Consider the following 43,333-nt stretch of genomic DNA (forward strand, 5'->3'; position numbering starts at 1 on the left):
CGAGTGGACTGGTTGGGGTGGGCGGGCCATGCGTGGGAATAACCCATTTCATCTGGCCTGCTTAGTTCCTGACCTGCCGTCTTTCCTTAAAGTTCGACTTTTTTTCCGTTGCTCTTCCATTGAGCAAATGGCGGGCCGGAACCTGAGTGTAGGAGAGAAATATTACAAATGTGACCGAACGGTCATTCCAGGCGGCCCGCGTGCTAGACGCAGACGTTGGCATTCGCCCGCCGCATATGCCGAGCGCGTTGAACACACACGATCGCTAGGCGACGAGTGGCGCTTTGCCCAGTGCCTTGCACCTTAATGGTGCGGTCGGTGCTGCATGACAGCGCTCTGATTGATTCAGCGCTGCTGAATGCCTCTGGCGCCCCGAACGGGCGAAGAGAAAGGTACTTCGGCCCCAGCGAACGAACATGAACACACCGCCCGTCGCTGAACCCTCATGCAGTCCACTGGACTAACCTGAAAGGCGAAACGTCGTCACTCATTCCAGAAGGGGAGCACCTGCTCATGCAATTGGGAATTGTCGGGCTGGGCCGCATGGGCGGCAACATTGCAAGGCGGCTTATGCTCGCCGGCCATCACACGGTGGTGCACGATCGCAACGCACAAGCGATCACCGCCCTTGAGGGCGAAGGTAGCGTGGGGGCGGCTGACCTGGCCGCACTGGTCGAGAAACTCCAGGCGCCTCGTGCCGTCTGGGTCATGCTTCCCGCTGGGGCGCCTACCGAGCAGACCATTGCCCAGCTGGCTGACTTGCTGGAACCTGGCGACTCGATCATCGACGGTGGCAATACCTTCTATAAAGACGATATGCGCCGCGCTGCAGAACTGGCGCAGCGTGGGCTGCATTACCTGGATGTGGGTACTTCCGGCGGGGTATGGGGGCTGGAGCGTGGTTACTGCATGATGATCGGCGGGGAAAAGGACGTGTTCGAACGTCTGGAGCCACTGTTTGCAGCGCTCGCACCCGGTGTCGGTGATATCCCACGCACCCACGGGCGCACCGGTGAACACCAGCGCGCCGAGCATGGCTATATCCACGCCGGCCCGCCGGGCGCAGGGCATTACGTGAAGATGGTGCACAACGGTATCGAATACGGCTTGATGCAGGCTTACGCCGAAGGCTTCGACCTGCTGCGCAGCAAAGGCGGTGCCGAGCTGCCTGAGGACCAGCGCTTTGACCTGAACGTGGCCGAGATCGCCGAGGTGTGGCGCCGTGGCAGCGTGGTCACGTCCTGGCTGCTGGACCTGACCGCCGACGCACTGGTGGCCGACCCGCAGTTGGCTCAGTTCAGCGGCTCGGTGTCCGATAGCGGGGAAGGGCGCTGGACCATCGATGCGGCCGTCGAGCAGGCGGTGCCGGTTCCGGTGCTGTCCAGTGCACTGTTCGCGCGTTTTCGTTCGCGACAGCAACAAGGCACTTATGGCGACAAAATTCTCTCGGCCATGCGCCTTGGGTTCGGTGGACACGTCGAGAAGAAACCTGAATGAGCAAAAAACCGGCAACGCCTGCTGCTCCACCCTGCACGTTGTTCCTGTTCGGTGCCAATGGCGACCTGGTCAAGCGCCTGCTGATGCCCGCACTCTACAACCTCAGCCGCGACGGCCTGCTCGATAAAGACCTGCGCATCGTGGGTGTCGACCACAACGCGGTCAGTGCCGAGGCATTTGCTGAACGCTTGCACGCGTTCATGGCCGAGCGCGACAAAGGCGCAGAGGGTGCCCCGGCGAACCTGGACGAAAAGCTCTGGGCCAGCCTTGCCAAGCGCCTGGACTACCAGACCGGGGACTTTCTCGACGCTGCGACTTATGAGGCTATTGCCAAGCGCATCGACAAGACCAGCCATGGCAACGCGATTTTCTACCTGGCGACGTCTCCACGGTTTTTCCCAGAAGTGGCCAAACGCCTTGGGGAGGCCGGGTTGCTGGACGAGTCGGGCGGCGGGTTTCGCCGGGTGGTCATCGAGAAGCCGTTCGGCCACGACCTTGCCAGCGCCGAGGCGCTCAACGCTTGTCTGCTGAACGTGATGGGCGAGCTTCAGATCTACCGGATCGACCATTTCCTGGGCAAGGAGACCGTCCAGAACATCCTGGTCAGCCGTTTCTCCAATGGGCTGTTCGAGTCGTTCTGGAACAATCACTACATCGACCATGTGCAGATCACCGCCGCTGAAACCGTAGGGGTCGAAACCCGCGGTGCGTTCTATGACAGCACCGGTGCGATGCGCGACATGGTGCCCAATCATCTGTTCCAGCTGCTGGCGATGGTAGCCATGGAGCCGCCTGCGGCGTTTGCCGCTGACGCGGTTCGCGGGGAGAAGGCCAAGGTGATCGGCGCGATCCGCCCGTGGTCGACCAAGATGGCGTTGAAGAACTCGGTTCGGGGCCAGTACGTAGCCGGCACCCTGGATGGGAAGAACGTGCCGGGATACCGTCAGGAAACCAAGGTGGAGCCTGACAGCCAGACCGAAACGTTCGTGGCCATGAAGATCATGATCGATAACTGGCGCTGGGCCGGTGTGCCCTTTTACCTGCGCACCGGCAAGCGCATGAGCGTGCGCGATACGGAAATCGCCATCTGCTTCAAGCCGGCGCCGTATGCCCAGTTCCGTGAGTCCGCGCTGCAAAGGCCCAAGCCCAATTACCTGAAGATTCAGATCCAGCCCAATGAAGGCATGTGGTTCGACCTGCAGGCCAAACGGCCAGGGCCGGAGCTTGTAATGGAGAATGTAGAGCTTGGGTTTGCCTACAAGGATTTTTTCAAGATGACCCCGGCCACCGGCTACGAGACCTTGATCTATGACTGCCTGACGGGCGACCAGACCTTGTTCCAGCGTGCCGACAACATCGAGAACGGCTGGCGCGCCGTCCAGCCGTTTCTCGATGCCTGGGCCCAGGGCGGGGAAGTGCATGACTACGAGGCCGGCCAGGATGGCCCGGAGGCGGGCGACGAACTGCTGGCCCGGGACAAGCGCGAGTGGCACCGGCTGGGTTGATAGCGCACCGTTTTGATCCGATCGCGTGGTGCTGGGCCTGTCAGTGAAGGCAGGCTCGGCACAATGGACGCACTGAATTTCTGGAGTCTCGATGCCTGCCCATATTGAAGATTATGCCCTGCTGGGCAATTGCCGCAGCGCCGCCCTGGTCAGCAGCGACGGCTCGCTCGATTGGCTGTGCCTGCCGCGTTTCGATGCGCCAGCGGTGTTCGCGGCCTTGCTGGGCAACGAGGAAAATGGCCGTTGGCGCCTGGCGCCTTCGGACCCTGTGATAGAACGCACCCGGCGCTACCTGGACGACACGCTGGTGCTTGAAACCGTCTGGGTCACGGCCTCGGGAAAGGCGCGGGTGCTGGACTTCATGCCCTTGGGTGACGAGAACGCAGTGGTGCGCATCGTCGAAGGCCTTTCGGGGCAGACCACGTTCGAAATGGACCTGGTGATGCGCTTTGACTACGGGCGCAGCGTCCCTTGGGTGGAGCGGCTCGACCCGCTGACCCTCAGCGCGGTGGCAGGCCCGGACCGCTTGATCCTGTCCTCGACCGTGGCGCCCCATGCCCGCGATCACCACACGGTGGCGCGTGTGCGGGTAGGCGAGGGCGAGCGGCACGTGTTCAGCTTGCGTCATCACCCGTCCCACCTGCCGGTGCCCGCCGAACAGGACATCGATGCCTGCCTCAAGGCCACCGTGGATCAGTGGCAGGTCTTCGCAGCCAAGTGCCCCGACGTGGGGCCGTACACGGCCCTGGTGCGGCGCTCGTTGCTGGTGCTCAAGGCCATGACCTATGCCCCAACGGGCGGGATTGTGGCGGCAGTGACGACTTCGTTGCCCGAGCGCGTGGGCGGTGAGCGTAATTGGGACTACCGCTTCTGCTGGCTGCGCGATGCCACCATGACCTTGCTGGCCTTCATGAACCTGGGCTACTTCGAAGAAGCCCAGGCCTGGCGCGAATGGCTGTTGCGTTCGGTGGCGGGCAACCCGGAGCAGATGCAGATCATGTACGGCCTGGCCGGTGAGCGTGATCTTCAGGAATACACCCTGCCCTGGCTGGCCGGCTACGAGCACTCCCAGCCGGTGCGGGTGGGCAACGCAGCCGCCGCGCAGACCCAGCTGGACATTTACGGTGAGCTGGCCGACGCCATGAGCCAGGCCATCCGCGGCGGTCTGCCCAGGCACCCGCGCAGCGCGGCCATTAGCCGGGTGATCATGCCTTACCTGGAAAGCATCTGGCGTGAACCTGATGAAGGCATCTGGGAAGTGCGCGGTGGTCGGCAGCATTTCGTGCACTCCAAGGTCATGGCCTGGGTGGCGTTCGACCGCGCCGCAGAGCTTGCCGACACCACCGAGGAGGACCGTGAACGGGGCCTTCACTACCGGCAGGTCGCTGATCAGATCCGCCGCGAAGTGTGCGAGCAGGGCCTCGATGCCCAGGGCCAGCACTTTGTGCAGGCCTACGGTTCTTCAGAGATGGATGCCAGCCTGCTGCACATCGCGCTGACCGGCTTTCTGCCGGCCCATGACCCGCGCTTTCTGCGCACCCTGGCCCAGATCGAAAAACGCCTGCTGCACAACGGCCTGTTGCTGCGCTACGACACCGACAGCTGTACCGATGGCCTGACGGCGGGCGAGGGTACGTTTCTGGTGTGCTCCTTCTGGCTGGCCGACGTGTACGTGCTGCTGGGACGCCAGGACGAAGCGCATGCGCTGTATCAGCGGCTGACAGACCTGTGCAACGATGTGGGCCTGTTGGCTGAGCAGTACGACCCGGTAGGCAAGCGCATGCTGGGCAACTTCCCGCAGGCGTTCAGTCACATCGGCATCATCAATACCGCGCTCAACCTGCACCGGGCGCAGTGCCCTGCGCGTGTGCGCGCCAGTGCCTGAAGCTTGGCAGCCGGCGCTTGCGCCGGCTGATGGTTTCGCTGCGCAAGCGGAGTAGACTACGGGACATTTGCGAGAGTACGGAGCAACCATGGGCATTGGCGGTATGGATTGGCAGATCGACATCATCCCGTTCACGGTCAGCGCTTGATGGCCAACCACAAGATTGAAATCCGTCGTCGCAACATCGAGAAGATTCTGCAGGCCGCCGAGCGTGTGTTCGCCGAAAAGGGCTTCGCTGCCACGTCCATGGGCGACATCGCCGAGCAGGCGCAGCTGCCGCGCTCGAACCTTCATTACTATTTCAAGACCAAGGACGACCTGTTTCGTGCGGTATTGCAGGACTTGCTTGAAGTCTGGAAACAAGATGCCCTGAGTTTCGAGCACTTCGATGACCCCCGCGTCGTGTTGACCAGCTACATACGCGCGAAGATGGCACACTCCCGTTCACGGCCGCTGGGCTCGAAAATCTGGGCCGAGGAGATGCTGCACGGTGCGCCGGTGCTCAGGGCCAACCTGGATGAAAGCCTGGTGCCCTGGGCCAGACTCAAGGAAGCCAAGATCCGCCGCTGGGTGGAGCAGGGGCGCATTCTGCCAGTGCAGCCGTCGGCGCTGCTGTACATGATCTGGGCATCGACCCAGCATTATGCCGACTTCGGATACCAGGTGGCCTTGCTCAACGACGGCGAGCCGCTGTCCGACCGGGATTTCGAAAGCGCCGTGCAGACGGTGACCAGCGTAATCCTGAGGGGCATTGGGTTGGAGCCTTGAGCGAACTACCATGCAGGGCTGAAATCGTGGCGCCGCTGCGCGGCCCATCGCGGCACTAGGCCGCTCCTGCACTGAATTCGATAGCCTCCAGATCCGATAGAAAGCGGATGCCTTCTCGAATTTTGGAAATCGAACGTTGCGCTGCAGCTACCCCTTGTAGGAGCGGCCCTTGTGCCGCGATGGGCCGCGCAGCGGCCCCACGATTTCAGCCCTGAATCCCAATCATCAAGGCCCATGTGCGCCGCACCGCGACGGATCCGGCGCCTGGCAAAACGGCGGGCGCCTGCATTCACACGCCCACCCTCAGCCAGCCTCCCGATAGGGGTTGCGCGGGTCCTGCGTCCAGTTCAGGTACGGCTTGCCAGTGTCCTGCGCAACCATCTCGATGCAGTCTTCCACGGGGCAGGTGATCTGGCACAGGTTGCAGCCCACGCATTCTTCCTCGATCACGCTATAGGCATGGGTTCCGTCGGCCTTCACCGTACTGGCGATGGCCTGGTGCGAGGTGTCCTCGCAGGCGATGTGGCACCGGCCGCAACCAATGCAAGCATGCTGATCGATGTGCGCGATGGACTTGTAGTTGATGTCCAGGTACTTCCAGTCGGTGGTGTGGCCGACTGCCTGGCCTCGGAAGTCCTCAAGACGGGCATGCCCATGCTGATCCATCCAACGTGCCAGGCCGTCCTTCATATCCTCGACGATGCGAAAGCCATGCAGCATGGCGGCCGTACAGACTTGCACCGCGCCGCTGCCCAGAGCCACGAACTCGGCAGCGTCACGCCAATTGCCAATACCGCCGATCCCGCAGATCGGCAAGCCCTGGGTGGCGGGGTCGCGGGCGATTTCCGCGACCATGTTCAGCGCGATGGGTTTGACGGCCGAGCCGCAGTAACCCCCGTGCGTGCTCTGGTCGCCGACGATCGGGTGGGCCACCATGCGGTCCAGGTCCACGCTGGTGATGGAGTTGATGGTGTTGATCAGCGACACCGCATCGGCGCCACCCCGGTGCGCGGCTCGGGCCGACTGACGAATGTCGGTGATGTTGGGGGTAAGCTTGACGATCACCGGCAGCGAGCAGTAGGTCTTGCACCAGCGCGTGACCATCTCCACATACTCAGGCACCTGGCCCACCGCCGCCCCCATGCCACGCTCGGGCATCCCATGGGGGCAGCCGAAGTTCAGCTCGATGCCATCGGCCCCGGTGGCCTCGACCAGCGGCAGGATGAATTTCCACGATGCCTCCTCGCACGGCACCATCAGCGACACGATCAGTGCCCGGTCCGGCCAATCCTTCTTGACCTGGGTGATCTCCCGCAAGTTGATCTCCAATGACCGATCGGTGATCAACTCGATGTTGTTGATGCCCTGAACCAGGCGGTTGGCGCCAAAGTGCGCCGAATAACGCGACGAGACGTTCACCGCTGCAGGGTCTTGCCCCAGGGTTTTCCAGACCACGCCACCCCAGCCCGCTTCGAAGGCGCGTACCACGTTGTAGGCCTTGTCGGTGGGCGGGGCGGAGGCCAGCCAGAAGGGATTGGGGGCGCGAATGCCGGCGAAGACGATAGACAAGTCAGCCATTTACGCGGCCTCCACATTGAGCATGAGTTGGGCATGGATGGCCTGGGCCGCCACCTTGCCATGTTGTACGGCCTGCACGGTGAGGTCCTGGCCCAGGGCAGTGCAGTCACCGCCGGCATACACGCCCGGTAAGCTGGTCTGCATGCACTCATCGACGCGGATGCGCTCCCCATCGCGGGCCAGTTGCGCGGCGACCGGGTCAGCCAGGCTTTGGTCTTCCAAGCACTGCCCGATGGCCTTGAAGATCGCGTCGGCAGCCAGTTCGAAAGTTTCCCCGGTATCACCCAGGCGACCGTCCACCATCGCCGTGCGCGCGAAGCGCATGCCGCGCACGTTGCCATCGTCGCTCAGCAGTACGGTGTCGGGGCGCGCCCAGGTGTGCAGGCGCACCTGGTTGGCCTTGGCGATGGCTTGCTCGTGGCCCGTGGCGCCCATGTCGGGCGCCCCACGGCGATACACCAGGTTGACGTCGCGTGCCCCCAGGCGGCTCATCTGCACGGCCATGTCGATCGCCGTGTTGCCGGCGCCGATCACCAGGCAGCGGTCGGCCAAAGGCAAGCGGCTGAGGTCATCCGCCTGGCGCAGCTCGCGGATGTAGTCGGTGGCAGCCAGCAGGCCCGGCGCCTGCTCATCGGGCAGGCCCAGTTGCCGCACGGCACTGAGCCCAAGGCCAAGAAATACGGCATCGTACTGATCCCGCAAGTCACCGAGCCCCAGGTTGCTGCCCAGGCGCTGGCCGTAGCGGATCTCGATGCCACCGATGCCCAGCAAAAACGCCACTTCACGCTGGGCGAAGTCATCCACCAGCTTGTAGCGGGCAATGCCGTACTCGTTCAGGCCGCCCGGTTTTTTACTGGCTTCGAAGATGACTACATCGTGCCCGTGCATGGCCAGGCGATGCGCGCAAGACAAGCCCGCCGGGCCGGCGCCGACCACGGCGATACGTTTGCCGGTGGTCGGGGAGCGCTGGAAGGGATGCCCGCTGAACTGGGCGTTGTCCAGGGCATAGCGCTGCAACTGACCAATCAGCACCGGCGCGCATTCCTGCGCGTTGTTGCGCACGCAGGCCTGTTCGCAAAGGATTTCGGTCGGGCAGACACGAGCGCAACTGCCGCCGAGGATGTTGGCCGACAGAATTCGTTCGGCAGCACCTTCCAGGTTTTCATCACTGATGCGGTGGATGAAGGACGGAATGTCGATGTCGCTGGGGCAGGCGTTGATGCACGGGGCATCGTAGCAGTACAGACAGCGCGCGCTCTCCACGGCGGCCTGGCGCGCGGTCAGTGGTGGGACTAGGTCGCTGAAATGCTCGGCCAGCTGGTCGCTACCGGCCCTAGGGCGCGGCAAATGGTTCAGTGCGTCGATCACGGTGGTAGCCTCTCTTTCTTGTCGTGGGCTTGAAAGGGTGGAGCGCAGGCGGCCCCGCTCACCGGCACGCCGTGCCCCAGGCACGGGTTGGCCTGACGAGTCGGTCTTGCAATGAAGGCCGGTCGATCAGTTTCAGCGGCTAGCGGGGCACGGGGATGGGCCGATGGTGGTCGGCCCGACGCTCGAGCAGTTCGTACACCGACGGGTAGGCCGGGCGTTCGACATACCGTCCGGCACCGACTTCGGCGCGCAAGTCACCGTCGGCCCACACCACCTTGCCCTGGCTGATGGTGTGGCTGGGCACGCCGCGCACGGTGCGGCCTTCGAAGATGTTGAAGTCCACCTGCTGGTGATGGGTCTTGGCCGACAACGTGCGCGTGCCCTGTGGATCCCACAGCACCAGGTCGGCGTCGGCGCCGACACGAATGGCGCCTTTGCGTGGGAACAGGTTGAAGATCTTCGCCGTGTTGGTGGACGTGACGGCGACGAATTCGTGCATCGACAGGCGACCTGTGTTCACACCGGCATCCCACAACACCGCCATGCGGTCCTCGATACCGGCCGTGCCATTGGGAATGCGGCTGAAGTTGTCGCGTCCCATGGCCTTCTGCTCGGCGCAGAAACAGCAATGGTCGGTGGCGGTGGTGTGCAGGTTGCCTGACTGCAGGCCGCGCCACAGCGCCTCTTGGTGTTCACGCGGTCGGAAGGGCGGGCTCATCACATAGCCTGCTGCCGTGGCCCAGTCCGGGTCGCGGTAGACGCTGTCGTCCAGCAGCAGGTGGCCAGGCAAGACCTCGCCGTAGACCGGCTGCCCCTTGCCGCGAGCGTAGGCAATCTCATCCAGCGCCTCGCGGCTGGAGACATGCACCAGGTACAACGGCGTACCGAGGGTTTCTGCGATACGGATGGCGCGGCTGGCCGCTTCGCCCTCGACCTGGGGCGGACGTGACAACGGATGCGCCTCAGGCCCTGTCATGCCCTGGGCCAGCAACTTGCGTTGAAGGTGATCCACCAGCTCGCCGTTCTCGGCGTGCACCGTGGGCACGGCGCCCAGTTGCAGGCAGCGCTCGAAGCTGGCGACCAGGGTGTCGTCAGCGGCCATGATGGCGTTCTTGTAGGCCATGAAGTGCTTGAAACTGTTCACCCCATGGTGGGCAACCAGCTCAGCCATTTCCTCGGCTACCTGGTCGCTCCACCAGGTGATGGCCACGTGAAAGCCGTAATCGCTGGCGCTCTTTTCTGCCCATCCGCGCCAGGTGTGAAACGCCTCCATCAACGACTGCTGGGGATTGGGGATCACGAAATCGATGATGGAGGTGGTGCCGCCTGCGAGCCCGGCGGCGGTGCCGCTGAAAAAGTCCTCGCTGGCCACGGTGCCCATGAATGGCAACTGCATGTGGGTATGCGGGTCGATCCCGCCGGGCATCAGGTACTGGCCGCTGCCATCGAGCACCTTGCAACCGGCCGGTGGGTCGAGGTCTTGGCCGATGGCCTGGATCAGGCCGTTTGCACACAGGACATCGGCGCTGAAGCTTTCTTCGTGGGTGACCACGGTGGCGCCACGGATCAACAGGGACATGCCGTTTTCCTCGCAGGCTGACCGGTCTGTGCCGGTTCTTGGAATTGGTAGGCCAGGGTGGCAGAGCGATCCTGTCATCGCTGACAAGATTCGAGGCTAGATGCAGATTCTGGATTCAGCAAGAAATAAATCACACGGAATTTGTGGTTTTTAACCTGCTGATTAATAAGGAAATAAAAATGAGGGTGGCTCTAGCATAGGCGTTTCGGATCAGGCTGACGTACTTGACAAGATCCAAATTTGGTCGAAATTTCTACCCACATTCTGCGTGTGTACTCCGGCCATCGACTCGCCCCGATGAGCGAACAACTACAACAACATTCTGGAGAAGGCCCCATGCAACAGAGCAGATCGCACGTGGTTGATCGCAACGGCCTGGTAGAGCTGTGCGAAGGCGCCGACGTGCTCGACAGCCCGCGCTACAACCCCGACATCGCTCCCACCAAGGTGCATCAGCGCACCTGGAACAGGTGGCACATCACCGCCCTGTGGGTAGGCATGTCCATCTGCGTGCCCACCTACACCCTGGGCGGCGTTCTCACGGCGTATTTCGGCCTGAGCGTGGGTGAAGCGTTGCTGGCCATTTTGCTGGCCAACCTCATCGTGCTGATTCCACTGACGCTCAACGCCTTCCCCGGTACCAAGTACGGCATACCCTTCCCGGTACTGCTGCGTGCATCCTTCGGCATCCTCGGTTCCAATGTGCCTTGCCTGGTGCGAGCGGTGGTCGCCTGCGGCTGGTTCGGGATCCAGACGCTGTTCGGTGGGCTGGCAATTCATCTGTTCCTGGGCTCGGTATTCGAGGGCTGGAAGGCCTTGGGCGGCACCGGCGAGGTGATCGGTTTCGTGATTTTCTGGTGCCTGAACCTATGGGTGGTGCTGCGCGGCGCCGAATCGATCAAGTGGCTGGAAACCTTGTCCGCACCTTTGCTGGTATCGGTGGGTATCGGGCTGCTGGTGTGGGCGCTGCCGCACATGTCCATGACCGAGTTGCTGGCCCAGCCACCGAAGCGTCCGCAAGGGGCCAGCGTGGTGGGCTACTTCTGCGCAGGGCTCACTGCCATGGTGGGCTTCTGGGCCACCCTGTCGCTGAACATCCCGGACTTCAGTCGTTATGCCCGTAGCCAGAAGGACCAGATTCTGGGGCAAATATTCGGCCTGCCCCTGACCATGTTCCTGTTCGCCTCGCTGGGTGTGGTGTTGACGGCGGCCTCGGCCTCGCTGGTGGGCGAGACCGTTTCCGATCCGGTGACGCTGATCGGCAAGATTCAGAGCCCCTTCTGGGTAGCGCTGGCCATGGCCCTGATCGTGATCGCTACCTTGTCCACCAACACGGCGGCCAACATCGTCTCGCCCACCAACGATTTCCAGAACATTGCCCCGCGCTTGATCGGCCGCAGCCGGGCGGTGTGGCTGACCGGGTTCATCGGGCTGGCGCTGATGGGCCACGAGCTGCTCAAGAAGCTGGGCTGGATCGTTTCCGACATCAGCCTTGAAAGCGTCTATTCCAACTGGTTGCTGGGGTATTCCAGCCTGCTGGGGCCCATTGCCGGGATCATGGTGGTGGATTATTTCCTGGTCCGGCGTCAGTACCTGGACCTGGCCGGGCTGTACCGCGATGACGTCTATCCCGCCTGGCACTGGCCCGGCTTTGCGGCCTTTGCGTTGCCCGTGGCGCTCACAGTAATGGCCATTGGCAACAGTCACTTCAGTTGGTTCTACGACTATGGCTGGTTCACCGGCTCGCTGCTTGGCGCTGGCTTGTATTACGTCTTCGCCGCCATGGCCGCCCGCAGCCCGGCGCGCATGGCCAAGCCTTTGCCTTGAGTAACCTGCTCGTCGCAGTGCGGGCAGGCCCGCGCTGTGGCTTACACATCCGACAAGAAAAGCCTGAGGAGAAACCTATGACCCGCGCTCAAGACGTTCTTCAATCGACTGCCCGGCATGTCGATAGCGCACGCTTGTGGCAATCGCTCATGGACTTGGCGCGCCTAGGCGCCACGCCCAAGGGTGGCGTCTGTCGCCTCGCCCTGACCGACTTGGATCGACAGGCCCGTGACCTGTTCGTGCAGTGGTGCGAAGCGGCGGGGTGCACGGTGACAGTCGACGGGGTGGGTAATCTGTTTGCCCGTCGGCCAGGGCGCAACGCAGCGCTGCCGCCGGTGATGACGGGCAGCCACATCGACACCCAGCCCACCGGTGGCAAGTTCGATGGCTGCTATGGGGTCATGGCTGGGCTGGAGGTCATCCGCACCCTCAACGACCTGGGCGTTGAAACCGAAGCACCGCTGGAAGTGGTGGTATGGACCAACGAGGAAGGCTCGCGCTTTGCGCCGTGCATGATGGGCTCGGGGGTCTTTGCCGGCAAGTTCAGTCTCGAGCAGACGCTGGCAAAACGCGATGCCCAAGGGATCAGCGTGGGCGAAGCGTTGAATGAAATCGGCTACGCCGGGAGACGGGCGGTGACGGGCCACCCGGTGGGGGCGTATTTCGAAGCACACATCGAACAAGGCCCGATCCTGGAAGACCAGGCCAAGACCATCGGCGTGGTGCTCGGCGCCCTGGGCCAGAAATGGTTCGACCTGACGTTGCGTGGGGTGGAGGCCCATGCCGGGCCAACACCCATGCACCTGCGCAAGGATGCCCTGGTCGGCGCCGCTGCCGTGGTCGAAGCGGTCAACCGCGCCGCCCTGGGCCACCAGCCGCACGCCTGCGGTACGGTGGGCTGCCTGCAAGCCTATCCTGGCTCGCGCAATGTGATTCCTGGCGAAGTGCGCATGACCCTGGATTTGCGTCACCTCGAGGGGGGCCGGCTAGAGGGAATGATTGCCGAGGTCCGCAGCGTGATCGAACAGACCTGCGAACGGCATGGGCTGACGTATGAGCTGGTGCCCACCGCAGATTTTCCGGCCTTGTATTTCGACAACGGCTGCGTGGGTGCGGTACGTGAGTCGGCCCAGGCACTGGGTTTGCCGCACATGGATATCGTCAGCGGGGCAGGGCACGACGCGATCTTCCTGGCGGAACTTGGGCCCGCTGGCATGATCTTCGTGCCGTGCGAAAACGGCATCAGCCATAACGAAATCGAGAACGCTACGCCAGAGGATCTGGCGGCGGGGTGTGCCGTGCTGCTGCGCGCCATGTTGGCGGCGTCCGAAGCGGTGGCCAAGGGGCGAATGGCGGCTTAGCTGCGGGGCTGTTCACGCTGTTGTGGACGCTGTGGACGCTATAGCAGTCTGGTTGACAGGCGCTGCGAGGATGAAGCTGTGGGCGGTGGGGCGGTCTCTGGGTTTCAGCTTCGCGGTTTACATTGCCGGGTCCGCTGCGCGACCCATCGCGGCACGAGGCCGCTCCCACAACGGGTAGCGGTGCTTGCAGAAATGTGAGGACTACGCAGATCCATTGTGGAAGCGGCCTCGTGCCGCGATGGGCCGCGCAGCGGACCCCACGATCTATAATTCACCCAGGAAGTCCAAGGCGGCTCATACCCATACCAATACCACCCGGGCACATGCAGGCCGCTCAATCGACTGGCAACAAAACACCCTCACGCCCCAAATGATACCGCTGAAGGTCCACGGCCAACGTGAGGTTACCAGCATAATGCAAGGCAGCCTCTTGCCTTACGTCATCAATCGACGGGCTCCGCCGATTGTCAGCCTGGTAGCGCGCACTGAAGTGCGTCAGCACCAGGTTACGCACCCCGGCCGCTTCGGCAAACCGAGCCACTGCCGCCGCAGTACTGTGGCCATACGTCACGCCGGATCGCTCCACCGCAGGTTGCGTAAAGGTCGCCTCGTGCACCAGCACATCGGCACCTGCCGCTGCCTCGGCCAGCAGTTCGGGCGTGTCGTTGTCGCCGCAGATTATGATGCGGCGGGCAGCTCGACCAGGCTGAAGGTAGTGCGCCGCTTGCAGCTCACGGCCTTGGTGATTCACTGCCAGGCCTTTCGCCAGCGCTCCCCACAGCGGCCCACGAGGCACGCCTTCGGCGTCAAGGCGCCTGCTGTCCAGCCGTGGCTCGGGGCAGCGCTCCTCGAAGAGGTAGCCCACGCTAGGCACGCGGTGCGACAAAGTGACGGTGCTCACCGTTACGGCCGCGTTGTGCCAGCCACTGAACTCTTCGACGGGCAACAGCCGCAGATCGAAGGACAGATGACTGTCGGTAACCGCCAAACTGACGCGCACCCAATCGTGCAAGGCCCGGGGCAGCACCACATCCAACGGTTGGCGCCGCCCGTTCATGCTTGCACTGGCCAGCAGGCCGGGCAAACCCAGGCAGTGGTCGCCATGTACATGGGTGATGAAAATGCCGCCCAGGTCATGGGTCGACAGCGATGTGTGCAGCAGACGATGCTGAGTGCCCTCACCGCAATCGATCAAGTACCAGCGTTTACCCGTCGCTTCCAGCAGCGCCGTTGCGCTCACGTTGCGGGCCTTGGTCGGGGCACCGGCGCTGGTGCCCAGAAACAGCAGGTCCATGTCTACTCCTTGTCATGCGCCATCAAAGTCTTATTCGACGCCTGTGCTGTCAGCCTGGCGCCAGACCAGTTTGCTGGTGTCATAGCCTTGCTCGCGGGCAATGTCCAGCAGTTGGTCACGGGTCTTGTCCGGAATGGCCGGGGTGCGGGACAGCAGCCACAGGTACTCGCGGTTAGGATGGCCGACCAGCGCTACGCGGTAGTCCTTGTCGTGATAGAGCACCCAGTACTCACCCTTGGTCAGGTCAGGCGCCAGACGGCTGAACCAGTTGTCGAAGCGTACCCAGAGCTTGTCGGTGCTGCCCGGCTGCTGAGCTTCGGCGATACCCTTGGCCTCGTTCCACTGGCCGTCTTTCTCCCTGCAGCGGTTGGTCACATCGATTCGGCCATCGGTGCGCAGGGCGTAGTGGGCTTCTGATTGCACACAGTTGCGCTGGAAGAACATCGGCAACCTTGCCAGCTCGTACCAGGTGCCCTGGTAGCGTTGCAGGTCCACCTGCTGCGTGCGCGGTGGGGCAGGGTGATCATTGCCGGCGCAGCCAACCAGGGCAAGGGCCATGCAGGAAAGCATCAATGCCTTGCGTATCGCCATTGTGTTTCTCCTGAGAGTGAGTGCTTACACAGATTCGATGCCTGCCTTGAGCAAAAGTTGTACGCGCGTTCGTTGCCAGGCCTCGACCGTCCGCCCGTTCCGGCAGTCCCGCTTTTGGCAGACGCACGGCAACCGGGCTGCGCTACCATCGCTGTCATTGCCAGAGCCCACAGGAGTGTCGCCCGTGACCCAGTACAGCGCGTTCAAGGTCGAGCTGAACGAGAGCATTGCCCACGTTCAGATCAACCGCCCGGAAAAACTCAACGCCATGAATGCCGCGTTCTGGGAGGAAATCATCGAGATCTTCCAGTGGGTGGATGACACCGACGCGGTACGGGCCGTGGTCATCAGCGGCGCTGGAAAACATTTCTCGGCCGGTATCGACCTGGCCATGCTGGCCTCGATCGCGGGGCAGATGGGCAAGGACCCTTCGCGCAACGCCCGGACGTTGCGCAAGACCATCCTGAGCCTGCAAGCCTCGTTCAACGCCGTCGACCGCTGCCGTAAGCCCGTGCTGGCGGCGGTGCAGGGCTACTGCATCGGCGGGGCCATCGACCTGCTGTCAGCCTGCGACATGCGCTATTGCAGCCGTGACGCGCAGTTCTCCATCAAGGAGATCGACATGGGCATGGCCGCGGACGTCGGCACACTGCAGCGTTTGCCACGCATCATCAACGACGGCATCATGCGGGAACTGGCCTACACGGGACGCACCGTCGAAGCCGAAGAGGCGCTGCGCATCGGCCTGGTAAACCGGGTCTACGATGACCAGGCCGCCTTGCTCGAAGGTGTGTTCGCCATTGCCCGGGACATCGCAGCCAAATCACCGATCGCCGTGGCGGGTACCAAGCACATGCTCAGCTACATGCGTGATCACCGCATCGACGACGGCCTTGAGTACATCGCCACCTGGAATGCGGCGATGTTGCAGTCCGAAGACATGCGCCTGGCCATGGCCGCACACATGAACAAACACAAACCGTCGTTCGCCGACTGACAGAGTCGACGGGCGCACCTCACAGGAATGCCCTTATGTCAGCACGCTGGACGACCGCAGTACTCGACCCGCAAACGCCCGCCGGACTGGCCGTGGCCCACAGCCCGGAGGGTTTTCTGGTTGGGGAAGAGGGCGCGTTGTTCCAGCGCGACTGGCTCAAGCGCCAGGGGCTGGATGTGCTGTGCGAGCACGGCATCGGCCACTTCGACGGCCAGCCGGTGTTTCTACTTGAGCTCGCCAAGGCCGCCCAAATAGCCGGTTGCAGCTGGCGCGGCCTGCGTACGTTCATGCTTGAAGGGGATGCCGAGACCTACACGGTCCTGGGTTATGCCGCGCAGATCGGCACTTGGGCGCGCGAACATCGATTCTGCGGCAGTTGCGGCCAGCCCATGTCGCAAATTCGCTGGGAGCGCGCCATGCACTGCAGCGCGTGCGACCTGCGCAGCTACCCACGCATCTCGCCCAGCATGATCGTGTTGATTACACGGGGCGACGAGGTCCTGTTGGCACGCTCGCCGCGTTTCGTGGCAGGTGTGTACAGTACCCTGGCAGGCTTCGCCGAACCCGGCGAGTCGGCCGAAGACTGCCTGGTGCGCGAGGTGCGCGAAGAGGTGGCGCTGGAGGTCAAGAACATCCAGTACGTGGGTAGCCAGTGCTGGCCCTTCCCGCACTCGATGATGCTGGGCTTTCATGCCGAATACGCCGCTGGCGACATCGTCATGCAGCCGGATGAAATCGAGGACGCCCGCTGGTTCAATGTGCACGACCTGCCGCCGCTGCCGGCGGGGCGGTCGATTGCCCGTTACCTGATCGACCTGTACGTAGCCCGCCGACTGGGCCATGCCGAACCAGCTTTCCCCGGACAGTGACCGATCAGGCCCGCTCCAGAGGGCGCGGCTCCTAAGCCGTTATGCGTGCAGTCCCTGGCTGGCGTATCATGCCTGGCCAAACCAGTGCTGCCAGGCCAGGCGCACGGTCAGGGCCAGCACCACGGTGATGAACACAGGGCGGATGAACTTGCTGCCACCGCTGATTGCCGTTCTCGCGCCGAAGAAGGCGCCGACCATGACCGACAGGCCCATGCACAGGCCGACGATGTAATCCACCTGCCCGGAAATCACGAACACCGTCAGGGCTGCGATGTTGCTGACGAAGTTCATGCTGCGGGCCACGCCACTGGCGCGAACCAGGTCGATGGGATAGAGCAGCAGGGTACTGACCGTCCAGAACGCACCTGTACCCGGCCCAGCCACGCCGTCATAGAAGCCCAGGGTCAGGCCTTGCGGCAGCTGCCACTTCTTGCGAATCGGTGCATCGGCGTCCAGTGGCGCCTTTGGCGTACCGCCGAACAACAGGTACAGGCCGCAGGCGAACACGATCACCGGCAGCATCTTGTTCAACCATTCGGCGGGCATGTAGTGCGCAACGACCGCCCCTAGCAGGGCCCCGGCCAAGGTGCCGAACAGGGCACGACGCCACTGCACCGGGTGAAAGAGCTTGCGCCTGTAGTACGTCAGGCCGGCCGTGGCCGAGCCGAACGTGGAGCTGAGCTTGTTGGTGCCCAGTACCAGGTGAGGCGGCATGCCGGCTGTCAGCAGGGCGGGCGTGGTCAGCAGGCCGCCGCCGCCCGCGATGGCATCGATGAAACCGGCGACGAAAGCGACCACTGCCAGGATGAGCAGGGTCAAGGGTTCTACGGTAAGTTCGAATGGCATGGGAATCTGGCAGGCAATGTGACGGTATGCGACAAAACGCCGCTCGATAAGCGGGACATGTTAATACCCCTACCGTGCAAGTGCCAACGCGGGTGTTGATCGAGGTACCCGCGCCAGCACGATACGGTCGTGATCACAGGAACCAGCGGTACTCGCGAGCACTGATCTCATGCATGAACGCCAGGTGGTCCTGGCGCTTGTTTTCGCAGTACACCTTAACGAATTCGGCCCCCAAGCCTTCGATCACCGCAGGCGCGTGCTGCATGGCCGTCACTGCGCTGAGCATGTCCTTGGGAAAGTCGATGCCGCTGGTGCGGTCGTCGTTCAACGGTGCGATGGGTTCCTGCGCGGCGTCAAGGCCCTGCTCCAGGCCGCACAGGATGGCGGCCAGCACCAGGTAGGGGTTGGCATCGGCGCCGGCCAGACGATGTTCGATGCGCAAGTTGCGGGCATCGGATTCGGGGATGCGAATACAGGCATCGCGGTCTTCGTACCCCCAGCTGGCCCGGCTGGCGGCGTTGACCATGGCGCCGTAACGGCGAAATGCATTGTGGTTGGCGGCGAAGATTGGCATGCAATAGGGCAGCAGAGACAGGCATCCGGCTACTGCATGGCGCAGCGGACGCTGACCATCGGCGGCCAGCAGGTTGGTGCCTCCCTCGTCATACAGGCTGACATGCACATGCATGCCACTGCCGGGCGCATGCAGGTAGGGTTTGCTCATGAACGAGGCGCGGTGGCCGTGCTTGCGTGCTACACCGCGCGTACTACGGCTGAACAACGCCGCCCAGTCCGCCGCTTGCAGCCCGTCATTGCAGTGTCCGAAATTGATCTCGAACTGGCCTGGCCCCAGCTCGGCGGTGATGACGTTGGCATCCACGCCCTGCACGTTGGCTGTGGCAACCATGTCATGCAGTACGTCTGCGAAGCGGCTCAAGCGCTCAATGTGCAAGTTGGGCTGGTCGTCCTCATCGGCGCTCAGCGGGTCGCGAGGAAACTGCGGCAGGCCCGCTTTGAGCGCGCGGTCGAACAGATAGAACTCCAGCTCGAACGCCACGACCGGATGAATCCCGCGGCCTGCCAGGCGTTGCAGAACACGCGCCAGCACCTCACGAGGCTCGAACGCGATGGGCGCTGGCGTTGCGTCGCTGCTGATCAGCATCTGCCCCAAGGGCTGCGCTTCCCATGTGACGGGCTTCAATGTGCCGGGCACCAGCCGGCGCAGGGCGTCAGGGTCGCCGTCGTTGAAGCAGTAGTCGCCGATCTGGAACAGGCCACCCTGGGTGCCGAGCAGCACCGCGTTCTGGGGCAGTTTGAGCGGGCTACCGGCGGCGACCTTCTCAAGCATGTCGATCGGGTAGCGCTTGCCATAGAAATGGCCTGGGATGTCGAGGCTGATCAGGTCGACATGGTGCACGTCGGGATACCGGGCACGAAAGGTGCGAACTTCAGCGAGTACATTCGGGAAGCTCGTTTGCGCAGGCGTGCGTTCCGAGTCCAGGCTCATGGGCGACTCCACAGTGGAACAGGTCCAGGGAAATCTAGCAGATGCCGCCCAATCCGCCCGCTATGGCCTGCACCCACAGGTTCATGTGGGCTTCTTCCTCGGTTGCCTGGCTTTACTTGCGCCACTTTTGGGGCCTGCTGCCTTACCTGACGTTGATCGGGCCTTACCGCTGCTTCTGCGCTTTTTCTTCCAGGGCGGGGCAGCGCCCGCCGCCGGCCCAGTAATGGTCATGCGCAGACCGCGGCAACGTTCTACCAGCTTGCCCATCCAGGCCGATTGCCGGGCCACGAATTCTTCCAGGCTCATGTCGCCGCTTTGCACCATGTCCAGTGCCTGCTCCCAGATGGCAGTGGTGCCGGGGTCGGCGATGGCGCGGGGTACGGCGTCGATCAGGCTGAAAGCGGCAGGCGTTGCTGCCAGCGCCTTGCCACTTTTGACCAGGTAACCTCGGTCCAGCAGGCCCTGGATGATGCTGGCACGGGTGGCCTCGGTACCGATCCCAGTGGTTTCCTTGAGCTTTTGCTTAAGCCGAGGGTCGTCCACCAGCTTGGCCACGTTCTTCATGGCCTTGATCAGGTCGCCTTCGGTGAAGGGCTTGGGTGGTTGGGTCCACAGGTCTTTGAGCTGGACATCCTGGACCGCGCAGGCTTGGCCTTCGCGCAACGCTGGGAGTACCTGGGGCGGGGCGGCTTCGCGGCCCTTGGCTGGCGTCAAGGCTTCTGGCAGGGCGCGACGCCAGCCTGGCTCGACGATCTGCTTACCCACGGCGCGCAAGGCGTGGCCTGCGCAGTCGAAGTCTGCCTGGGTGCGGTCGTATTCATGGTGGGGTAGAAACTGTGCCAGGTAACGCGCGCGGATCAGGGTGTACACCGACTTGTGCTTGGCTGGCAGGCGCCCTGGGTCGCTGGCGGCGACCGTCGGTATGATGCCGTGGTGGGCACTGACCTTGGTATCGTTCCAGGCACGTGAACGGCGCTGGGGCTCAAGATGAGGTTGCAAGGGGGCCAGGCTGGCATCGGCCCGCTGCAGCGCCGCCAGAATGACCGGCGCTTCCCCATGCTGGCTCAGCGGCAGGTAACCGCAGTCGCTGCGCGGGTAGGTGATCAGCTTGTGGGTCTCGTAGAGCGCCTGGGCGATATCCAGGGTTTCCTGAGCGCCCAGGCCGAACTTTTTCGAGCACAGCTCTTGCAGGGTACCGAGGTCAAAGGGCAGGGGTGCGGCTTCGCGTACACGTTCCGTTGTAATTTTAACGGCCTGGGCGACGCCGGCCTGCTCGATGGCGGCAGCTGCTTGCTGCGCCAATGCCTGGTTCAGGCAGCGACCCTGGTCGTCGCAGGCATCCTTCGGCGCTCGCCACTGGGCCATGAACGCCTGGTTGGCGTGGCTTAGACGGACATCGATGGCCCAGAAGGGCACGGGTACGAACTGTGCGATGCTGCGGTCTCGGTCCACGACCAGGCGCAGGGTCGGCGTTTGCACGCGACCCACCGGGAGTACGCCCTGGTAGCCGGACTGACGCCCCAGCAGCGTGAACAGCCGGCTCATGTTCATCCCGATCAGCCAGTCGGCACGTGAACGGCCCAGCGCCGAGTGGTAAAGGTTGAAGGTTTCCTGCCCCGGCAGCAGGCGGGCCAGCGCCTTGCGAATCGACGCATCATCGAGCGCGGACAACCAGAGGCGTTGTACCGGGCCACGGTAGCGACAGTGTTCGACCAACTCGCGGGCAATCATTTCGCCTTCGCGGTCGGCATCGGTTGCAATGACCAACTCGCGGGCTTCGCCCAACAAACGCTTGACCGCCTTGTACTGGCTGGCGGTCTTGGGCTTGACCAGCATCTTCCACTGTTGCGGTATGATCGGCAGGTCGGCCAGGGTCCAGCGCTTGTAGCGCTCGTCATAGCTGTCGGGTGGGGCCGTTTCCAGCAGATGGCCAATGCACCAGGTGACGCACACGTCGGTGCCTTGCCAACAGCCATCGCCTTTGCGATTGGCGCCGAGCACTTTGGCGATGTCTTTTGCCTGGGAGGGTTTTTCACACAGAAACAGCCGCATGGCCACTGACGCTTCATCGATGGATATGAGCGCTAGGATGCGGGTGCGCAACGAAGTAGGCAAGTTTTATGTGGATGGATGTACAGTGCAAGGCGTATCCGGATGTGCCGGCCGATTAGAGCCGGCACAGGATTGGCGCGATATCAGCGTGATTGAATACGGCTACCGGTCAGCCTGCGGCCGGCAAGCAGCTTCTGACCGGGACACCTGGGCACGTGAGCTCGAGCCGCTCCCGTATGGACAAGAGCGGCAATCACCCCAGCACGCCGTGGTTCAGAGGCACGCAGGCCTGGCACGTTTCACGAAGGCAAGTGCGACTCGCGCACCATGTCTACGTGAGGGATGCCGGCTTCGAGAAACTCCTCGCTGACCACTTTGAAGCCCAGCCGCTCATAGAACGGTGTGGCGTGCACCTGCGCGCTTAGCCGTTGCGGCTTGAGGTCACGGCCTTGCGCTTCGGTGATGACGGCATTGACCAGCGCGTCGCCCACTTTCAAGCCACGCCAATCCTTGAGCACCGAGATTCGGCCGATGGTGCCATCGGCGAGCAAGCGCGCGGTGCCGATCGGGTAGTCGCCCTCCAGAGCCAGGAAATGCAAGGCATCCTGGTCTTCGGAGTCGAACTCCAGTTCGACCGGGATGTGCTGCTCGGCGACGAACACCGCCTCACGGATGCGGCGAATGTCGGCGTTGTCCTTGACCCAATCGGCCAAGCGCACCCGAACCTTATTCATCGGCGAAACCCAGGCTGCCTTGCTTGACCAACTGCTGGATCAGCATCACTGCATCTTCATCCTGCAACCACTGGCCGAGATTCTCGATATGCAAGGCGTCGGCAGCACATACCAGCTTGAGCAGGTCGCGCAGCTTTCCAGGCAGCGGGCAGCTACGTCCGCTGGCGAACAGCAACAAATCGCTCTCGAACTCGGACCAGGCCATACGGGCGCTCGGGTTGCGAATCAGGATGGCGCCCTGCTGCAAGGCGTTGAGCAGTTCCTGCTCGGACAATTCTTCGCCAACGATCTGCTCCGGATAACGCGGCTCGGTCATGAACTGGCCAAACCAGGTCAACAGCAAATCCTTGTCCCCCATGTGCTTGTCCAGCAGGGCCTTGAGGCGGTCCAGGGCATCATGCTGGATCTGGTGAGGGTCGCTGACCGGCTGTGCATCGGCGTCGCTGTAGCGATCTTCGTCCGGCAGGAACTGGCCGAGGAAGTCGGTGAAGTGGGTGAGCACCTCGGCGGCGCTCGGTGCGCGGAAACCGACCGAGTAGGTCAGGCATTCGTCCACGGCAACCCCGTAGTGAGCCAGGCGCGGCGGCAGGTACAGCATGTCGCCAGGCTCCAGGGTCCACTCGCCGCTTTGCTCGAAATCGGCCAGGATGCGCAGGTCGCTGTGTTCGAGCAGGGCGCTGTCACTGTCGCACATCTGCCCGATCTTCCAGTTGCGCTGCCCATGGCCTTGCAGCAGGAACACGTCGTAGTTGTCGAAGTGCGGACCAACGCTGCCGCCGGGGGCTGCGAAGCTGATCATGACGTCGTCGATGCGCCAGCTGGGCAGGAAGCGGAAGTTCTCCAGCAGCTCTGCAACTTCCGGCACGAACTGGTCTACGGCTTGTACCAGCAGCGTCCAGTCCTGTTCTGGCAGCTCGGCAAACGTGTCCTCGTTGAACGGGCCGCGGCGCATCTCCCACGGGTGCGCGCCGTGCTCGAGCACGATACGGGACTCGACTTCATCCTCCAGCGCCAGGCCAGCCAGCTCGTCCGGATCGATCGGGCTGATGAAATCGGGGAAGGCCTGGCGCACCAGCAGCGGCTTTTTCTGCCAGTAGTCGCGCATGAATTCACGGGCCGTAATGCCGCCCAGCAGCTGCAGTGGAGTATCAGGATTCATCTTCAACCTATTGAAAAAACGTAATTTTCAGACGGGAATAAAAACGCCCGGCCAGGCCGGGCGTTGGGCGCAGAGCGCGCGTTAGACGCGCTTTGCCTGCGCTGCCGCGTTACCGATGTAGGTAGCGGGGGTGAGTTGCTTGAGTTCGGCCTTGGCTTCGGCGGGCATGTCCAGCCCATCGATGAAGCTGAGCAGGGCGTCTGGCGTGATGCCTTTACCGCGGGTCAGCTCTTTGAGCTTCTCGTAGGGGTTCTCGATGTTGAAGCGACGCATGACGGTTTGGATCGGCTCGGCCAGCACTTCCCAGCAGGCATCCAGGTCGGCCGCGATGCGGGCATGGTTCACTTCGAGCTTGCCGATGCCTTTGAGGCTGGCTTCATACGCGATGACGCTATGGGCAAAGCCCACGCCCAGGTTGCGCAGCACGGTGGAGTCGGTCAGGTCACGCTGCCAGCGCGAAACCGGCAGCTTGCTGGCCAGGTGCTGGAACAGGGCGTTGGCGATGCCCAGGTTACCTTCGGAGTTTTCGAAGTCGATGGGGTTGACCTTGTGCGGCATGGTCGAAGAGCCGATTTCGCCGGCAACGGTCTTCTGCTTGAAGTAGCCCAGCGAAATGTAGCCCCACACGTCCCGATCGAAATCGATGAGGATGGTGTTGAAGCGCGCGATGGCGTCGAACAGCTCGGCGATGTAGTCGTGCGGCTCGATCTGGGTGGTGTAGGGGTTGAACTGCAAGCCCAGCTCGTCTTCGATGAAGGCGCGGGCGTTCTGCTCCCAGTCGATCTGCGAGTAGGCCGACAGATGGGCGTTGTAGTTGCCCACGGCGCCGTTGATCTTGCCCAGCAGCGGCACGGCAGCGACCTGGGCGATCTGGCGTTCCAGGCGGTACACGACGTTGGCCAGCTCCTTGCCGAGGGTAGTCGGGGAGGCAGGCTGGCCATGGGTGCGCGAGAGCATCGGCACGTCGGCGTGGGCATGGGCCAGGGCGCGAATGGCGTCGGCGATCTGGCGCATCAGCGGCAACAGCACCTCGTCACGGCCGGCGCGCAGCATCAGGGCGTGGGACAGGTTGTTGATGTCCTCGCTGGTGCAGGCGAAGTGGATGAATTCGCTGACCTTGGCCAGCTCAGGCAGCTGAGCGGCCTGCTCCTTGAGGAGGTATTCGATCGCCTTGACGTCGTGGTTGGTGGTGCGCTCGATTTCCTTGACTCGCTCGGCGTGCTCGAGCTTGAAATCGGTGGCTAGATTGTCCAGCAGCGCGGTGGCTTCGGCGGAGAACGCCGGCACTTCGCTGATCTGCGGGTGGGCGGCCAGGCGCTGCAACCAGCGCACTTCGACCAGGGCGCGGAAACGGATCAGGCCGAATTCGCTGAAGATGGGGCGCAAGGCCTGGGTTTTGCCGGCGTAACGGCCGTCTACAGGGGAAACCGCAGTGAGCGAAGAAAGCTGCATGGGGTGTTCTCGGACAGTCAGGCTTTTGGAGGGCGCATATCATACATGAAAAATGCGCTGGAGTCGGGGGGCTGACCAAAGGTTGCTTGAATCTGCTCGGTTTGCTGAGCGGGCGCTGCACCGATTCGGTAGCGGGGAAAACGCCATGACTGATCTCTGTGAGCGCGCGCCGGGGCTGCCGTGCAGCCCATCGGGGCACAAGGCCCCTCCTACCAGGGACGTGGTCAGCCAAAAAGGTTCGGGTCTGCGCGCCTGGGTAGGTGGGCGGGTCTCAGGGCGCTGTGCGCATCATGTCGTAAAGCTCTTTGAGCAATTTGCGCCGGCTGAACACCAATTGCCAGCGGTGCCCGCCCAGCTGACGCCATAGCCGTGCAGCGCGGATACCGGCCAGGAGCAACGCACGGATCTTGGAGGCGTTGTTGGGCTGTTGCAGGAAGCGCATGTCGCCGTGCACCTGGATGCGCTGACGCAAGGTGCTCAAGGTGTCCTGGTACAGCGCGCCGCTCGACGCAATGACATTCTCGTGCACCAGGCCGAAGTGATCGGCCTGGGACTGGATCTGCGGCAGACGGTTGCCGATGGTCTCGAGCAGGTCGCCGCGCTTGTTCAACTGCCGCTCCAGGCCCAGCATTGACAAGGCATAACGCAAAGGCTCGCGCTGCAGGCTGCTGGGGTCGCGCTCCAGCGCCCCGACCAGTGCGCGGTAACCGTCGCGCAAGTTCAGGTCGTCGCCACCGAATACCTCCAGCGTATCCTTGGGGTCGCGCACCAGCAGGCTGCCCAGCATGCAGCCGATATCGGCTTCGCTGGCCTGCCCGGTACGGGCGATGCGGTCCACCAGCACGGCCGCCTGAAACACGCCACCCAGCGCGATCAACTGTTCCTGCACGCGGTTCACGAGCGTGGGCTCCAGGGCTCGGCTGCTTCGATCACACCGCCGCCCAGGCAGACCTCGCCGTCATAGAACACCACCGACTGGCCAGGCGTGACGGCGCGCTGCGGCTCATCGAACACGGCCCGATAACCAGTGGCCGTGCGGTGAAGGGTGCACTGCTGGTCGTGTTGTCGGTAGCGAACCTTGGCAGTGAGCTGGCGTGGGCTGTCGAGGTCGACCGGGTTCACCCAGAAGATTTCGGAAGCCAGCAGGGCGCGGGAGAACAACCAAGGGTGTTCATTGCCTTGGCCGACCACGAGCACATTGCGGGTCAGGTCCTTGTGCAGTACATACCAAGGCTCGTCCCCGGCATCCTTCAGACCGCCGATACCCAGGCCCTGGCGCTGGCCAATGGTGTGGTACATGAGGCCATGATGGCGACCGATCACGTCACCGTCGGTGGTTTCGATGTCGCCGGGTTGGGCCGGCAGGTACTGCTTGAGGAAGTCGCTGAAACGCCGCTCACCGATGAAGCAGATGCCGGTGGAGTCTTTCTTCTTGGCTGTGGCCAGGCCGTGTTTCTCGGCAATGGCGCGCACCTCGGGTTTTTCCAACTCACCCACCGGGAACAAGGTGCGGGCGATTTCCTTGCCGCCCACGGCATGCAGGAAATAGCTCTGGTCCTTGTTCGGGTCCAGGCCTTTGAGCAATTGGGTCAGCTCGCCCGTGTCGCGGCGGCGCACATAGTGACCGGTGGCGATCAGGTCGGCGCCCAGGGACACGGCGTAGTCCAGGAAGGCCTTGAACTTGATCTCGCGGTTGCAGAGGATGTCGGGGTTCGGGGTGCGGCCGGCCTTGTATTCCTCAAGGAAGTGCTCGAACACGTTGTCCCAGTACTCGGCCGCGAAATTGGCGGTGTGCAGGGTGATGCCGATGCGGTCGCAAACAGCCTGGGCATCTGCCAAGTCTTCACGGGCCGTGCAGTATTCGGTGCCGTCGTCCTCTTCCCAGTTCTTCATGAACAGCCCTTCCACCTGGTAGCCCTGCTCCATGAGCAGAAGGGCGGAGACGGAAGAGTCCACGCCGCCGGACATGCCGACGATGACGCGGGTCTTGGCGGGGTCTTTGAGTGCTGGGCTGGTCATGGTTACCGATGTAGATCAAGAGGAAAAACGCCGATACTACCAAACCCGCAGCGGCGCGTCAGTCGCGCAGCAGGTCGAGGCTGTGCAGCGGGCCTTGCAGGTAGTCGTCAAGGCAGCGTGGCACCAGTTCACTGCGCCAGCGCGCGGGGTCGGCGAGCAGCTCGTCACGCGTCAGCCACAAGGCGCGCTCGATATCGCTGTCCAGGGGGCTGTCGACCCGATGACGGACCGGGCGGGCGGCAAAGCAGATGCGCTGGTAGGTCACGCCGTTGTTCGGGGCCGTATACAGGTAGATGCCAACCAGTCCGGTCAGCTCGACTTCCCAGGCCGTTTCTTCCAGGGTTTCACGCAGCGCCGCCTGGGCCAGGGTTTCATTGGGTTCCAGGTGACCGGCAGGCTGGTTGAAAACATGTTTCCCGGCCTTGAACTCTTCGACAAACAGAAACCTGCCGTTGTCTTCGACAACGGTGGCGACGGTGATATGGGGGTGCCAGGTCATGCAAAGCTCCAGGGTGAGCGAGTTGGCCGTTCTGCGGCCCAGAAAGCACGAACCCCGGTGCGTGGCCGGGGTTCGTGGGTTACGTCAAGCGAGCCTTACAGGGCAGCGATGGCGCTGTTCAGGGTCTGGCTTGGGCGCATGACCTTGGCAGTCAGGTCGGCGTCAGGGGCGTAGTAGCCACCGATGTCCACTGGCTTGCCTTGGACCGCGTTGAGTTCGGCAACGATTTTTTCTTCGTTGTCGCTCAAGGCCTTGGCCAGCGGAGCGAAGCGAGCTTTCAGGGCCGCATCGTCATCCTGGGCTGCCAGTGCTTGTGCCCAGTACAGGGTCAGGTAGAAATGGCTGCCGCGGTTGTCGATGCCGCCGACCTTGCGCGAAGGCGACTTGTTGGTGTCCAGGAACTTGCCGGTCGCCTGATCCAGGGTCTGGGCCAGCACCTTGGCGCTTGGGTTGTCGTAGGTGTTGCCCAGGTGCTCCAGGGATGCGGCCAGGGCCAGGAATTCACCCAGCGAGTCCCAGCGCAGGAAGTTCTCTTCCACCAACTGCTGCACGTGCTTGGGTGCCGAGCCGCCAGCGCCGGTTTCGAACAGACCGCCACCATTCATCAGCGGTACGATCGACAGCATCTTGGCGCTTGTGCCCAGTTCCATGATCGGGAACAGGTCGGTGAGGTAGTCGCGCAGCACGTTGCCGGTCACCGAGATGGTGTCCTTGCCTTCGCGGATGCGAGCCAGGGAGAACTTGATGGCCTCGACCGGGGACATGATGCGGATATCAAGGCCGGACGTGTCGTGGTCCTTGAGGTAGGTCTGCACCTTCTCGATCATGGCGCTGTCGTGGGCGCGAGCCGGGTCCAGCCAGAACACGGCCGGGGTATCGCTCAGGCGGGCGCGGTTGACGGCCAGCTTGACCCAGTCCTGGATCGGCGCATCCTTGACCTGGCACATGCGGAAGATGTCGCCCGCTTCGACCTGCTGTTCCAGCACCAGGTTGCCCTTGGTGTCGACAACGCGCACCACGCCATCGGTCTTGATCTGGAAGGTCTTGTCGTGGGAGCCGTATTCCTCGGCTTTCTGCGCCATCAGGCCAACGTTCGGCACGCTGCCCATGGTGGTCGGGTCGAAGGCGCCATTGGCCTTGCAGTCTTCGATGGTGGCCTGGTAGATGCCAGCGTAGCAGCGGTCAGGGATGATCGCCTTGGCGTCCTGCAGCTCGCCTGCGCTGTTCCACATCTTGCCCGAATCACGGATCATGGCCGGCATCGAGGCGTCGACGATCACGTCGCTTGGCACGTGCAGGTTGGTGATGCCTTTATCGGAGTTGACCATCGCCAGTGCAGGGCGCTCGGCGTACAGGGCCTGGATGTCCGCTTCGATTTCGGCCTGCTTCTCGGCTGGCAAGTCCTTGATGCGGGCGTACAGGTCGCCGATGCCGTTGTTGGCATTGAAGCCTACGTCGGCCAGGGCGGCAGCGTGCTTGGCCAGTACATCGTTATAGAATTCTTCGACGATGACGCCGAACATGATCGGGTCGGAAACCTTCATCATGGTCGCTTTCAGGTGCACCGACAGCAGCACGCCCGATGCCTTGGCGTCGGCGATCTGCTCGGCGACGAAGGCCTTGAGGGCCTTGCGGCTCATGGTGGCGCAGTCGATGATCTCAGCTGCCTTGACGGCAGTTTTTTCTTTCAGAACGGTGGTGGTGCCGTCGGCGCCGACCAGCTCGATGCGCAGGCTGTCGTCAGCCTCGATCAGTGCAGCCTTCTCGCTGCCGTAGAAGTCGCCCTGGCTCATGTGAGCCACGTGCGACTTGGAGTCGGCCGCCCAGGCGCCCATCTTGTGAGGGTGCTTGCGTGCGTAGTTCTTCACCGACAGCGGTGCGCGGCGGTCGGAGTTGCCTTCGCGCAGGACCGGGTTCACGGCCGAACCCTTGATGCGGTCGTAGCGGGCGCGCGATTCCTTTTCCTCGGCGGTAGCCGGTTCGTCGGCGTAGTCCGGGATGTTGAAGCCCTTGCCTTGCAGCTCCTTGATCGCAGCCTTGAGCTGCGGGACCGAGGCGCTGATGTTAGGCAGCTTGATGATGTTGGCTTCAGGGGTGGTGGCCAGCTGGCCCAGTTCCGCCAGGTGATCGCCTACCTGTTTCTCTGCGCCGAGTTGCTCCGGGAAGGCTGCAAGAATACGGCCTGCCAGGGAGATGTCGCGGGTTTCGACGGCAATGTCAGCGCAAGCGGTGAAGGCTTCGATGATCGGCAGCAGCGAGTAGGTGGCGAGGGCGGGAGCTTCGTCGGTGAAGGTATAGATGATCTTGGAACGGGTGGGCATGCGGGCTAACTCTCTGTGTGCTGAGCGTGCTCGAGTCTCGTGGTGCACCGGGTAGGCGCACCGCCCTGGCAGCGCCATGGGCGGAAAGTCGAGAGGCTGCGAGCTGTGATGGTGGATGCATCAGTCGAGCGTCAAGTGCCGAGCTGCGGTAACAACCCGGGCTTAGTGGCCTGAGATGGCCTGGGACGGTCCGCATTTTCCTAGGGATCGCCCCGGTGACCCTGCGGTCGCGGGGCAGTATATCAAACCAATCAGCCTAATCATCAAGACTGAGTGATATCGGCCCATTTATAAGACCAAAGACGTAGCGACAATGTGACCGGTTGTCGCACGGAGCAGCATCGCAACCCGTGCAAGCGCTAGGGGGAGTCACAATGACGAAGTTGTAACTTCATGCGTACAGATACGCCGCACGCTGGTGATCATCGTGCGTACGATCCTCCGAGAATGGAAATACGGGCGTCACGCACCCACAGTGCTGGCTACCGGCGTCGCGTCACGTGACAGCGCCTGCACGGCTTCCTCGGTACGGATGTTGACAGCATGCAGTCCCTTCGGGCCCTGGATGACATCGAACTGAACGGACTGCCCGGCCTTGAGTGTCTTGTAGCCATCCATCTGGATCGCGGAAAAATGGGCAAAGAGGTCTTCGCTCTTGCCGTCCTCGACCACGAATCCATACCCTTTGGCGTTGTTGAACCACTTGACTTTACCGCTTGCCATCCCTATGTCCCTCTGCAAGGACTCCATCACTGGAGTATCATCCACGTCATCCGCATACGAACCTTCGGAAAAAATCGGGTTGACTGCGCGGATCTTTCTTGACCACGGTGTGTTCCTATTGGTTGTAACACCGTTTTGCCGATAGTCAAGGTCATGCAGCGGCCAGGCCGTACCGCTTGCTGCAGGGTCAACCCATAACCTTATCCTGTCGATGTGATGAAATTCTTTCCATGCATGCACACAGCCAGATTCGACTAACATTCAATCAGGATCGCCCTCAATCCAACGAGGACGATGGCGCTGGTCTGGCGGTTCAGGAAGCCAAGCCGATCCTGCAGGCGCCACCTATGTACAAGGTGGTTTTGTTCAACGATGACTACACGCCGATGGATTTCGTCGTCGAAGTGCTCGAAACGTTTTTCAATCTGAACCGCGAGCTGGCGACCAAGATCATGCTGACCGTCCATACCGAGGGGCGGGCAGTATGCGGATTGTTTACCCGCGACATCGCCGAAACGAAGGCCATGCAGGTCAACCAATACGCCAGGGAAAGCCAGCATCCGCTACTCTGTGAAATCGAGAAGGACGGTTAATCGCCGACCACTTGGGTATGAGGTGAAGCTATGTTAAACCGCGAGCTCGAAGTCACCCTCAATCTTGCCTTCAAGGAGGCCCGTTCGAAGCGTCATGAGTTCATGACGGTCGAGCATCTGCTGCTGGCCCTCCTTGACAATGAGGCTGCCGCGACCGTTCTGCGCGCCTGTGGCGCCAATCTCGACAAGCTCAAGCATGATCTGCAAGAGTTCATCGATTCTACGACCCCTTTGATTCCCGTCAGCGATGAAGACCGCGAGACGCAGCCGACCCTGGGCTTCCAGCGTGTGCTGCAGCGTGCGGTGTTCCATGTGCAGAGCTCCGGCAAGCGCGAGGTCACCGGTGCCAATGTGCTGGTGGCGATCTTCAGCGAACAGGAAAGCCAGGCCGTGTTCCTGCTCAAGCAGCAGAGCGTGGCCCGCATCGATGTGGTCAACTACATCGCCCATGGCATCTCCAAGGTGCCCGGCCATGGGCCGCATTCGGACAGCGACCAGGAAATGCCGGACGATGAGGGCGGTGAAACCACCTCTTCGAGCAATCCACTGGACGCCTACGCCAGCAACCTCAACGAGTTGGCCCGCGCCGGGCGTATCGACCCGTTGGTTGGGCGCGAACAGGAAGTCGAGCGCGTGGCGCAAATCCTGGCTCGGCGCCGCAAGAACAATCCCCTGCTGGTAGGTGAGGCCGGCGTGGGCAAAACTGCCATTGCCGAGGGCCTGGCCAAGCGTATTGTCGACGGCCAGGTGCCTGATCTGCTGGCTCAGAGCGTGGTCTATTCCCTTGACCTGGGTGCTTTGCTGGCCGGTACCAAATACCGCGGCGACTTCGAGAAGCGCTTCAAGGCGCTGCTCGGTGAGCTGCGCAAGCGGCCACAGGCCATCCTGTTCATCGACGAAATCCATACCATCATTGGTGCCGGCGCAGCGTCTGGCGGCGTCATGGATGCCTCCAACCTGCTCAAGCCGTTGTTGTCGTCGGGCGAAATCCGCTGCATCGGTTCCACCACGTTCCAGGAATTCCGCGGGATTTTCGAGAAGGACCGGGCGCTGGCACGGCGCTTCCAGAAGGTCGATGTGAGCGAGCCTTCCGTGGAGGACACCGTTGGTATCCTGCGCGGCCTGAAAGGGCGTTTCGAAAGCCACCACAACATTGAGTACAGCGACGAAGCGCTGCGCGCAGCGGCGGAGCTGGCCTCGCGCTACATCAATGACCGGCACATGCCCGACAAGGCCATCGACGTCATCGACGAAGCCGGCGCCTACCAGCGCCTGCAGCCTGAGGCCAATCGCGTGAAGCGGATCGACGTCCCTCAAGTCGAGGACATCGTCGCCAAGATCGCCCGTATTCCACCCAAGCATGTCACCAGTTCCGACAAGGAGTTGCTGCGTAACCTGGAGCGGGATCTGAAGCTGACGGTGTTCGGTCAGGACGCAGCCATCGATTCGCTTGCGACCGCCATCAAGCTGTCGCGTGCAGGGCTCAAGTCGCCTGACAAGCCTGTGGGTTCGTTCCTGTTTGCCGGCCCTACCGGCGTGGGCAAGACCGAGGCAGCGCGTCAGTTGGCCAAGGCACTGGGGGTCGAGTTGGTGCGATTCGACATGTCCGAATACATGGAGCGTCACACCGTGTCGCGCCTGATCGGTGCGCCACCTGGCTACGTCGGGTTCGACCAGGGCGGTCTGTTGACCGAGGCCATCACCAAGCAGCCGCACTGCGTGTTGCTGCTCGATGAGATCGAGAAGGCCCACCCGGAAGTCTTCAACCTGCTGCTGCAGGTCATGGACCACGGCACCCTGACCGACAACAACGGGCGCAAGGCGGACTTCCGCAACGTGATCCTGATCATGACTACCAACGCGGGTGCTGAAACCGCTGCGCGGGCGTCCATCGGCTTTACCCACCAGGACCATGCGTCCGATGCCATGGAGGTCATCCGCAAGAGCTTCACACCGGAGTTCCGCAACCGCCTGGATACCATCATCCAGTTCGGCCGCCTGAGCACCGAGACCATCAAGAGTATCGTCGACAAGTTCCTCATCGAGCTGCAGGCGCAACTTGAGGACAAGCGCGTGCTTCTGGAGGTCAGCGACGCGGCGCGTGGCTGGCTGGCGGTGTCGGGCTACGACGTGCAGATGGGTGCGCGGCCGATGGGTCGACTGATTCAGGACAAGATCAAGCGGCCCCTGGCCGAGGAGATTTTGTTCGGCGAATTGGCCGAGCACGGCGGTGTGGTGCACGTGGACCTGCGCGATGGCGAACTGGTCTTCGACTACGAGACCACCGCCGAGGTGGCCTAAGCCTCAGGGGCCGCATGCGGCCCCTTCCTTATCCACACAGGCACAAAAAAGCCCGGCACATGCCGGGCTTTTTCATGGCTGGAGCTTAGCGCGCACGGTACGTGATGCGGCCCTTGCTCAGGTCATACGGCGTCAGCTCGACGCGAACCTTGTCGCCAGTGAGAATACGGATGTAGTTCTTGCGCATCTTTCCGGAGATGTGCGCGGTTACGACGTGCCCGTTTTCCAACTCCACGCGGAACATGGTGTTGGGCAGGGTGTCGACGACAGTGCCTTCCATTTCGAAGCTGTCTTCTTTCGACATGCAGTAGAGCCCTCGGATCCAGTGTTGGCCCGACGCATAACCGCACCGGGCAAAAAAGTGGCGTGGATTATGCCCGAAAACTGTGTGTCAAGCCAATGCTTTCAGTTGAGGGCAACCCAACGCTGGTTTATCAACAACTCGATAGGCCGATACTGCGTCTTGTAGTTCATTTTCTTGCAGTTCTTGATCCAGTAGCCGAGATAAACGCCGTCCAGATCAAGTCGCAACGCCTCGCCAATCTGCCAGAGGATGGCAAACCGGCCCAGACTGCGGCGCTCTTCATCAGGCTCGTAGAAGGTGTACACGGCAGACAGGCCATTGGGCAGCAGGTCGCAGACGGCGACTGCCAGCAGCCGGCCGCTGGCGCGAAATTCGTAGAACCAGCAAAACGGTAATTGGCGAACCAGAAACGTGGAAAACTGATCGCGGCTGGGTGGATACATGTCCCCATCAGCGTGACGCGCCTCGATGTAGCGCCGGTACAGATCGAAATACTCTTCCTTGAAGGCGGGACGTGCAGCGGTCACCGTTACATCGGCGTTGCGCTTGAGAATTCGACGCTGCTGACGGCTGGGCACAAACCGTGCCGGCGGTATGCGCGCAGGCACGCATGCGTTGCAGTTCTGGCAATGAGGGCGATAAAGGTGATCGCCACTGCGGCGAAACCCCATTTCCGAAAGGTCGGCATACACGTTAACGTCCATTGGCTGGCTGGGATCCAGGAACAACGTGGTGGCCTGCTCGTCGGGCAGATAGCTGCAGGTGTGGGGTTGAGTGGCATAGAACTTCAACCGCGCCAGCTCTGTCATGGTCAACCCCTTCGGTGAGACTTTGCCTAAGTGTAAGCCAGGTGTGGAAAACGCGCCTAGCAAACCCAGGTGGCGGTGTTGGGCTGATCGAGGTAGCGTGCCAGGTAGCCTGCGAATTCACGCCGACTGATGGCATGGGCGCCCAGGCTCTGCAGGTGATCGGTCTGCATCTGGCAGTCGATCAGCACGAAGCCGGCTGCTTCCAGGTGCCGGACCAGCGTCACGAAGCCAACCTTCGAGGCATTGTCCGCGCGGCTGAACATGGATTCCCCGAAAAACAGCTGCCCCATGGCCAGGCCATAAAGGCCGCCCACCAGCTCACCGTCCTGGCGAACTTCGACCGAATGGGCAATACCGCGTGCGTGCAGTTCACAGTAGGCCATGCGCATGGGGTCGGTGATCCAGGTGCCGTTGGTGTAATCGCGCGGCGCCGCGCAGGCTGCGATGACTGCGGCGAAGTCGGTGTCGAAGCTGACCTGGTAGCGGCCTTGGCGCATCCATTTGGCCAACGAACGCGACACATGCAATCGAGCAGGCGCCAGCACGGTGCGCGGGTCAGGCGACCACCACAGGATCGGCTGGCCATCCTGGTACCACGGAAAGCAGCCGTGACGGTAAGCCTGGACAAGCCGCTCGGGCGTCAGGTCGCCGCCTGCGGCGAGCAGGCCGTTGGGCTCTTGCAAGGCGCGGTCCAGCGCAGGGAAAGTCAAGGAATCGCGTTTCAGCCAGGTCAACATGGTCGGTCATGCGGTAGGGGAGGGGGGTGGCCAGCATGGCGCGACGGGCAAATGGGGTCAATCGCTTCGAGGTCGCAATTGGGCGCTGCGTGGTTGATCGCTGCGCCAGTGATCGGGTGGCTCGTGCTGAACTGCGGGCCATGGGCAGGGCCGGTGTAGGCAGTGTCTCGCAGTGATCTGGGCAATTTCGGACACATTGCAGCTACGGCCGGCACCATCGGCGACATTTGCTGTCACACCTGTGCAAAAACACAGCATAAGCCTTTGTCACAGAAGACAATGCGTGCTCAAATTGCAGCTATTGGAAAGTCGCCCCCGGCCAGATCCCCAGACGGCGTGCCGCCATGGCGGCTGGCGGGCAGTAATGTTAAAAGTAGTGATCCGTTGGCTTCGGCCCTGGCCGATCACTATTGGACGCGCACCATGCGCAGGAATAGACGCGTTTTGAAGAAATCCACCGCAACCCCAGCTCCCTTGCCCGTACCCCTGTGGCGGCAGCAGCTGCACTACCGCCTCAAGGAAGGTGCGCTGATCGCTGTCGGCGCCCTGTGCCTGTACCTGTGGATGGCGCTGCTGACCTACGACACCTCGGACCCGGCCTTCAGCCACACCGCCACCGTCGACCAGGTGCAGAATGCCGCCGGGCGAGCCGGCGCCTATTTCGCCGATATCCTGTTCATGGTGCTGGGCTACTTCGCCTACATCTTCCCGTTGCTGCTGGCGATCAAGACCTGGCAGATTTTCCGCCAGCGCCATCAGCCCTGGGACTGGAGCGGCTGGTTGTTCTCCTGGCGGTTGATAGGCCTGATATTCCTGGTGTTGTCCGGGGCCGCGCTGGCCCATATCCACTTCCATCCTCCGGCAAGCATCCCGTTCTCAGCCGGCGGCGCCCTGGGCGAAAGCCTGGGCGACCTGGCTCGCAACTTCCTGAACGTGCAGGGCAGCACCCTGATGTTCATCGCCCTGTTCCTGTTCGGGCTGACGGTGTTCACCGACCTGTCGTGGTTCAAGGTGATGGACATGACCGGCAAGATCACGCTGGATCTGCTGGAACTGGTGCAGGGCGCGGCCTCGCGCTGGTGGGAGGCGCGTAACGAACGCAAGCGCCTGGAAGCGCAGCTGCGCGAGGACGAGCCCGTCATCAAGGCCAAGCCTGTGGCGCCCGAACCCCGTGAGCCGGCCAAGCCTGCACTGCGCGAACGCTTGTTCAAGCGCGAGCCTGCGCCTGCTCAGCCCGAGCCGCGCGAACCGACCCTGGGCGGTGAGCCTGTGACGATGCGTGACCCGGTTGCGCGTGAGCAAGGGGTGGTGCAGCGCGAACCTGTGATCACACGCGAACCGGCACCGGCCCGGCCTTCGGCGCCCGCGCCAGCGGCCGCACCGGCCCTGATCTCCAACATCGTGCCACCCTCGGCTGCCAAGGCGCCCGAGCGAGTCAAGCGCATCGCCAGAGAAACCCCGGCGCCGCAATTCATCGACAGCGCAGTGGAAGGCACCTTGCCGCCGATTTCCATCCTGGACCCGGCTGAACAGAAAAAGATCGAGTACTCCCCCGAGTCCTTGGCTGGTGTAGGCCAACTGCTGGAAATCAAGCTCAAGGAGTTTGGTGTCGAGGTAGCGGTGGACTCCATTCATCCAGGGCCTGTGATTACCCGGTACGAAATCCAACCGGCCGCCGGGGTGAAGGTGAGCCGCATCGCCAACCTTGCCAAGGACCTGGCGCGGTCGCTCGCCGTGACCAGTGTGCGGGTGGTCGAGGTGATCCCGGGCAAGACCACTGTGGGTATCGAGATTCCCAACGAAAATCGCCAGATGGTGCGTTTCTCAGAAGTACTTGCCACCCCGCAGTACGACGACCAGAAGTCGCCGGTCACCCTGGCCCTGGGCCACGATATCGGCGGCAAGCCGGTCATCACCGACCTTGCGAAGATGCCGCACTTGCTGGTGGCGGGTACGACCGGCTCGGGTAAGTCGGTGGGCGTGAACGCGATGATCCTGTCGATCCTGTTCAAATCCAGCCCCGAAGATGCACGGCTGATCATGATCGACCCGAAAATGCTCGAATTGTCGATCTACGAAGGCATTCCGCACTTGTTGTGCCCCGTGGTCACCGACATGAAGGACGCGGCCAATGCCCTGCGCTGGAGCGTGGCGGAAATGGAGCGGCGCTACAAACTGATGGCCGCCATGGGCGTGCGCAACCTGGCGGGCTTCAACCGCAAGGTCAAGGATGCCCAGGAAGCCGGCGAAATCATCCACGACCCGCTGTATCGCCGCGAAAGCATGGAGGATGAACCGCCTGCCTTGAAGACGCTGCCGACCATCGTGGTGGTGGTGGACGAATTCGCTGACATGATGATGATCGTCGGCAAGAAGGTCGAGGAACTGATCGCGCGCATCGCGCAGAAAGCGCGGGCTGCCGGTATCCACTTGATCCTGGCGACCCAGCGACCGTCGGTGGATGTGATCACCGGCCTGATCAAGGCCAACATCCCGACGCGCATGGCGTTCCAGGTGTCGAGCAAGATCGACTCGCGTACCATCATCGACCAGGGCGGTGCCGAGCAGCTGCTGGGCCACGGTGACATGCTGTACATGCCGCCTGGCACCAGCCTGCCGATCCGTGTCCACGGCGCATTCGTGTCCGATGATGAAGTGCACCGTGTGGTCGAGGCGTGGAAGCAGCGCGGTGCCCCTGACTACAACGACGACATCCTCAACGGTGTTGAAGAAGCCGGCAGCGGCTTCGAAGGTGGCAGTGGCGGTGGTGATGGCGACGATTCCGAAAGCGATGCCCTGTACGACGAAGCTGTACAGTTCGTGCTCGAGAGCCGCCGCGCGTCCATTTCCGCCGTGCAGCGCAAGCTCAAGATCGGCTACAACCGGGCGGCCCGCATGATCGAAGCCATGGAGATGGCCGGCGTGGTCACTCCGATGAACAGCAACGGCTCGCGGGAAGTGATTGCTCCAGGCGGCCCACGCGATTGATATCACCCTGCCGGGCGCCAACGGTGGTGCTCGGCCCATTCAACGCTCAATGAGGATTCCCATGCGCGCTATTCGCACGCTGTTGGTTTCGGCCCTTGCCCTGGGCCCGGTCTCGGCGTTCGCCGGCGAGCAGGATGTCCAGCGCCTGACCCAGTTGCTGGAAAAGTCGCAGACCATCGAAGCCAATTTCTCCCAGCTGACCCTGGATGCAGGCGGCACCAGCCTGCAGGAAACGTCCGGCAAGATGACGGTCAAGCGCCCAGGCCTGTTCTACTGGCACACCAATGCGCCCCAGGAGCAGGTGGTGGTATCGGACGGCAAGAACGTCACCCTGTGGGACCCGGACCTCGAGCAGGCTACCGTCAAGAAACTCGACGTGCGCCTGAACCAGACGCCGGCGCTGCTGCTTTCCGGTGATGTGTCGAAGATCAGCCAGAGCTTCGATATCGTCTCCCGTCAGCAGGGCGATGTGATGGACTTTACCCTCAAGCCCAAGACCAAGGACACCCTGTTCGACTCGCTACGTGTATCGTTCCGCAAGGGGCTGATCAATGACATGCAGCTGATCGACAGCGTTGGCCAGCGTACCAACATCCTGTTCAATGGCGTCAAGGCCAATCAGGCGGTGGCGGACAGTACCTTCAAGTTCGACATCCCCAAAGGTGCAGACGTCATCAAGGAGTAACCAGAGCCTGTCATGGACCTGTTTCGAAGCGAACCTGTCGCCCAGCCCCTGGCCGCCCGTCTGCGCCCGTCCAACCTGGACGAGTATGTCGGCCAGGAGCACCTGCTTGCCCGCGGTAAACCGCTGCGTGAAGCACTGGAGCAGGGTGCGCTGCACTCCTTGATCTTCTGGGGCCCGCCGGGGGTTGGCAAGACGACCCTGGCGCGGCTGCTGGCGCAATTTTGCGATGCGCATTTCGAAACGGTGTCGGCGGTACTGGCGGGCGTGAAGGAAATCCGCCAGGCGGTGGAAGTGGCCAAGCAGCAGGCCGGCCAGTACGGGCGTCGTACCATCCTGTTCGTCGACGAAGTGCACCGTTTCAACAAGTCTCAGCAGGATGCCTTCCTGCCTTTCGTGGAAGACGGCACCTTGCTGTTCATCGGGGCTACCACCGAAAACCCGTCCTTCGAACTGAACAACGCGCTGTTGTCACGGGCGCGTGTCTACGTGCTCAAGAGCCTGGACGAGCCTGCGCTGCGCAAGCTTGTAGACCGCGCCCTCACCGAGGAGCGGGGGCTAGGCAAACGTCACTTGCGCGTTGGCGACAAGGCCTTCGACATGCTCAGGGCTGCCGCCGATGGTGACGGAAGGCGCATGCTCAACCTCCTGGAAAATGCTGCTGACCTGGCCGAGGACGGCAGTGAGATCGACGTCGATCTGCTGCAAAGCCTGCTGGGAGACAGTCGTCGCCGGTTCGACAAGGGCGGGGAAGCATTCTATGACCAGATATCGGCGTTGCATAAATCCGTACGGGGTTCGGACCCTGACGCGGCGCTCTACTGGTTTGCGCGCATGCTCGATGGCGGCTGCGACCCCCTCTACATTGCGCGCCGGGTGGTGCGCATGGCCAGCGAAGACATCGGTAACGCCGACCCCCGCGCCCTGAGCCTGTGCCTGGCTGCCTGGGACGTGCAGGAGCGGCTGGGCAGCCCTGAAGGTGAGCTGGCAGTGGCACAGGCCATCACCTACATTGCCTGCGCCCCGAAGAGCAACGCCGTTTACGTCGGTTTCAAGACCGCCCTGCGCGAGGCGGCCGAGCATGGTTCGCTGGAGGTGCCGCTGCACCTGCGCAATGCGCCAACCAAACTCATGAAACAGCTGGGTTACGGCGATGAGTATCGCTATGCCCACGACGAACCGGATGCCTACGCGGCCGGTGAAGACTACTTTCCCGAAGCGCTGGAGCCACGCCAGTATTACCAACCCGTGCCGCGCGGGCTCGAGCTCAAGATTGGCGAAAAACTCCGGCACTTGGCCGATCTTGATCGCTGTAGCCCGCGACAGCGGAGAAAGCCATGATCACGCTGATCGCCGCCGTCAGTGCCGGCGGTATCGCCGGTACTCTGTTGCGCTTTGCCGCAGGCAATTGGGTGGTCGCCCACTGGCCTCGGCACTTCTATGTGGGTACGCTTGCCGTCAACCTGTTGGGCTGCCTGTTGATCGGCCTGCTGTATGGCCTGTTTCTGCACAAACCCATGGTCCCGGCCGAGTTGCGGGCTGGTTTGATCGTGGGGTTTCTAGGCGGCCTGACCACGTTTTCCTCTTTTTCGCTGGACACCGTACGCTTGCTGGAAAGCGGGCAGGTGCCTCTGGCGTTGGGCTATTCGGCCATCAGTGTCGTGGGCGGGCTGCTCGCGACCTGGGCGGGATTGTCCCTCACTCGATTCTGACCAACACCTACACATAACGAGAGAACGATATGCTCGATTCCAAACTGTTACGCGGCCAACTTCAGGAAGTGGCGGATCGCCTGGCCTCCCGTGGCTTCAGCCTGGATGTCGCGCGCATCGAATCACTGGAAGAGCGTCGCAAGGCGGTGCAGACCCGTACCGAGCAACTGCAGGCCGAGCGTAATGCCCGTTCCAAATCCATCGGCCAGGCCAAGGCCAAGGGCGAGGACATTGCCCCGCTGATGGCTGATGTGGAGCGCATGGCCGATGAGCTGGCCGCCGGCAAAGCCGAGCTGGACGGTATCCAGGCAGAACTGGACAGCATCGTGCTGACCATTCCCAACCTGCCCGATCCCAGTGTGCCGGTCGGTGCCAGCGAAGACGAGAACGTCGAAGTGCGTCGCTGGGGCACGCCCAAGTCGTTCGATTTCAAGATCAAGGACCACGTCGCCCTGGGCGAACTCAGCGGCGGCCTGGACTTCGAAGCGGCGGCCAAGCTGTCTGGCGCGCGTTTTGCCGTACTGCGCGGCCCAATCGCACGCCTGCACCGCGCACTGGCGCAGTTCATGATCAACCTGCACACCGGTGAGCATGGCTACGAAGAGCACTACACCCCGTACCTGGTGCAGGCGCCAGCCCTCCAGGGCACTGGCCAGTTGCCCAAGTTCGAGGAAGACCTGTTCAAGATCACCCGCGAAGGCGAGGCGGACTTCTACCTGATCCCGACCGCCGAGGTGTCCCTGACCAACCTGGTGGCTGGGGAAATTCTCGACGCCAAGCAACTGCCGCTCAAGTTCGTGGCGCACACGCCGTGCTTTCGCAGTGAAGCCGGTGCTTCGGGCCGAGACACGCGCGGCATGATCCGCCAGCACCAGTTCGACAAGGTCGAGATGGTGCAGGTGGTGGAGCCCGGCAAGTCGATGGAAGCGCTCGAAGGCCTGACGGCCAATGCCGAGCGTGTGCTGCAGCTGCTCGAGTTGCCGTACCGCGTGTTGGCACTGTGCACCGGTGACATGGGCTTTAGCGCTGTCAAGACCTTTGACCTGGAAGTGTGGGTGCCCAGCCAGGACAAATACCGCGAGATCAGCTCGTGCTCCAATTGCGGCGACTTCCAGGCCCGCCGCATGCAAGCGCGCTGGCGCAACCCGGAGACCGGCAAGCCGGAACTGGTGCACACCCTCAACGGTTCCGGTTTGGCCGTGGGCCGCACGTTGGTCGCGGTGCTGGAAAACTACCAGCAGGCCGACGGCTCGATCCGGGTGCCCGAAGTGCTCAAGCCCTATATGGGTGGCGTTGAGGTGATCCGCTAAATGGACTACCTGCCGCTGTTCCACAAACTGCAGGGCGCCTTGGTGCTGGTGGTTGGTGGTGGCGAGATCGCGTTGCGCAAGGCGCGTCTGCTGGCCGATGCTGGCGCCGCGCTGCGTGTGGTGGCGCCAGAAATCGATGGCCAGCTGGCCAGCATGGCGCGTGAAGGCGGTGGCCAGGTGCTGGTGCGCGGTTACCAGCCGGGTGACCTTACAGGTTGCCGGCTGGTGATCGCCGCCACGGACGATCCTGGGCTCAATGCCCAGGTATCGGCCGATGCCCAGGCCTTGAGCCTGCCGGTCAACGTGGTCGATGCGCCGGCTTTGTGCACGGTCATCTTTCCGGCCATCGTCGACCGCTCGCCTTTGGTGATCGCGGTGTCCAGCGGGGGCGATGCACCGGTCCTGGCACGCTTGATCCGGGCCAAGCTCGAAGCCTGGATCCCTGCTGCCTACGGTGAGTTGGCCGGGTTGGCGGCGCGTTTCCGGCACACGGTCAAGTCGTTGTACCCGGATGTAAACCAGCGCCGGGGTTTCTGGGAAACCGTCTTCCAGGGGCCGATTGCCGAACGCCAACTGGCCGGGCAGGGCGCAGAGGCCGAGCGGTTGCTGCAGGCGATGGTCGATGGCGCGCCGGTGCAGCAGGGCGGCGAAGTCTACCTGGTCGGTGCTGGCCCGGGAGACCCGGACCTGCTGACGTTTCGCGCGCTGCGGTTGATGCAGCAGGCCGATGTGGTGCTTTACGACCGCCTGGTGGCGCCTGCGATCATCGACATGTGCCGTCGGGATGCCGAGCGCATCTATGTCGGCAAGCGTCGTGCAGAGCACGCCGTTCCCCAGGATCAGATCAACCGGCTATTGGTGGACCTTGCCCAGCAAGGCAAGCGCGTGCTGCGTCTGAAGGGCGGTGACCCGTTCATCTTCGGCCGTGGCGGCGAGGAGATCGAGGAGCTGGCCGAGCACAACATCCCGTTCCAGGTGGTGCCGGGCATCACCGCTGCCAGCGGTTGTGCCGCTTACGGCGGCATCCCGCTGACCCACCGCGATCACGCCCAGTCGGTGCGCTTTGTCACCGGGCACTTGAAGGACGGTAGCAGCAACCTGCCTTGGGACGACTTGGTCGCGCCTGCCCAGACGCTGGTGTTCTACATGGGCCTGGTCGGCTTGCCGACCATCTGCGAAGAACTCATCCGCCACGGGCGGGCAGCGAGTACCCCGGCCGCGTTGATCCAACAAGGCACAACGCGCAACCAGCGTGTGTTCACCGGCACCTTGGCCGATTTGCCTGCGCTGGTTGCACGCCATGAAGTGCATGCGCCTACCTTGGTGATCGTGGGCGAGGTGGTGCAACTGCGCGAGAAGCTGGCGTGGTTCGAGGGGGCACAGCACGGCTGACAGTCTGCGGACGCTTTGAGGGGGTGAGTAAGGCAGTTGTCCCTCATGACCCTCAAGCCTGCAGATCTAATGCA

General features: G+C 62.7%; 35 protein-coding genes. 16 read left to right on the top strand and 19 right to left on the bottom strand.

What is annotated here, in order from left to right; translation table 11 throughout:
- Window positions 1-513: 513 nt before the first annotated feature.
- The 4 genes from gnd to ACF8GB_RS04435 all read left to right on the top strand — a co-directional run bounded on the left by gnd (window position 514) and on the right by ACF8GB_RS04435 (window position 5,655).
- Complete coding sequence (gene gnd / locus ACF8GB_RS04420; RefSeq protein ID WP_058639578.1) at window positions 514-1,497, top strand: phosphogluconate dehydrogenase (NAD(+)-dependent, decarboxylating); 984 nt, start codon at window positions 514-516, stop codon at window positions 1,495-1,497.
- The gene (zwf, locus tag ACF8GB_RS04425) at window positions 1,494-3,002 is read left to right on the top strand and encodes a glucose-6-phosphate dehydrogenase (RefSeq protein WP_392526615.1); all 1,509 of its coding nucleotides are present in this window, start codon (window positions 1,494-1,496) and stop codon (window positions 3,000-3,002) included. The genes gnd and zwf overlap by 4 nt, the downstream gene beginning before the upstream one ends.
- 91 nt (window positions 3,003-3,093) lie before the next feature.
- Window positions 3,094-4,887: a glycoside hydrolase family 15 protein gene (locus tag ACF8GB_RS04430; protein ID WP_145254711.1), complete on the top strand. Its 1,794-nt coding sequence runs from the start codon at window positions 3,094-3,096 to the stop codon at window positions 4,885-4,887.
- Window positions 4,888-5,034: 147 nt separating this feature from the next.
- A complete protein-coding gene (locus tag ACF8GB_RS04435) occupies window positions 5,035-5,655 on the top strand; it encodes a TetR/AcrR family transcriptional regulator (RefSeq protein WP_078478331.1) in 621 nt (206 codons plus the stop codon).
- A 303-nt stretch (window positions 5,656-5,958) separates the two neighbouring features.
- On the opposite strand, the gene preA is transcribed toward ACF8GB_RS04435, so the two are convergent.
- From preA to hydA, 3 genes are all read right to left on the bottom strand, one after another.
- On the bottom strand, window positions 5,959-7,233 hold the full coding sequence (gene preA, locus ACF8GB_RS04440; RefSeq protein ID WP_078478332.1) for an NAD-dependent dihydropyrimidine dehydrogenase subunit PreA: 1,275 nt from the start codon (window positions 7,231-7,233) through the stop codon (window positions 5,959-5,961).
- Complete coding sequence (locus ACF8GB_RS04445; RefSeq protein ID WP_392526617.1) at window positions 7,234-8,601, bottom strand: NAD(P)-dependent oxidoreductase; 1,368 nt, start codon at window positions 8,599-8,601, stop codon at window positions 7,234-7,236.
- A 139-nt stretch (window positions 8,602-8,740) separates the two neighbouring features.
- Entirely contained in the window at window positions 8,741-10,180 is a 1,440-nt protein-coding gene (hydA, locus tag ACF8GB_RS04450) for a dihydropyrimidinase (protein ID WP_392526619.1), read from the bottom strand.
- Window positions 10,181-10,516: 336 nt separating this feature from the next.
- Here hydA and ACF8GB_RS04455 point away from each other — a divergent pair, with 336 nt between their 5' ends.
- Both ACF8GB_RS04455 and ACF8GB_RS04460 read left to right on the top strand, forming a co-directional pair.
- On the top strand, window positions 10,517-12,007 hold the full coding sequence (locus ACF8GB_RS04455; RefSeq protein WP_058637935.1) for an NCS1 family nucleobase:cation symporter-1: 1,491 nt from the start codon (window positions 10,517-10,519) through the stop codon (window positions 12,005-12,007).
- 77 nt (window positions 12,008-12,084) lie between these two features.
- Window positions 12,085-13,368 carry a Zn-dependent hydrolase gene (locus tag ACF8GB_RS04460; protein ID WP_392526621.1) on the top strand — a complete coding sequence of 428 codons (1,284 nt, stop codon included), beginning with the start codon at window positions 12,085-12,087 and terminating at the stop codon, window positions 13,366-13,368.
- Window positions 13,369-13,702: 334 nt separating this feature from the next.
- On the opposite strand, the gene ACF8GB_RS04465 is transcribed toward ACF8GB_RS04460, so the two are convergent.
- A complete protein-coding gene (locus ACF8GB_RS04465) occupies window positions 13,703-14,662 on the bottom strand; it encodes an MBL fold metallo-hydrolase (protein WP_392526623.1) in 960 nt (319 codons plus the stop codon).
- A 30-nt stretch (window positions 14,663-14,692) separates the two neighbouring features.
- Window positions 14,693-15,253 (bottom strand): lipocalin family protein, encoded by a 561-nt coding sequence (locus tag ACF8GB_RS04470; protein ID WP_058603477.1) that lies wholly within the window; start codon window positions 15,251-15,253, stop codon window positions 14,693-14,695.
- A gap of 184 nt (window positions 15,254-15,437) precedes the next feature.
- Between ACF8GB_RS04470 and ACF8GB_RS04475 the strand changes: the two genes are divergently transcribed.
- Both ACF8GB_RS04475 and nudC read left to right on the top strand, forming a co-directional pair.
- Entirely contained in the window at window positions 15,438-16,250 is an 813-nt protein-coding gene (locus tag ACF8GB_RS04475; RefSeq protein WP_392526625.1) for a crotonase/enoyl-CoA hydratase family protein, read from the top strand.
- A gap of 35 nt (window positions 16,251-16,285) precedes the next feature.
- Window positions 16,286-17,119, top strand: coding sequence for an NAD(+) diphosphatase (gene nudC, locus ACF8GB_RS04480; protein WP_058603475.1), 834 nt, complete (start codon window positions 16,286-16,288; stop codon window positions 17,117-17,119).
- A gap of 66 nt (window positions 17,120-17,185) precedes the next feature.
- Here the strand turns inward: nudC and ACF8GB_RS04485 are convergent, their stop codons facing one another.
- From ACF8GB_RS04485 to cspD, 11 genes are all read right to left on the bottom strand, one after another.
- Window positions 17,186-17,965 (bottom strand): TSUP family transporter, encoded by a 780-nt coding sequence (locus ACF8GB_RS04485; protein ID WP_058603474.1) that lies wholly within the window; start codon window positions 17,963-17,965, stop codon window positions 17,186-17,188.
- 133 nt (window positions 17,966-18,098) lie between these two features.
- Window positions 18,099-19,472 carry a glutamine synthetase family protein gene (locus ACF8GB_RS04490; protein WP_392526626.1) on the bottom strand — a complete coding sequence of 458 codons (1,374 nt, stop codon included), beginning with the start codon at window positions 19,470-19,472 and terminating at the stop codon, window positions 18,099-18,101.
- 81 nt (window positions 19,473-19,553) lie between these two features.
- Window positions 19,554-21,524 (bottom strand): DNA topoisomerase III, encoded by a 1,971-nt coding sequence (locus ACF8GB_RS04495; protein ID WP_196121548.1) that lies wholly within the window; start codon window positions 21,522-21,524, stop codon window positions 19,554-19,556.
- A gap of 299 nt (window positions 21,525-21,823) precedes the next feature.
- Entirely contained in the window at window positions 21,824-22,258 is a 435-nt protein-coding gene (locus tag ACF8GB_RS04500; RefSeq protein WP_196186696.1) for a GNAT family N-acetyltransferase, read from the bottom strand.
- Window positions 22,251-23,417, bottom strand: a complete 1,167-nt coding sequence (locus ACF8GB_RS04505; RefSeq protein ID WP_392526627.1) for a JmjC domain-containing protein — start codon at window positions 23,415-23,417, stop codon at window positions 22,251-22,253. The genes ACF8GB_RS04500 and ACF8GB_RS04505 overlap by 8 nt, the downstream gene beginning before the upstream one ends.
- Window positions 23,418-23,498: 81 nt before the next feature.
- Window positions 23,499-24,869, bottom strand: a complete 1,371-nt coding sequence (gene purB, locus ACF8GB_RS04510; RefSeq protein WP_058637929.1) for an adenylosuccinate lyase — start codon at window positions 24,867-24,869, stop codon at window positions 23,499-23,501.
- A 271-nt stretch (window positions 24,870-25,140) separates the two neighbouring features.
- Entirely contained in the window at window positions 25,141-25,767 is a 627-nt protein-coding gene (hflD, locus tag ACF8GB_RS04515; RefSeq protein ID WP_058637928.1) for a high frequency lysogenization protein HflD, read from the bottom strand.
- Window positions 25,764-26,888, bottom strand: a complete 1,125-nt coding sequence (mnmA, locus tag ACF8GB_RS04520; RefSeq protein WP_326383507.1) for a tRNA 2-thiouridine(34) synthase MnmA — start codon at window positions 26,886-26,888, stop codon at window positions 25,764-25,766. The genes hflD and mnmA overlap by 4 nt, the downstream gene beginning before the upstream one ends.
- 58 nt (window positions 26,889-26,946) lie before the next feature.
- Window positions 26,947-27,387 carry an NUDIX hydrolase gene (locus ACF8GB_RS04525; RefSeq protein WP_392526629.1) on the bottom strand — a complete coding sequence of 147 codons (441 nt, stop codon included), beginning with the start codon at window positions 27,385-27,387 and terminating at the stop codon, window positions 26,947-26,949.
- A 95-nt stretch (window positions 27,388-27,482) separates the two neighbouring features.
- Window positions 27,483-29,708: an NADP-dependent isocitrate dehydrogenase gene (locus ACF8GB_RS04530; RefSeq protein ID WP_392526630.1), complete on the bottom strand. Its 2,226-nt coding sequence runs from the start codon at window positions 29,706-29,708 to the stop codon at window positions 27,483-27,485.
- Between the two features lie 462 nt (window positions 29,709-30,170).
- Window positions 30,171-30,431, bottom strand: coding sequence for a cold shock domain-containing protein CspD (gene cspD / locus ACF8GB_RS04535; protein WP_145254748.1), 261 nt, complete (start codon window positions 30,429-30,431; stop codon window positions 30,171-30,173).
- A 230-nt stretch (window positions 30,432-30,661) separates the two neighbouring features.
- Between cspD and clpS the strand changes: the two genes are divergently transcribed.
- Both clpS and clpA read left to right on the top strand, forming a co-directional pair.
- Entirely contained in the window at window positions 30,662-31,024 is a 363-nt protein-coding gene (clpS, locus tag ACF8GB_RS04540) for an ATP-dependent Clp protease adapter ClpS (protein WP_023534830.1), read from the top strand.
- Between the two features lie 30 nt (window positions 31,025-31,054).
- A complete protein-coding gene (gene clpA / locus ACF8GB_RS04545; protein ID WP_058603465.1) occupies window positions 31,055-33,325 on the top strand; it encodes an ATP-dependent Clp protease ATP-binding subunit ClpA in 2,271 nt (756 codons plus the stop codon).
- Window positions 33,326-33,410: 85 nt separating this feature from the next.
- On the opposite strand, the gene infA is transcribed toward clpA, so the two are convergent.
- The 3 genes from infA to aat form a co-directional block, all read right to left on the bottom strand.
- Window positions 33,411-33,629 carry a translation initiation factor IF-1 gene (gene infA, locus ACF8GB_RS04550; protein ID WP_002553999.1) on the bottom strand — a complete coding sequence of 73 codons (219 nt, stop codon included), beginning with the start codon at window positions 33,627-33,629 and terminating at the stop codon, window positions 33,411-33,413.
- Window positions 33,630-33,730: 101 nt separating this feature from the next.
- Window positions 33,731-34,438, bottom strand: a complete 708-nt coding sequence (locus tag ACF8GB_RS04555) for an arginyltransferase (protein WP_058603464.1) — start codon at window positions 34,436-34,438, stop codon at window positions 33,731-33,733.
- Between the two features lie 56 nt (window positions 34,439-34,494).
- Complete coding sequence (gene aat / locus ACF8GB_RS04560; RefSeq protein ID WP_078478344.1) at window positions 34,495-35,175, bottom strand: leucyl/phenylalanyl-tRNA--protein transferase; 681 nt, start codon at window positions 35,173-35,175, stop codon at window positions 34,495-34,497.
- Between the two features lie 423 nt (window positions 35,176-35,598).
- Here aat and ACF8GB_RS04565 point away from each other — a divergent pair, with 423 nt between their 5' ends.
- The 6 genes from ACF8GB_RS04565 (at window position 35,599) to cysG (ending at window position 43,259) form a co-directional block, all read left to right on the top strand.
- Entirely contained in the window at window positions 35,599-38,163 is a 2,565-nt protein-coding gene (locus ACF8GB_RS04565; RefSeq protein ID WP_392526631.1) for a DNA translocase FtsK, read from the top strand.
- Between the two features lie 61 nt (window positions 38,164-38,224).
- Entirely contained in the window at window positions 38,225-38,848 is a 624-nt protein-coding gene (gene lolA / locus ACF8GB_RS04570) for an outer membrane lipoprotein chaperone LolA (protein ID WP_392526632.1), read from the top strand.
- A gap of 12 nt (window positions 38,849-38,860) precedes the next feature.
- Window positions 38,861-40,186, top strand: coding sequence for a replication-associated recombination protein A (locus ACF8GB_RS04575; protein WP_392526633.1), 1,326 nt, complete (start codon window positions 38,861-38,863; stop codon window positions 40,184-40,186).
- Window positions 40,183-40,557 (top strand): fluoride efflux transporter CrcB, encoded by a 375-nt coding sequence (gene crcB, locus ACF8GB_RS04580; protein WP_197843839.1) that lies wholly within the window; start codon window positions 40,183-40,185, stop codon window positions 40,555-40,557. The genes ACF8GB_RS04575 and crcB overlap by 4 nt, the downstream gene beginning before the upstream one ends.
- Before the next feature lie 29 nt (window positions 40,558-40,586).
- Window positions 40,587-41,867: a serine--tRNA ligase gene (serS, locus tag ACF8GB_RS04585; protein WP_197843838.1), complete on the top strand. Its 1,281-nt coding sequence runs from the start codon at window positions 40,587-40,589 to the stop codon at window positions 41,865-41,867.
- Window positions 41,868-43,259, top strand: a complete 1,392-nt coding sequence (gene cysG, locus ACF8GB_RS04590; protein WP_028686533.1) for a siroheme synthase CysG — start codon at window positions 41,868-41,870, stop codon at window positions 43,257-43,259.
- Window positions 43,260-43,333 lie beyond the last annotated feature (74 nt).

It is taken from the genome of Pseudomonas sp. xss_4 (assembly GCF_043104125.1).
Classification (GTDB): Bacteria; Pseudomonadota; Gammaproteobacteria; order Pseudomonadales; family Pseudomonadaceae; genus Aquipseudomonas; species Aquipseudomonas parafulva_B.

Bases quoted from the DNA above. Each gene is read 5' to 3' on its own strand.
- ACF8GB_RS04530 (WP_392526630.1), bottom strand. From the start codon at position 29,708: ATGCCCACCCGTTCCAAGATCATCTATACCTTCACCGACGAAGCTCCC.
- ACF8GB_RS04455 (WP_058637935.1), top strand. From the start codon at position 10,517: ATGCAACAGAGCAGATCGCACGTGGTTGATCGCAACGGCCTGGTAGAG.
- ACF8GB_RS04565 (WP_392526631.1), top strand. From the start codon at position 35,599: ATGCGCAGGAATAGACGCGTTTTGAAGAAATCCACCGCAACCCCAGCT.
- aat (WP_078478344.1), bottom strand. From the start codon at position 35,175: ATGTTGACCTGGCTGAAACGCGATTCCTTGACTTTCCCTGCGCTGGAC.
- ACF8GB_RS04490 (WP_392526626.1), bottom strand. From the start codon at position 19,472: ATGAGCCTGGACTCGGAACGCACGCCTGCGCAAACGAGCTTCCCGAAT.
- cspD (WP_145254748.1), bottom strand. From the start codon at position 30,431: ATGGCAAGCGGTAAAGTCAAGTGGTTCAACAACGCCAAAGGGTATGGA.
- clpS (WP_023534830.1), top strand. From the start codon at position 30,662: ATGCATGCACACAGCCAGATTCGACTAACATTCAATCAGGATCGCCCT.
- ACF8GB_RS04430 (WP_145254711.1), top strand. From the start codon at position 3,094: ATGCCTGCCCATATTGAAGATTATGCCCTGCTGGGCAATTGCCGCAGC.
- preA (WP_078478332.1), bottom strand. From the start codon at position 7,233: ATGGCTGACTTGTCTATCGTCTTCGCCGGCATTCGCGCCCCCAATCCC.
- ACF8GB_RS04435 (WP_078478331.1), top strand. From the start codon at position 5,035: ATGGCCAACCACAAGATTGAAATCCGTCGTCGCAACATCGAGAAGATT.
- ACF8GB_RS04525 (WP_392526629.1), bottom strand. From the start codon at position 27,387: ATGACCTGGCACCCCCATATCACCGTCGCCACCGTTGTCGAAGACAAC.
- mnmA (WP_326383507.1), bottom strand. From the start codon at position 26,888: ATGACCAGCCCAGCACTCAAAGACCCCGCCAAGACCCGCGTCATCGTC.
- ACF8GB_RS04555 (WP_058603464.1), bottom strand. From the start codon at position 34,438: ATGACAGAGCTGGCGCGGTTGAAGTTCTATGCCACTCAACCCCACACC.
- ACF8GB_RS04500 (WP_196186696.1), bottom strand. From the start codon at position 22,258: ATGAATAAGGTTCGGGTGCGCTTGGCCGATTGGGTCAAGGACAACGCC.
- ACF8GB_RS04485 (WP_058603474.1), bottom strand. From the start codon at position 17,965: ATGCCATTCGAACTTACCGTAGAACCCTTGACCCTGCTCATCCTGGCA.
- gnd (WP_058639578.1), top strand. From the start codon at position 514: ATGCAATTGGGAATTGTCGGGCTGGGCCGCATGGGCGGCAACATTGCA.
- lolA (WP_392526632.1), top strand. From the start codon at position 38,225: ATGCGCGCTATTCGCACGCTGTTGGTTTCGGCCCTTGCCCTGGGCCCG.
- infA (WP_002553999.1), bottom strand. From the start codon at position 33,629: ATGTCGAAAGAAGACAGCTTCGAAATGGAAGGCACTGTCGTCGACACC.
- cysG (WP_028686533.1), top strand. From the start codon at position 41,868: ATGGACTACCTGCCGCTGTTCCACAAACTGCAGGGCGCCTTGGTGCTG.
- nudC (WP_058603475.1), top strand. From the start codon at position 16,286: ATGTCAGCACGCTGGACGACCGCAGTACTCGACCCGCAAACGCCCGCC.
- ACF8GB_RS04465 (WP_392526623.1), bottom strand. From the start codon at position 14,662: ATGGACCTGCTGTTTCTGGGCACCAGCGCCGGTGCCCCGACCAAGGCC.
- ACF8GB_RS04575 (WP_392526633.1), top strand. From the start codon at position 38,861: ATGGACCTGTTTCGAAGCGAACCTGTCGCCCAGCCCCTGGCCGCCCGT.
- hydA (WP_392526619.1), bottom strand. From the start codon at position 10,180: ATGTCCCTGTTGATCCGTGGCGCCACCGTGGTCACCCACGAAGAAAGC.
- purB (WP_058637929.1), bottom strand. From the start codon at position 24,869: ATGCAGCTTTCTTCGCTCACTGCGGTTTCCCCTGTAGACGGCCGTTAC.
- ACF8GB_RS04505 (WP_392526627.1), bottom strand. From the start codon at position 23,417: ATGAATCCTGATACTCCACTGCAGCTGCTGGGCGGCATTACGGCCCGT.
- ACF8GB_RS04495 (WP_196121548.1), bottom strand. From the start codon at position 21,524: ATGCGGCTGTTTCTGTGTGAAAAACCCTCCCAGGCAAAAGACATCGCC.
- serS (WP_197843838.1), top strand. From the start codon at position 40,587: ATGCTCGATTCCAAACTGTTACGCGGCCAACTTCAGGAAGTGGCGGAT.
- ACF8GB_RS04460 (WP_392526621.1), top strand. From the start codon at position 12,085: ATGACCCGCGCTCAAGACGTTCTTCAATCGACTGCCCGGCATGTCGAT.
- crcB (WP_197843839.1), top strand. From the start codon at position 40,183: ATGATCACGCTGATCGCCGCCGTCAGTGCCGGCGGTATCGCCGGTACT.
- clpA (WP_058603465.1), top strand. From the start codon at position 31,055: ATGTTAAACCGCGAGCTCGAAGTCACCCTCAATCTTGCCTTCAAGGAG.
- zwf (WP_392526615.1), top strand. From the start codon at position 1,494: ATGAGCAAAAAACCGGCAACGCCTGCTGCTCCACCCTGCACGTTGTTC.
- ACF8GB_RS04470 (WP_058603477.1), bottom strand. From the start codon at position 15,253: ATGGCGATACGCAAGGCATTGATGCTTTCCTGCATGGCCCTTGCCCTG.